Below are 57,671 nucleotides of genomic sequence, written 5' to 3'. Positions count from 1 at the left end.
CAAGTGCATCCAACAACGGATAATTATGCTGCCATGATAACATGGCTAGAGCAACAATTGCCGGGGAAGAAAATTGCTGAGATTCCATATATATCAATGAGTAAACAAGGAATAGTTGTTAACAAGAATGATCGTTTGGCTAAATATATCGATTTAACTGTATTAAATTAAATCTGGGTTAGTAAAAGCAACAAAAGGCACGTAATGTGCCTTTTGTTTTAATTGAGTTGTATAACTAATTAGCTGAATTAAGCCCCATTAGTCTTTCCTGTACTTCTGTCATTGGCGTTGGATTACCAACTTGATCAAGGCCAAGCTCTTTATGTGCTTCATCAATGGACATCCCAAGATGGCAACGTAAAATGTCTATAGCAACTTGATAATTTTCATTATTAGCCATGAACCCTCCCTGTGTAATCATGTCTTTTTGTGTGCATTGTTTCATAACAATGTGTAAACAATAATCGAGTTATGTGATGAAATCAATACTACCAAAGTCTAATCATCACTTATTTTAGCAATAAGAAGCTATTTTAAAGGTGAAAGGTGCCAATTTTTGATTAAATAATAATGATTTCTTGACGCTACATTATGATGAAAGAGCCATAAATACAGAGCTGATAAGAATTGGTAACAATTTAGCACTTTAACTTATCGCCATATTATTTGAATATAGTGGGTAATAATCGCCTTAATGTACCAATAAGGCGCTAGAATACGATCTATAAAGTAAAAACCAGATTGGTAATGTCCTTTCAATTGGAGAAAATAATAGATATGAAACGTATTGCGTTGTTTTTAGCAACGAACCTTGCCGTAATGATAGTGTTTAGTATTGTGCTTAATATTGTTTATGCGGTAACAGGAATGAAACCTGGCAGCCTATCTGGATTGTTAGTGATGGCTGCTTTGTTTGGTTTTGGTGGATCATTAGTGTCGTTAATGATGTCAAAGTCAATGGCGTTACGTTCAGTTGGCGGTGTTGTTATTGATAGTCCACGTAATGAAACTGAACATTGGCTAATTAATACTGTTGCTCGCCAAGCAGAGCAAGCTGGCATTGGTATGCCTACCGTTGCTATTTATGATGCACCTGATATTAATGCGTTTGCAACAGGTGCTAAGCGTGATGATGCATTAGTGGCAGTATCAACGGGATTGCTGCATAGCATGACTCGTGATGAGGCTGAAGCCGTATTAGCTCACGAAATTAGCCATGTTGCTAATGGTGATATGGTAACCATGACGTTAATGCAAGGTGTAGTAAATACATTCGTGATCTTTGTTTCTCGTCTTGTTGCTGGTGCGATTAGTGGTGTCAATAATAACAGTGAAGAAGGCGAGAGTGGCGGTAGCTACATGACTTACTTTATTGTTTCTTCAATCATGGAAGTATTATTTGGTTTCTTAGCAAGCATTTTAACGATGTGGTACAGCCGTCATCGTGAGTTTTATGCTGATGCTGGCTCTGCAAAGTTGGTTGGTCGAGACAAAATGATTGCTGCGCTTGAACGTTTAAAAGTGAGTCATGAGCCTCATTTAGAGGGCTCTATGATGGCGTTTGGTATTAACGGTAAGAAATCCTTATCAGAACTATTTATGACCCACCCACCATTAGAAAAACGTATTGATGCATTGCGTCGCGGTGAGTATATAAAGTAATTATTTACTAAACACATCAGTAATAACATAAGCCCCCAGAGGTAGTTCTGAGGGTTTTTTTTTAAGTTATTATTTTAATAGTGCTTTTTCTTGGTTTTCTATATACCAGAAACCAAGAAGTGAAACACTCCAGAATTGGAATAAGTACTGAACATCAGAAGTTCCAGCTAGCGTTTGACTAAAGCACATTGCTGACGTTACAAATAAAGATGCAAGAATACCTGCTTTTAGCCATAGCTTTGGTTTACCTGGTATGAATTCCATTTTCAGAAATGATACTGCTAATAGAATAAACGGTAATACTTGTAATAACATTAGTACAGGAAAAAGGTAGTCAAAAAATGGTACTAATAAAAAGTCAGTAATAGGTTTTTTAGCCCAGTTACCAGCGATGTATTCTTTCCAGCCTGACCAACTATCACCAGCATAGGTACCAAAGAAAACGCCATAAAACTTATCAACGACACCATTAGAAAACCAAAAAGGAGCAAAAAGTAAATAGAAAGGGAAGAATTTTACAGTATCAATTATATTATTGAATTTCATTACAGTTATTGATCTTTATATTGTTATTGGTTTAAGTTATGAGTTTTGTATTTATTGTAGATATACTGTGTAATCAATAATGATATATTCATTATTTATATATCATCTATTAGATAGTATAAAATACGCTCGATAAATAATTATATAGAGGAATGTACTATATAATTGGTGATGTGATTATAGATACATGCTAAAAGGTTAAAATAAATAAAAATGGAATATTAAATTTATTAAAAATAGTTTTCATGAATCGTTGTTATTTAAATACGCGATTATTTGTAATGCTATTTACTCAATAATTTTTATTTAAGATATCTTTTTAAAAAAGAAGGAGATATTTTAAAAATGATATTTGTGGTTTAGGGTATAAATTCACACTTTAAGTATTTATGATTTATATAACAATAACTTTTATATCATCGTTAATAATTAATGATTACCGTTGCATTTATAATTAAAATGATTCAAGCCTGATTTAATCTGAAAATCAGAAAACTTGAGCCACGACTGATTAGTCTTAATAGCGGTGTTTTTTTACGTTTTTATATTGGTTGTTATTTTATATTATTGTTTTTATTGGATTTTTATTCTGTGATAAATGGTTTTTTTATTTTATTTTAATTTAATATTTTAATTTAATGGCTGTTTTTTAACTAATATCATATTCTTAGACCTGATTTACAAAGTATCTTACAGCGCTAACAATATATCTATATAAGAGCTTGTTGCTTTTTTCATTATAGCAGTGTTAGTACGACTGTTTTATGAGGAATCATATTTATATAGTGAATATTTTATAATGTGTAGCTTGCGATTCTAATGGTGGAAAATTATTACGGATTGCTATTTTGATATCTAAAAGTTGATCCCTTATAGGTACGAGTATTGCTATAAAAACGAGAGAATGAGAGTCTAGTAATCGCCTCATTTTTTTATGTGATTTATAACACATACAGATTACCTAGCATAAGCTAAATGAGGATATCTATTCGGTAATGTAGCTGAATCCTCAGGTTTATTCGAAATTAAAACCATATTAAATTTCAATGATAAGTATGGTAAGAATAAAGCTCTAGATATTAATCATCGTAATCAATAATTAGTTTGTTAATTATTGCGTTGTACTACTATTGTTGAATTATTTTAGATAGAAGTGCATTACGGTAGTTTATTTTAACAACATATGTGAATTTATAATGGATTTGACAAAGAAAATTCTAATAGCGGCATTAATCTCATCAACTTTAGCTGGGTGTACTGTACCTGGTTCAAACTTAACTCTTGATGGTAAGCATGTTGTCAAAGTTGCCGATGGCGACAGTACTAACTTATCAGATCGCGTTAATGTTTATCCTCTTACTGCGAATACTGTTAATCAGTATCGTATTCAGAAAGTGAAAGCTGAGCAAAACCCACGTTTGGAAGCTGAGTTAGCAAATTATGAATATCATATTGGCCCTGGTGATATTTTAAACGTTACAATCTGGGATCATCCAGAATTAACAATTCCAGCAGGTGCATACCGTAGCGCAAGTGAAGCTGGTAACTGGGTTCATGCTGACGGTACTATTTTCTATCCGTATATTGGTAAAGTATATGTAGAAGGAAAAACTGTTTCCGAAGTACGTAAGATTATCTCGCGTCGATTATCTGCTTATATAGAAAGCCCTCAAGTAGATGTTAATGTAGCATCTTTCCGATCGCAAAAAGCATATGTTACTGGCGAAGTTAAAACGCCAGGTCAACAACCTATTAGCAATGTACCTCTTACATTACTTGATGCGATCGACAAATCAGGTGGTTTAGCTGCTGATGCTGATTGGCGTAATGTAACATTAACGCGTAATGGTAAAGATCAGAAAATTTCATTATACGCCTTAATGCAACGTGGTGATTTGCTTCAAAATCGATTGCTACAAAACGGTGATATTATTCATGTACCACGTAACGATGATCAAAAGGTCTTTGTTATGGGGGAAGTGAATGAGCCTAAGCTACTTAAGATTGATCGTGCTGGTATGAGCTTAACTGAAGCATTAAGTAATGTTGGCGGTATTAATGAGCTTGAAGCTGATGCCACTGGTATTTTTGTTATTCGCTCAACACGCGATGACGTTAAGAAAAATCCAAACGATAAAACGATTGCTAATGTTTATCAATTAAACATTAAAGATGCGACAGCGTTGGTTATTGGTACCGAGTTTGAATTACAGCCATATGATATTGTTTATGTGACTGCTGCACCGATTGCACGTTGGAACCGTGTTATTCGTCAGATTGTTCCAACTATTAGCGGCTTTAATAATTTATCTGAAGGTTTTAATTATTATACTAATCTTAAATAATTGGATTTAGATTGAAGTTATATAATTGATAACGTTCAAAAGGGAGGCTTAAAATAGCCTCCCTTTTTTATATACGCAGATAAAGCAATATGCATGTAGTAGGGAGAGGGAGATAAACAGCATCTCCCGAATGAAGCTACATCATCGGTATCAGTATGACGGCACCTAAAAATGCCATTAATAAGCTAACGCCCGCTGGAATTAGCCATAACGATTTATCCTTGTTATTTTTCATATACTCTCCTGCATATCCGTGTCTGAGAGGTTGAATGCCAATGGCTTTCAGCTATAACCCTAGATTGTATTTGTTGCTTTGTAAGAATTAATTTTCATCAAAAAAAGACTTTTTGGCAAAAATGAGGCTTAGATGCTACTTTTTAAAAAAGGATGATGTTTTTTCGTATTTTATTGATTTTAAATCTAAACTGACAATGCAAAAACTAAAGATGTTATGTTTATGAACTGTTTTATATAAAATCAATTTGTTGGTGAAAGGTTGTAGGTTATGTTTAAAAGATTATTGGGTGTGGTGATGCTTTGTTTTGTACTACCAGTAACTATTGCTCATGCCGCTGATGTCAATAATAACAAACCCTATTCAGAGCAAAGTATTTATGACAAACCTATGATTGAACGTTATGTACTTGATGAATTGAAATCATTACGGATGGATCAGCAAGATCTAGAACGTCGAATTACCCTTGATATTACTGATAGAGAATTGGCCGTTGCAGATAAATCAATGAATTACGCCAATGTTACAGTAACGTATTTCTTTTATATTATTGCTGGCGTCGCATCATTAATTGCACTAATCGGTTGGCAGTCAATGCGTGAAATAAAAGAAAATACTAAACGTATGGCTGAACTACAGTTAAAAGATATAGCTGATAGTTATGAACAAAAGTTCAAAGCTTTAGAACGCGACTTAAAGCGAAAAACACGCATTATTAGTGAAAATAATCGAGAAATAGAAAAAATTAACGAAGTACATAATTTATGGCTTCGCGCTCAAAGCTCACAAACACCAGAGCAAAAGGTAGAAATTTATGATGAAATTTTAAAAGTTCGTCCTGGTGATTTAGAGGCATTGACGTATAAAGCCGACGCAACAATGGAAATGCGTGAATTTCATTGGGCATTAAGCCTATGTAATCGAGTATTAGAAGTGGATGATACTAATGCACATGCTTTATATCAGCGAGCTTGTGCTTATGCGTGTTTAGGGGTAGAAGAACAAGCGATCTCTGATTTAGAACGTGCAATTAAAGATAGTACATCATTACGTGAACTTGCAGCCGATGAAGATGATTTCGAAAACTTACGTGGTAATGAGCGTTTTGAATTATTACTGATTACTGTAGAAGATTAATTGTTTTAGTCATGTCTGTAATTACAACTCAACATTGCATTTTTAATGCTAGTAAAAAAAACTGAATAAGCTTAATTTTATAATTAGAATAAAAATTAAGAGAAACTAATATGACTAACTTTCAGTTTTATACTTATGAATTACCTTGTTTTAATTGTCATACTCGTAATGCTAAAACCGACCTTGGTTGGTTAACACCGAGCATGAAAGCAGATGTTATCGAGCAAATTGAAGTAATGTTAAAAAAACGGGGCAGTGATTATGAACCTTATTTTACCGTACAGATTATTTGCTCAGAAGATGAAGCAAAAGATTATTTATTGCTGAATTATTATGATCATTCTGAGTCAGAAATTAACCATGGAAATATTAAACCAACAGTAATTGCTGATATTGATGATCAAATTTCTGAACATATGACTACAGAAGGTGTTGCTGTATTTAGCCATGAAATAGTACTTCAAAACTGTGATGATTGCTCTCAAGATAACGATGCATAATTAAAAGTAGGGACAAAGTAATGCTGTGGAATGCTTGTGAGGAAAAAACTAAACTAGCATTGGGTAACGGTGATTTATTACCTTTAACCAGTGACGATATTATTTATCAGCAACAAGGAGTTAACTACATTGTTAATTTACTTACTGATAATATGAAAATAAAACATTCTCCTGCTGTTTCAGCACAAGATCCTTTCGTTGCGCCATATACTAATTGCGATTATATAACGGATATGGATACGGATTATGTATGTTTATTAAATCGTTTTCCGATCGTTGTTCCTCATTTATTGGTTTGTGCTAAAGATTATATACCACAAACATCAGTGCTAACCTTAGCGGATTTTACAGCATGGGTTAAAGGTATTACACGTAGTGATGTACTTGGTTTCTTCAATTCAGGTCATGATGCAGGCTCTAGCCAAATGCATCGTCACATGCAGTTAGTGAGAACATCTATTCCGTTAGAGTCTCATATTGTTAGTGGGCTGCTTCCGTTTAAACATGCGGTATTTATTTATTCAGCGTTGAACCCAAAACAGTTATATGCAGACTATTTAAATGCAATGGAATCATTACAGTTAAATACCACTAAGTTAGTAAATGGTTTAAATGAGTGTTTACCTTATAATATTTTATTAACCGAACGCTGGATGTTGATTATCCCAAGGGTTAAAAACCAAGTAGAAACCTTATCAGGTCACGGTGTGAATTTTAGCGGTCGTTTTTTGGTCAGCTCTGAGCAGCAATTAGCATGGCTAGAAAATTATGGTTTCATGCGATTTTTAGCCGATTGTGGTTTTCAGGAAAAATAGCGCTATAATCGTTTGATATTTAAGCAGTTGCGCAGCATTGACTTTACAACTGATAAGGTTGTGATTAATATAACTGTTATGGAGAGATGGCTGAGTGGTTGAAAGCACCGGTCTTGAAAACCGGCATACGTTTATAGCGTATCTAGGGTTCAAATCCCTATCTCTCCGCCACATTCAAGAAAACCGCTAATTTATTGGCGGTTTTTTTATGTCTGTACAAAAGCAGGTTTAAATCCTCTAATACCTAAAGCAGCTCCGCGACATTAAAGGAAGCCACTGATTTATTGGCTGTTTTTTATGTCTGTACAAAAGCAGGTTCAAATCCTCTAATACCCAAAGTAGCTCCGCGACATTAAAGGAAGCCACTGATTTATTGGCTGTTTTTTATGTCTGTACAAAAGCAGGTTCAAATCCTCTAATACCCAAAGCAGCTCCGCGACATTAAAGGAAGCCACTGATTTATTGGCGGTTTTTTTATGTCTGTATAAAAGCGGGTTAAAATTCTCTCATTCCCTAGGCTATTCTGATACATGGAAAAAGGGCGATGATTTATTTTATTCAGTGGCTTGTTGTTTGTATCATTGGTCCATTATATGGATTGTAATTAACTACCTTCATTAAATGCTTTAGATAATGTCACGAGTTTGAATGAACTTTGTTTCATCTGAATCATACTAAGATTAATAGCTTCCATTTCCTTGAGGTTATTTTTAGAGCTATCATAAATTTGATGACTATTTTTATTGATATCTTTAGATACTGTAGCTTGTTGTTCTGTTGCTGTTGATATTTGAATTGATAAATTTGATATCTCTGTCATTAAGGTAAATATTTCTTTAAGTTTAGATTCCATATTATTAATATCATTAACGCATATATTAGATTTATTCAGACCTTTTTCCATTCGTGAGGCAATTTTACTAAGAGAATGGACAATATAATTTACTGATTGTTGAATTTGAGAGGTGGCTGTATGTGTACGTACACTTAACGCTCTTACTTCTTCTGCAACCACAGAGAACCCTCGGCCGTGTTCACCTGCGCGTGCCGCTTCAATAGCTGCATTAAGTGCAAGTAAATTCGTTTGATCTGAAATACTTTGTATCTCTTGAAGAATTGAGGTTATTAACTTTGCTTCAGTGGCAAGTTTAGTTGTTAATTCACTTGTTTCATTAATTTCAGTTGTTAACTCTACAATATGTTCAGTTGTGATCATAACTAAAGCTTCAGTATCTTGGCAGGAAGATTCTGCCGTTGAGGCTGAGACTAAGGTGTGTTGGCAGTTTTCAGAAACATTATTGATGCTTGATGACATTTCTTCAATGGCTGTAGCGATACCATCTAAATGGGAACTTTGCTGTTTAATTTTATTAGTGCAATTAACTGAAAGTGCACTAATAGTTGTTATTTCATTATCTACTTCTAGCGTTGCTTCTTGAGTCCGAGCTAATATTGTACGTATTTGTGCATCTTTCATTGTGATTATATATTCTGCAATATTATTAACGTTATCGTTAAAAATGCCTTGTGACAAACTATTATGCTTACGTTCAAATTTTTGTAGCCAGCGAGGATACGTAATTAGTTCTCGATAAAATAAGCCAATACTAAGAATTGGAAATAAAATATTAAAATAATTAGATACACTAAAACTTAGTATTAAAGTTATGACAGTTAATAAAGTATATAAGCACCATTTTATTCTGAGGGGTATGGTACGTTTTAGCGTTGGGGTTTGATGTAATTGACGGTATAAAACTTCAGCTTTATGTCGTGCTTTAGGATCAAGGTAGAGGCGTACTGATTGATATCCTATAACGTGGTTGTTTTCAAAGAGAGGCGTGACAAACGCATCAACCCAATAAAAGTTACCATTTTTACATCTATTTTTAACCGCACCTCGCCAATAACGTTTTTGTTTAATGCTTTTCCATAAATCACCAAATACACAGTCTGGCATATCAGGGTGACGCAAAATATTATGATTTTTGCCTATTAACTCTTCTTGGGAATAACCAGAGATATCGCAAAAGTAATCATTAATATAAGTAATGTTACCATCTATATCTGTCGTTGAGACAATTTGACTTGATAAATTAAGTGGGATTTCTTTTTCTGTATTGAGTGATAACATTATAGATCACCATATAATATTGATTGTATATGGTGATATTAGAAGATAAAAACAAAACGTAAACAGGTGGTGTTTAAATGCTATTTATATTTGCTTGTTATTTGATGTCGTTAACAAAAAAATAAGTATAAAAGTAAAATTAATAAAAGGGGGGAGTTAAATCCCCCGTTAGCTAGCTTATGCGCATTTATCACAAGCTTGTAGTGCGATTTCGTGCTCAAAAGTCACTTGACCTAGTGCCGTCGTACTTGCCGCGATTTCTTGTTCAATTTCTTGAAGATCATCTGCATCAATACCACTTGAGATTAATTCATCTTCGGTGTAACCAAATGCATTTAATAATAAGTAATCACGTGCATCTTCTGGGTTACAAGTAATGATCATTGTAAGGTCATCGCCAAAAGCAGTGTCACCTGTAATGATTGCAGTAATTTGTTGCTGGACACTATCGTACATTGCTGGTGTTAACCAACCTAGGTCTGCTTCAGCAGTATTCTTACGACAATCAAAGCAAGGAAGGAGCTGAGAATAGCTCTGAAAATGGTTCATGGGAAAGCATCCTGATCACGGTATTAATATTGCCCCGCAACTTATGCTAAATTGGCTTTAATTGCCAGCGTAAAGGTAAATTTTTTATTGTCGCATAGCGGCGCATATCATTTGAAAATACGATGTCAGCGTCTGACTTAACCATAAGCTAAATAAGCGTAATAACTATCTATATTATTGGTGGGATAGATAAAACAGATTCAGTTGTTATAGTGTGGAGCTGTAGACTACAATCACAGCTAAATAAGCATTACCTTTAGTACAATAAAGAGAGTGTTATTATTAATTGCTCACCAACAAGGATAAATATGAAAAAGATAATAGTAGCGGCGGCTATAGTGGTTGTGGTAACAGGTTGTGCGGGAACACCGTCAAATAGCTATACCGTTGATAATGCAGCAGGTGTCTCATCTTGGGAGTTATGTCGTAATATTGGTTATCATGAGTTCTTCAATCGCACACAAAAAGCGCAACAATTGACTCACTATGTATTGCAGCGTGGTGATGTTGACCCTCAAGCATGCCAAGCAGCAGCAGAAGAAGGTAAGAAGTTTGCGGAAGAAGAATATCGAAAAACAGGCGGCTATTAAATATTTCGATACCCTTACTTACAAAATAATGTGCTAATTATCTGTTATTTTTGTTTTTAATTTATAAAATATCAGCAGTGGGTACCGCATTGTATGTGTAAATAGGGATAGCTGCCATTATGAAAAAAAGCACATTGCTTGTTATATGTGTGCTGAGTGCATTGTCACTTAGTTCGGTATCGTTAGTTGCACAAGCGAATGATCGTCCAACAACATTGCCGAGTGAGCGCTCAGGGTTACAAACATGGAATAAAGAAACCGTGTACACCAAAGGTGATAGTACGCGTTATTTAGGACGATTATGGGTAGCGAAGTGGTGGACACAAGGTGACCGTCCTCAGCGTGATAATGAATCTGGTCCGTGGAAGTTAGTTCGCCTGATTGATAACGATAATAATCATATTAAACCCAATAATTTTAAGGTAACCCGTTATCGTGCAGGGGTGAAATACAGTGCTGGCGATAGAGTACGTATGCCTAATGGTAATGTTTATCGTTGTCGTGATTGGCCAGCAACACCATGGTGTGAGCTGGAAGGTTACGCACCAGGTAAAACACAACATTGGCGTGATGCATGGTCACGAGTAAACTAATATCGAGTATCTGCTGATGAAAGCAGATACTCATGAGTGAGTGTTATTGCTCTGGTTGAGATGAGACTAATGGGTAAACATTCACTTTCTCAATGCGGTTGTGCTCAATGGCAAGAATTTCAAATCGCCAATGTTGCCAATCGATAATATCGCCACTTTGTGGAAGTCCACCTTTGATCCACATTAACATTCCATTTAATGTTTGATAGCCATTTTGATCTTCGTCTGGCAGTTTTTTTAAATCTAATAAATCTTTAACGACAGTGATGGGGATCAGACCATCAAGGTGCCAATGGTTATCATTTATTTTTTGAGACCATACATCAGTCGGATCTTGAGTGGTAAATTTACCGGTTAAAGCTTCTAGAATATCTTGTGGTGTGACGATACCTTGAATATCACCATATTCATCAACCACAAAAGCTATTTCAGTTCCAGAGTCTTGAAACATTTCAAGTAAGTCTGTACCAGTCCATGTTTCCGGGATAAATAGCGGTTGAGTAATATAATCAACTATATTTTTGGCATCATCGCTGCGATTATCAAGTTCAAATCGCAATAATTGCTTAGCAGTTATTGTACCTTTAACATCGTCAACAGTATGGCGGCAAACCGGTAAACATGAAAAAGGACTCGCAAGTAATTTTTGCTGATAGCTTTCAACAGCATGGTCGAGATCAAGATAACTAATATCATTTCTTGGCGTCATCATTGATGAAACTTTACGATCATCAAAATGGAAAACATTCCGAACCATGGTATGTTCCTGCTGGTGGATAATACCAGTTTGAGATCCTTCAGTTATAATTGCTTTAATGTCTTCTTCCGTTAAATGGTTACTATTAGTGGTACTTTTGCTAAAAACTTTTAGGAATAATTCTGTTGAACCCGCTAATAAGATAATAAAAGGGCGAGATAATAGTGACAAAAATGCAATAGGACGAGCAACACGTAATGCTAATGGTTCAGCATTAACTTGTGCATAGCGTTTAGGGATTAACTCACCAATAACAATAGAGAAATAAGTGATAATAACCACTGCAATAATAGTCGCTGAAACCGATGCTGTGTGTGCTCGAATACCGAATGCCGTTAACCATGAAGAAATAGGTCCGGCTAGAGCGGCTTCACCGATAACACCATTTAATATCCCGATGATAGTTATACCAATTTGGATAGTGGATAAAAAAGTGGTTGGCTTATTGGCTAATTTTAGGGCTGTTATCGCAGATGGATCACCATCATCAGCAAGTACTTGGAGACGATTTTTTCGCGATGTGACTAACGCTATTTCTGACATAGCAAACCAGCCATTCAGAATAACTAAAAATACAAGAATTGCGATACTCATTAAAACTCCTAACAATACAATAGGCGAATTTACGATGAGAATCGATAAATAAGTCCGCCAAATAGGGTGAATCGCCTATTAGGCCACTTCAATTTTCATTATAACTCGCATGTGAAAATAGGAAATCCACATTTCAGTTAAATAATTTATTATATTTGAAACAGCGCCATAATTTAGTGTGATAAGCCAAATCAAGATTAAATAGTTAATATAAAAATAGCCAAATAATAATGAAAACCAAATAGTGCGAGGGCACAAATGAAAAAGTTATGGATAATAAGTGGGTTATTGGTATCAAGTTCAGTCATGGCGACGATACAAACAACAAAGGTAGACTGCGATAATGCTTATACCACACTTGAAATAAACCAATGTGCCGAAGATAAATTTGATGCGGCTAATCAACAGCTACAACGATATTTAATCCAAAGTATCCAACAAAATAATACCGATAAACCACTTGTTGAAGCAATAAAAATGGCGCAAAAGCAATGGCTTCAGTATCGAGATGCTGAATGTAGTGCGGTATACACACAGTGGCAACAAGGGACTATTCGTGGTGTCATGGCATTATCTTGTAAATTAGCATTAACCCAACAACGGACATTGACGTTATGGGAAAATTATCTACGGCCAATGGACAGTAGTACGGCTATATTGCCTAAACCAATCGTCGATACAGACTAATTTATTATTTTATCAATGCCAATAAAAAGGCCTCCTAGTATACTGGAGGCCTAAAGTTAAGCTGTATAAGTTTATATGATAAAGGCTATATTACACACCAACGGTCATATGAAGCCCGTAAAAAATACCACGACTAGTGAGATCGGCTAATAGTATAAAAATTATACTCAAGCATGGTAAAGAGTATTGGCCGTGCTTTAATCAGTCGTGGAATAAACCAATAAATAATTGCTGCAAACACGAAGGTTATTCGTACCGTAGCACGCTCACTGACAGCATTAGATGAGGCTTTATTTGTTGAACTGTGCAGTAGCTGTAAAGCGTGTGAGCAGCAGTGTCCACACAAGTATTGGTTATTAATACAATCAACCACCACAATTAGATAGTCGTCGCTGTGATGGTTGTGGTTTATGTCGCAGCAGTTGCTATATTGGCGCAATGACATTAAGTTTGGTTGAGTAAATTGTTGTCATTATTTGTGATAAATGTCTCTTTATGGTGGTGTTTACCCTCTATTGATTACATATATTTTTGCATCTCATCTCTTTCTTCACGAATTCTTCACGCTTATGGTTATAAAGTTACTCCAACGAAAGAGCTTTGGATGCTTATAACCCCATGAACAACAAATTATTATTACCGTTAGCTTTACTATGCTCACCAGTATTTGCTGGGCCATATGTTGGTCTTGAAGTCGGTGCCGCATCAATTAACCATGATTTTAGTACTCATTTTAGTACTGATGTTAAAACAGTTACGCCAAGCAATTCATCAACGACATTTGGTGGTTTTGTTGGTTATCGTAGTAATAATATTGGTATTGAGCTGGGCTATAAGCAATTTGAATTAGAAGGCTCAACCAGTCAGCATTTTCCACTAGTAAATAATAATAGCTATACCCATGAAAGAGAGTGGGAAGCTGATATTAATGTAAAACAATTTAGTGTTAAGCCAGTTTATTTTTATGCGCTAACAGAAAAAGTACAATTAAAAGTAGGTGCTGGTATTACTTATACCCAATATGATTATTCATCATCAGTACAAGATGAATATGAGCACGTGTTAAATGATGAACTTGAATATAATGTGCCGCGTGTTGGTGGCGAGAGCAAAAATAATAGCGAATTTGGTGTAATTGCAAGTATTGGTATTGATTATAACGTTTACCGTAATATCAATATTGGTGCAGCAATGCAGTACTATGTTGATAGTACTGCAAATGGTGGTAACGTAACTGTTAATACAACGTATTTCTTTTAATACGTCATAAATAAATTTTCTATTAAATGTCATTATTGAATAGACATTTAATATTACCCATATCTTAGATTAAGAAGTGATTAAATAATGAAAAAGTCAATTTTACTTGTTACGTTACTAGCTGCAATGACATCTACGGCAGCATTTGCTAATAACCAAGTTATTAATCAAGTGGCTCAACCACAGCAACAAGGTTTCTCTGGTCCAACGCATGGTATTGATACTGTTAAAGGTGCAGTAGAAGCTGGTATGTTTAGTGATGATACACCGGTAACATTAACAGGTTACTTAACTTCATCTCTGGGTGGCGAGCATTACACCTTTACTGACGGTAGTGGCACTATGACGGTTGAAATTGATCATGACAAGTGGTTCGGTCTTCAAGTAACACCACAAACTAAAATCACTATTCAAGGTGAAATCGATAAAGAATTTAACCATACTAAAATTGATGTTGATTACGTACGTTTAGCACAAAAATAATATACATTGATATATCAATTAAGCCTAGTTTGTTATCAGACTAGGCTTTTTAGTATTTATAAAAATAAAAAAACCGAGCGGTAAAGCTCGGAAAAGAGAGAGTGGAACATTTATTATTATAGAGAGTCCGTAATATTATTTAGCACATAAGGTGATGAAAAAAGTGCATCATAGGATCAAGGTAAGTTTGGAATAAAATTAATGAAATCAAACCACCAATTACAACCCAAATAAGACCAAAGCGTAAACTAATCATTGTACAAACAATTGCCGCTAATAATTTAGGGTTTTCAAGATTAAAAGCAAAGTTAGAGCCTTTTCCTAAAATTTCAACTGCAATAATCGCGGGTAAAACGGTAACAGGAACAAAGCGTAATGTTTTCTTAAATCGCTCTGACATATTAAAGCGACCAGCCATACCAATGACAGCAAAACGAATAATAAAAGTCGCGGCAATCATCGCTAATGATAAATAAAGAACATAATCATTATCTAAAGCAATATGTGCGTGAGTATGCATGGTTATGATCCTTATTATTTATTCATAGTAGTTGTTGATGAAAGAGTCTGTTGGTATTGCTGCTCATCAGCTAATTCTTGCAAGATTACTTTTTTGGCTTCTGCTTTAAGTTCAGCTTCCATTTTTTCTGTTGAAATATCCATTTTATAGCCAGCGAAAACACCAACGATTGCCGCAATAACAAGACCTAAAGAATAAGGTAATCCTGACAATAAAATACCAGTTACAGTTGCAATAACAGCAGCGACAATACATTCGCGCTTTTTCACTTGTGGGATAACAATCGCAATAAAGGCAGCGACCATCGCAAAATCTAGACCATAATCAGCAATGTGTGGGAATGAAGAACCAATCATTGCACCACAGAAATCAGCGACTACCCAGTTAACCCAAAAACCAAACATTGCTGCTAAATAAAACCATTTACGCCCTGGCTTTTCTAATTTCATTTCGCCAATGGTTGCTGCATACACTTCATCAGTTAAACCATATGACATCAACATCCGTGTTGGCATGTTGTATTCTTTTACATATTCAGATAATGAGGCGCTATAAAGAATGTGGCGTAAATTAATAACAAAGGTGGTGACGAAAATAACAATAATTTCTGTTGATGATTGTACTAAGCCAAGCGCAACCATTTGTGCAGAACCTGCAAAAACAGTTAATGACCATAATGTACTTTGTAGAACAGACATACCGGCATTAATACTTATCGCACCAACAATGAAGGAGAAAGGAAACGCCCCCACGCAGAGAGGAAAGATAGCTTTTAGTCCTGCTTGTATTAATTGTTTCTTCATGAGCGGCCTACTTTAATTATCGTGTCTAATTCAAAAATAATTGCAGAAAATAAGTCTGCGCTATTTTTTTGCTATTTTGTTTTGTGCAAATATATTTGATTTAAATGACTTTTGCAATTAAGGCTATGATGGATATACGACACAATTTGACTGTTTTTAGTTACTTTATTAAAAACATATCGCTTACTCTCTGATTAATAACAACTTAATGCTATTATTTTAAAGTTGAAATTTATGATCTCAATAATGAATGCAAATAAAGTTGCACAAATTTATATTTGAAGGTTAAACTAAATTTGAATTTTAGCTAGGAAGAGATAAAAAACATGTCAAAAGTAATCACATCAAAAACAGCTCCTGACGCAATCGGTCCTTATTCTCATGGCAATACATTTGGTGACTTGATTTTTACATCAGGCCAACTACCTGTATGTAAAGAGAAAGGTGGCATTGTTGATGGTGGTATTGCTAAGCAATCTCGTCAATCTCTGGAAAACTTACGTTCAGTCATTGAGGCTGGCGGTGGTGATATGGACACCGTTCTTAAAACTACATGCTACTTAGCAAACATTGAGGACTTTGCTGCTTTTAATACGGTTTATGCTGAGTTCTTTAAAACAGAATGTCCGGCACGTAGTTGTTTTGCTGTTAAAGATTTACCAATGGGTGCATTGGTTGAAGTTGAAGCAATTGCATACCGTAAGTAATTTACTCATAAAATAATAATTAAAATAATTAGCATCAAGAAGGGTCATCAATATGAATACACAATGGAAGCAATACAAAAAAATCATTAATACTGTAGTTAAGCCAGCATTTGGTTGTACTGAGCCTATCTCAGCAGCATATGCGTCAGCAGTCGTTGCCCAACTACTTGGTCAGGAAGTTGAAGAATTAACGGTTCAAGTTTCAGACAACTTGTATAAGAACTCAATGGGTGTGTTTGTTCCAGGTACAGGTAAGATTGGTTTGTTAATTGCTTCTGCTGTGGGTGCAATTGGTGGTAATCCTGACGGTGGTTTGGAAGTTCTAGTTGATATTACTCCTGAAGATGTAGAAAAAGCACAGCAACTTATTGATGCAGGTAAGGTTCATGCTGGCCGTAAAGATGTTGAAGAGTTTATTTACTGTTATGCGGAAGCAAAAGCGGGCGGCAACATTGCAACTGTTGAAATTAGTGGTGGTCATACGCAAATCATCAAAAAGACCCTCAATGGTGAAGTTGTGTATGATACAACGACATTAAATGGGTGTGAGCAGCAGCAAAAATCAACGGCTTCTGTATGTGATGATATTGATATTTCTATTGCTGGTATTTATGAATTTGCGACGCAAGCCGATTTTTCAGATATTGAATTTATTCTAAAAGCTCGTGAGTTAACTGTCGCGCTTTCTAATGAAGGTTTAGAGAATGAATACGGTCTGCAAGTTGGCCGTACCTATCTAAAAAATATCGAAAATGGTTTATTAGGCGATGGCCTAGCTAATCGCGCCGTGATGCGCTCTGCTTCTGCATCTGATGCACGTATGGGAGGAGCTAAATTACCAGCAATGAGTAATTATGGTAGTGGTAACCAAGGTATTTGTGCTTCTATGCCTGTAATTGTGTTTGCTGAACAGTGCGAAGCAAGTGATGAGCAGTTAGCCCGAGCGCTGATTATGAGTCACTTAGGTGCAATTTACATGAAATCTTTCTACCCACCGCTATCACCATTCTGCGGCTGTGCAGTTACTAGTTCGGCAGCATCAATGGCGATGACTTACCTACAAGGTGGCTCATTTGAGCAAATTTGTTTTGCTATCCAAAATACACTTAGTGACACCACTGGTATGTTCTGTGATGGTGCTAAGTCAACGTGTGCGATGAAAGTAAAAAGTTCAACGAGTTCTGCTGTTATGAGTTCACTGATGGCGATTGATAACCATGAAGCTCATGCTCAAGGTATTATTGCAAATGACGTTGAAACAACGATTCGTAACGTGGGTCGAATGGTAACTGAAGGCATGGTAGATACGGATAGAACGATCATTAATATTATGTCAGCTTAATTACAGCGACTTAACCGCCTAACTGATATCAATTCATGAAAGTGGATAATGTCAGAGGGCGGTTTTTTTGTATCTATAATTTAACTAAGAGGCTTATGAATGTTATTAAGGAAATTAACTTCAAGCGATTATCATATTTTGCAGGCCATTGAAAATATTGTTGATGGGATTGCCGCAATGCGAGGTGAACATACTGAAGTTCTACTTCACAGCTTAGATATTCGTAATCCATCAATAATGAAAATTGCTAATGGTCATATTACAGGGCGTGAAGTAGGTGCCCCCATTACGAATCTTGCTTTGATTAAGCTTAATGAAGGTAAAGATATCTCAGATGCTTATATCACCAAATGCCCAGATGGTAAAACATTACATTCTATTACGACTATTATTCGTAATCATCAACAACATCCTATTGGCATGCTATGTGTAAATACTAATTTAGACGCACCTTTTCAATCAATGATTCAGTCACTCTTGCCTAATATTGCTCCTAATTATGATCATGGATTCACACCAGAAACGTTTGCCCGCAATAATGATGAAATGATGCACAGTGCTATTGAGTCTATTCGCGACCAAGTGATGAATGACGATGATATTCCACCGTCAAAGAAAAGTCGTGAGATTGTTACGCGTTTAAATGAGCTCAGTATTTTTGATTTAAAAGACAGTGCTCAGATCACGGCTCAAGGTTTACATATTTCGATACATACTGTTTATCGATACTTACGTGAATTACGCCATCATGAAGCACTACATTAATATGGTGGTTATCACAAAAAGCCGTAGCATTAAAATAATGCTACGGCTTTTTTAATATCATCACATTATAGAATAGTGATTAGGCATATTTAAGTTGTTTATTTCGATAAATAATAGCGGCAATAGCGGGTAGGCTAAAAATAATAAACCCTGAAATTAGTGCAATTGCGGCGGTACTTTTATTAATGCTTGAAGGCACATCAAAAGAAACAAAAATAGTGACGAAACAGCTGATTAGGCCTAGTGTCGAAGCCACTATCATTCCGTATTTTCCACCAGGGACACGGAAAGGGCGATGTATATGCTTGTGCTTGCGACGTGATGCTAAGAAACTGATGAAAATACAAATGTACATGACCATGTAGAGTTGAGTCATCAGAATATTTAGTAGCCACATACCTTGATTGACGTTAGGTACTAATACAAAGACTAGTGATAGTAAGCTAACGATAGCCCCTTGTAGTAACAATAGTGGTACTGGCGCTTTATTATGATTTTCTTTAGATAAGCGCATAGGCATAAACTTATCTTTAGCAGCGACGTGTAAACTTTTAGTTGGAGCAATAATCCAATTGTTCAAACTAGCAAGGCTACCAAACACAATCGCAAGTGCAATCACAGGTAGTAAGAATGGCAAATTCATATCTTCAAAGAAGGTTTTAAATGCCAGAATAATACCTTCACTTAAACTTGAATTATTATGCGAAACAACAGCTGCGATAGATAATGAACAAGCCGTTAGCGACACTAAAATCATTATTGTCGAAACTAATAATGCCTTAGGGTAGGCTTTTTGCGGGTTCTTAACTTCATTGGCATAAGCTGTTGTGATTTCAATACCGGTTAATGATAAAACAACGGCGGTAAAACTAGCACCGATACCGCTTTGCGAAAAGTCAGGCAGCCAATCTGAAACATGGCGTAATGAGATATGTGATGCTTCTGGGTTGGTATACGTCCAATAGCCACCTAATGCAATGATTAGCAAAATAGGGAAAATAAGACCAATCATCCCAAAGACATTTGTGATCAGTGATGATAGGCGTAGACCAAAAATATTAACTAAAGTTAGTGCCCAAAAGATGACATTAATCATCACTAACATGAAAATATTATTTTCTGCTAAATGAGGGAAAAATGGATAGGTACCAGTGGCAACAATAAATGATATTAGTGGTGGATAATAGACAATATTTTCAGCGTACTGATACCACACTGTCACAAAACCAAAGTTATGACCTAATGTTTCTTTACCCCAAAGGTAGACCCCACCTTGTTTAGGATAAGTTGTGCTCATTTCGGCACAAACTAATGCTGTCGGTACAAAGAAGCATAATCCCGCAAGCATAAAAAAAGAAATAGCATGGCTGCCAAAGAGTGCTGCTCCCGGTAAATTACGGATACTATCCACCGAGGTTATCGTGATCATAATTATCGAGAAAACGCTTAGTTTTGCAGCAGATTTTGCGATATCGCCCATTAAAGGCCCTCAGGTTAAGTCCGCAAAATGTGTTGTAAAACAGCAAGCAATGCGGTGTTTAAAAATAAAAAAGAGCAGCATTTTAGAGTTTGTAGCCTATATGGGTATATAGGCAAAAATGACATATTGATTATCAAAAATGGTAATAAGGATTCAGTATAGTAAATGATAAGTATATTTATTATACATTTTATCCAACATGACTATGTTAGCGCTATAAGCTAAGGAATTATAAGACTATTTAGTTATGGGTTTTGTGACTTTAAATAATATATAAATCATTATAATTGATGTTTCATATTGATGAAGCACCATTTTTAAAATGATTAATTAATCAGTTTAAGATTATTTGATTAATTATTTGTTTATAAAACAACCAACTTGGATTGTATAATTAAACAAATGATTAATTATAGAGGTTATGGATGAGCATAGTAGTAGATAAACGTAGTAGCGGACGACCCAATATTGATATTAATGCTCGACAACTATTAATCTATCATGCTCGAGAGTTATTTTCAGCGATGGCTTACGATAAAGTTTCAACGCGTATGATCGCTCAAAAATAAGGGATAAATGTGGCGATGATTCGTTATTATTTTAACTCTAAAGATGGTTTGTTTGAAACTATGGTTAGGGAAACATTAGCACCCATCCAAGATTTGATACAACAATCAATGGTAGACAAAAATTCTGATAGCTTATTTGATTTAATGCGGACGTATTATCGTGTTATGACTGTAAATCCTGCCTTTCCACGACTTATCTTTCAATTAATGTATTTGCCTAGTACAAATAAGCAGCGTCAATTAATGGAAAAGATATTTACTGAAATAACTCCGCCTTTACAGCGTAGAATTTTTGAGCGACTCGCCTTGCAAGGAGTTATGTGTCCTGATTTAGATCCTTGTTTATGTAAGGTTTCTTTTATTAGTTTAATGGTATTTCCCTTTATTGCACCACCAACCATGCTTAATATTCATGGTGTTGATGTAAATGAAGATTTTTTTATACGCTTACTTGAACATAACCTTAAAGTTATTGCTGGTGGACTATTATTGCCAAGAGAAGAGTAATAATAATGGTATTTAAACGGACATTATTTGGTCAATGGAGTTGATTATGAAATGCTTATTTTTCCATTATTGTATTTATATTTCTTTATTACTCGTTTTATCTGGCTGTAACGATCAACGTGGAACATTAGCACTAGGAACGATTGAGCGTGATCAAATTGCACTCACTGCGACAGCAAATGAAATTATTACTAGTCAGCCGATGACTGAAGGTAGCACCATTAAAAAGGGCGAGGTAGTGTTAACGTTGCAATCACAACAGCAACAAACACGAGTGGCTAAAGCTCAGGCTGTACAACAACAAGCACAAGCTTATTTACTTCGTTTAACCAATGGTGCTCGCCCTGAAGATATTGCAGCCGCACAAGCGGAAGTTGAACAATATCAGGCTAATTTTACCGATAAAAATCTTGATAATCAGCGTATAAAGCAGCTGTTTGCAAAGAAAATGGTTTCAACTGCTGAGCGAGATAGAGCACAGACACTGCGAGATATTGCTCAATCTGAACTTCAAACCGCGATTAATGGGTTGAAAAAAATAGTCAGTGGTGAGCGTATTGAAGATATTAAACAAGCGCAAGCAGCTTTAGTGGCTGCAATTACTGATGTAACCCTACAAAAACAAATTTTGCAAGATTACACAATAGTCGCAACCCGCAACGGTATTGTTGAAAGTCTTCCGTATCATATTGGTGATCGTGTCATGCTTAATACAACGGTTGCTGTTATTACGACTAACACAACGCCTTATGCGCGTATTTATGTGCCTGAACCTTATCGTGTAAATATAAAAGCAGGCAGCATATTAACGATACATGTAGACGGAATTCATAAACCTTATCAAGGCATAGTTCGTTGGATAGCAACAGTGCCTTCTTTCACGCCCTATTACACCCTCAATGGTAGTGATAAAGCACGTTTAGTGTATTTAGCAAAAGTGGATTTCCCTGACAGTGGGCGTGAGTTGCCTGCTGGTATTCCTGTACAAGTGGAGATGCCACATGAGCGGTAATGCGATTATTGCGACTAATTTAACCCGTAAGTTTGGGGATTTTGTAGCGGTTGATAATCTTAATTTAGTCGTACCTAAAGGAACGATATATGGTTTCTTAGGACCTAATGGCTGCGGCAAATCCACCACACTGAGAATGTTAACGGGATTATTAACCCCAACCTTTGGAACAGTGAATGTGCTTGGACTCGATATTCCTCGTCAAGCAGAGCAATTGCGGCTACGTATTGGTTACATGACTCAAAAATTTTCGTTGTATCAAGATCTGACAATTCAAGAAAACCTTGAATTTATGGGACAGATCTTTGGTATGCCAAAAGTACAACGTCAACAACGGGTTCAGCAGCAATTAATTACTTATGGACTCGATCTGCGGGCTAAACGACGCGCTTCTGAATTAAGTGGTGGTCAACGACAGCGGCTGGCTTTAGCTGCAGCAACGATACATCGCCCTGATTTATTGTTACTTGATGAACCAACATCTGCTGTTGATCCTGAAAATAGACGTGATTTTTGGGAACAACTATTTGATCTTTCCGATCAAGGTACCACTATTTTAGTAACAACTCATTATATGGATGAAGCGGAACGTTGTCATGGGTTAGCCATTATGGAAGCGGGTGTCGTGCGCGCTAACGGTACTCCAAACAAACTTATGGCTGCAATGGCTGTCACGGTTGTTGAAATAGAAGCTGAGCAATTACGGCAACTTAAAGCTCAAATTATACAGCTTCCTCCAGTACGATCTGCTGCTCAACTTGGAGTAAGGTTACGCGTATTAGTGTCAAAAGAAATTGATGATCCTATTGGTTGGCTAAAAGTAAAAATACCGTCCTTAAGCCAATCAGTAATAAGTATAAGTCGCCCCAGTCTTGAGGATGTTTTTGTAACATGTACAGGGGAGAGGCGACAATGATCACTCGCTTATGGCTTAGCTTGTTGCGGATCAATGCAATTGTTATTAAAGAGTTACGTCAGCTCAGTCGGGATCGTATTACTTTCGGTATGATCGTAATGATCCCATTAATTCAATTGTTACTATTTGGTTACGCTATCAATACTAATGTGCGAAATGTTCCTACTGCGATAGTTGATCAGAGTCATTCTGCGACTGGGCGTATGCTAGTAGAGTCCATTAAAGCGACACAGGTAGTTGATGTTATCGCGAGTTATGCAACTCCTCAGCAAGGCCAACAAGCGATAATGGATGGTAAAGTGAAAGCGGTATTAGTGCTCCCGCCTGATTTTCAACGACGAATAGCAAAGCAACAGCCATTAGGACAATGGCTTGTTGATGGATCAGATGCATTGATCAGTTCTACCATCATGCAATTACAAAAAATGCCATTAACAGCGGTGCTACCACAACGAAAAGTACAACCAGATAATTTTGAGGTGACGCTGTATTTTAACCCTGAACGTCGTTCAGCAATCAATATTATTCCTGGACTACTTGGGGTGATACTGACGATGACAATGATTTTATTTACCTCGGTTGCTATTGTACGTGAACGCGAGCAAGGAAATTTAGAACTACTGATCACGACGCCAATTCAGCCTTTAGAGTTAATGCTAGCTAAAATTACGCCGTATATTTTTATTGGCATTATTCAATCAATTATTATTTTAGGATTGGGATACATTATTTTTGATGTGCCAATTAATGGCTCATTAGGACAAATATTTCTTGGAACATTATTGTTTATTCTTGCTAGCTTAACGCTGGGTTTAGTTATTTCGACTAAAGCAACGACACAGTTACAAGCGATGCAGATGACTATTTTTATTTTATTACCGTCAATTTTGCTGTCAGGGTTTATGTTCCCCTATGAAGGTATGCCTGTTATTGCACAATGGATTGCCGAAGTATTACCAACAACCCACTTTATACGTATTATTCGTGGCATAGTGCTGCGAGGTGCCGATTTAGTGGATCTGTGGCGTGATACGTTATGGTTAATTATATTCACAATCGTAGGGCTAATCGTCGCCTCGATACGATTTAAGAAAACGTTGGATTAATACTTAGTAAACCTACAGTAACTTGAATTAAGGTTAATATAGGTTTACGACTTTCAATATAAAATTAATTATTGAATTACTTTACTAACTGGTAACTCTTGGCCATTTCTTGCGGAGCTATGCCATATTCATAATTAGCAAGGTAACCATCTTTGTAGACTTTCATACCGTTTGTATTCCAACTCACTTTAATCGTCGCCGATTTACCATCCTTACTGCCGAGCAGTGTCAGCATTTCTTCGGTAATTTTAATGGCTTTGATGCTTTTAATTCGATTAAATGGTTTGAATTCTGTTGATTGTGGCAATGCTCCATAGGTTTTGAGCCAGCTTTTTTTAGGTACTAGCCATTGATTATAAACGTTATCAATAATTGGCTTGGGCATACTCGCAATAACGATATCATCAGTAATTATATTTTGTGTTTCTAAAATATAGCTTCCTTTGCCATCAGAGATATAGGTTGGAAAAGGTGTCTGTAGTTCTTTTTTTTGTGCTAATCGTCCTAAGGTAATACCTTTTTTAACAAATGATTGAGCGTGTTCGAATTGGCTCATAATCTCTGGTATTTTTTGAAATTCGACGGGTGTATTTGCAAATGAAAGAGAAGAAAAAGTAAGAGAGACAGCAACAGATGTTAAAGAAAGTATTGTTTTCATTAATATAAAGACTAAAAAGGAAAGTGCTGCAATCATAAGGAGCTGGAGACAATGCAGCAATGAAATTAGGTTTGAGTTAAATCATTAGTGTGATATTGCGCATAGTAATAGTTTTTTGCAGTTATTGCGATTTACCTCGGCGGTAGAAACAGAGAGTTAATCCACCGAGGTTGGTTAATATATAGTCAAAATCACTTTACTTGGTTTTTAATGAATTCACCGAGTTGTGAGTGATGCATAATTTTAGAAACCGGTAAAATAGTCGCTGCTGGCCCCCATGCAAATACATTGACTGGAGTATGAGTGTGAGTTCCTGTTCCCCATACAATATTTTGTTGGGTTGCTTGTGCTCGTGCAATCAGGTTGGCACGATCGTTATAAGGAAAAAAGGCATCAAAATCGTGCACAGCAGGAATATCAGTGGCAGATAGATAGCTGTGATTATCTTTATGATAAGGATTCACTTTATCGGTTAATATTGCGCTAGCTTGTGCTTCTGTAATTGGAAATTCGCTATTATTATTAATGATGTTTGCTAAATTTTGCGGTGTTTGCTGATCTTTATTTAGCTTATTTAATGCTGCTAGCATATTGGCATAACTCATTTTTTGCTTATAAAGGTCATCTAAAATAGTAAATGCTCCAAAATTAAAGTTAGGCGCATAATCTTGGTTTTTAAATGCTTCACCACTGCGTTTTTGCGGCTGTGGTAATTGATAACCAGAATAACTGAAGCCGAATGAGCCTGTTTCATGGTCTGCTGTAACTATGATTAATGTATCATTACGGCCTTGTGCCCATTGATAGACAGATTCAACTGCTTGATCAAATTTAATCATCTCATGGAGCATAGTGCCAGCATCATTACTGTGCCCAGCCCAATCAATTTGTCCACCTTCAACCATTAAGAAAAAGCCATCTTTATCTTTTGATAGAATATTAAGGGCCTTGTCGGTCATTTCTTTCAATGTTGGCTGGGTGCGTTGAGGATCATTGAGGGTTGCACTGTTTTCAATGCCATCATTCATACCTGAGTTTGCAAATAAACCTAATAACTTATTCGTTTGTGATTGTTGTAACATGTCTTTATTAAACGCTAATGTATAGCCTTGTTGTTGAGCTTCTAATAATAAATTACGTTCATCTTTTCGCTTCGATTTTAAAGAAATGTTTGTTGCTGATAATAAAGGTAGCTGTTTAGATATTTCAGTTGATGTATTTGCAGATTGTGGAATCCAATGTCGCAGACCACCAGATAACATTACATCAACGTTTGTGGCTAATAAATCTGAGGCAATTTCATTTTCTAGCGAACGATGAGGTTGATGAGATGCAAAAGCTGCGGGTGTTGCATGAGTCATACGGGTATCAGAAACGAGCCCTGTCGCTTTCCCCATTCGTTTGGCTTTTTCTAAAACAGTTTCCAGGCTATTACCATTGGCATCAATACCAATGACTTCAGATGCAGTAATTACTCCTGTCGCTAACATCGTTGCAGAACAAGCTGAGTCAACCACAATGGCATCACTTGGGTGGGTGAGTGATGCACCGATGACACCTTGTTGTGCCAATTTGTATAATGCAGTTTTTTGACCATTATAAATTGAATGTGGAGCAAGATCGGCATAGTTTTCTAATAATCCAACTTGCTGAGGCCCCATACCGTCACCAATCATTAAAATAATATTCTTAATTTCAGTCGAGTGCGCAGTTGATGAAATGGTTGCTGAAATAACGATTGCTGCTAGAGATTTAATTAATGTAGTCACATTTAACCCTTGTTGTGCGAGTAATTTTTAGCAATTACAACAGTGGTTGATGACAAAAATATGGCATTTTTACTGCGAAAAAAAGATAGTTTGAAGAACTATTTAAGTTATCGATTATTGATGCGTTGGTATTGCAGATGAACTTCATTCTTAATTGGAATCTAATGGGGTGATGTTATTTGTTTATGGTCTAGCGATCTGTCAGCGCTATTGTTAGACTTCGGCCATTATTTAGATAGGTAAGGTCGTTTTATGTTCACCCATTCGCCAAAGTTGTTGTCAAAGCGAAGCTATGTTGCCGCGTTGTCATTATCTGCCATTGTTATGTTGTCTGGCTGTAGTCAAGCGCCAAAACTACAAAAGATCACCGGTTTTGCTGAAGGCACTAGTTATCATGTGACATATTGGTCAAAACAGGATGTACCTGTTGCGAAGGTCACTGAACAATTTAACAAAAAGCTAGCAGCGATTGATAAAGAATATTCAACCTATCGTAATGATTCTTATATTTCTAAGTTTAATCACAGTATGTCGACGCAATGGCAACCAGCTTCTAAAGATTTTATTTATATGTTGTCGTTAGCGAAAAAGTTAAATAAAGATAGCCACGGTTGCTACGATCCAACGATTCAGCCATTGTATAAATTGTGGGGATTCCAAGGCGAGACCCTAAATGTACCGTCAGCAGAGCAAATTGCGGCGATTAAAAAAGATATTGGTATTGATAAGATTGAAATTGATCCAGTGAACTTACGAATTAGAAAAACCATTCCTCAGTTACAGATTGATTTATCATCAATGGGAGAAGGTTATGCGATCAGTCAGTTAAGTAAAATTTTAGAAGCTGATGGCGTTAATAATTATTTGGTTGAGTTTGGCGGTGATATGAAAATTAAAGGCCGCAAACTTGAAGGTCAAAAGTGGCGGGTAGCTATCGAACAACCGATAGCGTTAAAAGATGGGATTCGACCTTATACTATCGTTAATATCAATGCAGAAGATGGTGTTTCATTGAATACATCGGGTACTTATCACCATAATTTTAAGGATGGTAAAAAAGACTATTCTCATATTTTAGATACTAGAACTGGTGCACCGGTAACCCATAATTTAGTTTCAGCCTCTGTCTTTGGTCATAACCCTATTGTTAGCGATGCTTGGGCAACCTCAATGTTATGTTTAGGTCCAGTAGAAGGTAAAGTTGTTGCCAACGAGCAAGATTTGTCAGTTTATTTTATTCAAAGTGAAGGCAAGACATTTAAAAGTTCTGAAAGTAATGCTCTCAAGAGTAATAAACGTATCACTCTAAGCTAGTTAGGCAGTTATTAATACCTCGTTATAATTATGGCGAGGTATATTCTGCTTATAGCTACCAGCCCCATAATTACATTTAGTTACAATGTAAGTTAATTAATGCTTTCATATGATTAATGCTTATAGATTATATTATTTTAAATTATATATAACTAAGTGTAGCAATAATGAAAGTAAAATATTTAGCGAGTATTTTCCCGGTGCTGATGATGTCAGTTTACGGTAATACCACCATCGCAAATGAGGTTGCGACAGGTAAAATCTATTTTAATCAGAAAGAGTTACCGTCTGATACCCAAGGTACTTTACCTGGTAATGTTAGCATCGCACAAAGTGTGATCATGCAATCTGTGAATAAAATTGCAGATGATCGCCAACCACATTTAGTCTCATTACGAAAAGCATTGGTATTGTTTGAGCCAAGTATTGGCGAGATTATCAGTGGCGAAGCTATTACGCTAATTGCGAAAAATGCGCATGGGGAAGTGGTTCATCAAGCATTAATGCAATTACCACAGAACTTACCAAAGATTGTCGGTCAGATAGATCAGCAATTAAACATTACCAAACCTGACATATTTTCTCATACTGTTTCTGGTAATGGACCACTACACACCATTCAAGGTGAACAAGGTAAAGCAGCCTTTAAAGCATTATTGCTTGAGCATGATGCCATTAATGTAACGACGAGTGATGGCAGTTGGGCGCAACACTTTATTTTAGCCGATGATCCTGCTTTTAATAATAAAACGGTAACCTTTACCTCTTGGGCGGGTTATAACTCTACGATTACGTACTCTCAAGGTACTGATACTATTAGTAATGGTAATGAGCTAACTTATAAAAATATAGATGGTATTTGGTATGCAAAAGCAGATCAGGATATTAACCGTATCGCTTATAGTGACAAAGCTTATTCAGCTATTTTACCCGCAGAAGCCGTGTTACCCGAATTACAATTATCATTTGTGAGTGAAAGTGGTAAAGAAGGACTAGTCAATGAAATTAGCGTTGGTGCGTATACGCATTTAATTTTAAATGCAGTCGATATTGGTCTATTAACACCACCAAGAGATGAGTTTGTCTTTATTAAAGATCATGAACTTCAGCGCCAATATTTTCAAAATACTCAAATTAGTAAGCTGACAGTTAACCCTTATCAAGCTGTTCACCTAACAGAAATCATGCTACCTGATGGTCGTTTGTTAGTGGATGTCGATCCAAGTACAGCTGATGCTTATGGCAGTGACTCGCATTATCGTATTGCACGTGAATTAATTTCTTCTGGTATTAATAGTGCGAACTATGGCGTTAACTCTTCTAGTGTTAGACCACAAAGTCAGTGGAATATTGATGCGGTTTATCATGCAGCACAAGTTACTGTAAATAACTCTCGTGGTAATTATAGTAGTGGTGTGATTAACCACGGTTTATTGGGGTCTTATCGCGGTGTTGCTTCTGTTGTTAGTTCAACAGGGAATGAATTTAGTCACGAAGTCGGTCATGAGTTTGGTGTCGGTAATCATTACCCTGGTGGCTTTAAAGGCGCTGTCCATAATAGCTCAATAAATAAAAACTCAACTTGGGGATGGGATGTTCATAAAAATCTCTTTATTCCTAACTTTAGTAAAGGGATTAATAACCAAACATCATGTTATGAGGGTGAATGTGCTCAGCCATTTGCCGGTCATAGTTTCGGGTTTGGTACTATGTCTGGTGGTTGGCCACAACATGCAAAATATAATGCCTACACACTTCATACTCCTTATGAATTAAGTATTTTCCAAGATTTCCTAGAAAATAAAGCCAATTTTGATGCTTTATCGCCAACAGGTTTCAGTAAATGGAACCACGAGCTACAGCAAATGCAGCCATGGACAAATAGTGCTGCTGATGATTTAGCCTTTGTTATTAAGTACGTAAGTGATAACGACAGCCTAAATCAATTTGGTGAACAGAGTGATAAATTCCAGACGTTACTCGCACAAGCGGATGCAGTTAAACTTGGTCTTGGTAATGGTTATTGGGCGCGTGATTTTTATTTACCAACCGATGATAGTCTAGAAGGTAAAATAATTAGCTTTGAATCATGGGCAGGTTGGACTGCGTATATTCATTATAATCAAACGACAATAGCGTTAAATCATAGCAATAAATATGCGTTTAAGTTTATTAATGGCCAGTGGCAAAGTGTTGATAGCGATATTTTAAATAAATCAATTGAGTTAACACCTTATAAGCAAGGCATTCCTGTAACAACACTGGTCGGTTATTACGATCCTGATAAGACGCTTCCAAGCTATATTTATCCTGCCTTACATGGTGCTTATGGCTCTGTATATGCTGATGGTTTTACAGACTCTTCGTGTCAATTAGATGTGTTTACTCGTAATGGTGGTACCAAAACTTTTAATCTACATAATCGCCGTTTACAAGCAGGAATGATGAATCGTTTCCATATTAATATTGAAACGGCCTTACAACCTTATCAAGCGCAAGTACGTTGTGGTAATGAACAACTTGATAGTTTAACGATCGAGCCTGCTAGTGTCACTTTAAAGGCTCAGATTACAACGACGGAAGCAGGGGAAGCGCCGACTATTTATGGTGTAACTGATGTAGTGATTCAGCAAGGTCAGCATTTTGATGTAATGGCTGGTGTGTCGGCTATTGATGATTACGATGGTGATGTAAGTGCCTCAATTGTCGTTGATGGTGCTGTTGATAATACTACTGCAGGCTACTACTCATTAACTTATAAAGCTTATGATAGTGCAGCATCAGAAACGGTTACGGTTAGACAAGTTGAAGTGTTTAGTGAAAAACCGATTTTTTCGGGTATTAGTGATAGTACGATTAGTTTAGGTGAAGTGTTTGATCCGCGTATCGGTGTGCAGGCTATGGATGCTGAAGATGGTGATTTAACGGCTAATATTCAAATTGCAGGTAGCGTAAATACAGATATTGCGGGTAGTTATGTATTGACTTACCAGATAGTGGATAGTGCGAGTCATATTGTAACTGCGACACGTACGGTAACCGTTGAAGGTGAACCAGTATGTGACAATCTATGGTTAGCAACGGCCACTTATGTTGCTGGTGATCAGGTATCGCATAAAGGTGCGTTATGGCAAGCAGGCTGGTGGACCCAAGCCGAAGAACCAAGTACTACTGGCGAATGGGGAGTTTGGAAGCAAATTGCAGATAGTGGTTGTTCTATTCCAAAACCAGAGATCACACCGCCAGTTGAGGGAGAGTATCCAGCTTATCAAGCCAATGGAAATTATAAAGCAGGGGATAAAGTAACTGCAATTGATGGCAATATTTATCAATGTAAGCCATGGCCAGCAACAGGATGGTGTAATAACTCAGCTTATGCACCTGGCGATAGTTACTATTGGTCAGAAGCTTGGATTCAGCTATAACCGATTAAATGTTTTTTAGTCAATGAGCGGAAGCGGTGAGTAATCACCGCTTTTTTTATGACATTTTTACGATAAGCAAATATATTCACAAGGCAGGTATTTGTTATGGTAGGTATAAATAGCTTTTATATATTGACAGTATTTTAACGAACAATGAGCGAATATTGATACCCTATGGGTATGGTTTGCATGAAGTAGAGCACTATTATGGAGTATAAGAGCAGAATTTTAATTGGTGTATTGGTTTTTCCTATGCTGTTTACAACATTATCTTCGTTGGCGAGTGAGCCTGCTAAAACGTCATCAATTCCGATTAAAATTCAGAATATAAAAAATCGAACGTTTAACCAAGACTTTCAGGAAGTAGGTAAAATTACTGCCGTTGATTCTACGGCGTTAACCTTTAGTGCCTCCGAAAAATTAATAACAAAATGCTTTCCTGATGGCGCTTATGTTCATAAAGGGGATGTCATTGCGAGACTTGATAGTACGCAACCAAAAGCAGAGCTTCAAAAGTCTGAAACACAATATGCGATTGAGCGTTCTAAATTACATCGTATGTTAGCGTTGATACAAAAACAGCCTGATGCGATATCAAAGCAAGACATTGAGAATCAACAACTACAAACACATTTAGTACAAGTAGACGTACAACAAAAAAAAGATGCTTTACTGAATTATCAATTAATAGCGCCGTTTAATGGTCGTTTAACTAATTTCAAATACTCTATTGGTAGCCGTATTAGTTCTGATGATGTCGTGGTGTCGTTAATCAAAAACGATCCTGTGCAAGTTGCCTATTCTATTAGCCAACAAGAACTAGCTGAAGCAGCATCTAATCAGCAGGTCACTATTTCTGTTGATGCTTATAAAGATAAACATTTCACTGGTGTTGTTAATTACATTGCGCCTGAAGTGGATCCACAATCGGGTCGTATTGATGTTCAGGCAAATATCAAAAATACCGATAAATTACTGATACCAGGTATGTTTGCTAAAGTGACGCAACATTCTGCTAAAAATGTCACTTACCCAATAGTATCTCAAACAGCAGTGATTGTTGATGGTGATAAGCGCTATGTATGGCTTTATGATGGTAAGGGGGTCAAACAACAGCCTGTTGTTCTCGGTGATAACACCAATGATGGTTATGTGGTGATTAAAAAAGGTCTTGCTGTTAATGATAAAGTTGTCGTTGCAGGGCAACAAAACTTAAAACCAGATTCTGTGGTTAAGCTCCAAGCATCTACAGCATCTACAGCATCTACAGCATCTACAGCATCTACAGCATCTACAGCATCTACAGCATCTAGAGCATCAGCTTTACCGTCATCCTCGACAGAAAAAGCGACGCAACAATCCTCTCCTTCAAATAAACCAATACAAAAAATCACCGATAGCTCAAATCAAGGAGCGAAGCATGAAGCTGCCTGAGGTTTGTATCAAGCATCCGATCTATTCGTGTGTACTCTGCATTGCGATTGTGTTGTTAGGCGTGGTGGCCTTACAAAGTTTGCCGGTGCAATATTTTCCAGATCATCGTGCTCCGAATGCGACAGTTACAGCGAATATTTCAGGCGCAAGTGCGGAGTTTATGTCTGATAATGTAGCGGATAAACTTATTTCTGCCGCGACTGGTTTAGAGTCAGTTAAAAATATGAATACTGACTGCCAAGAAGGGACGTGTACCTTAAAAGTCTTTTTTAAAGATAATGTATCGGATGTGAAATACGCGAGTTTAATGAATAACTTGCGCAGTAAAGTGGAGGCGATTAATAACTTCCCTCCAAGTATGATTGATAAACCAGTGGTAACAGATGATTCTTCAGAAAATGCGCTGCCAAGTAATATTATTACCTTTGTTGCAAAGGGAAAAATAACTAAGCAACAAATGTATAATCTTATTAGTCAGCAACTTATTCCTCAGTTTAGTCATATACCTGGAGTCGGTGGTGTGTGGGGGCCATACGGTGGGAGTAGCCAAGCTATTCATGTTTGGCTTGATCCAGAAAAAATGATGTCACTTGGCATTACCGCTACTGATGTGGTCAGCACGTTAAGTAAATATAACGCCACTTTTACAGCAGGAACAATCCAAGGTCAGGTACGTGACTTCTCAATTAATCCGGTGAGCTCGGTAAGTAGTGTTGATGATGTGCGCAATTTAGTGGTGCGTTACGATAATGGTAATATTGTACGTGTTGATGATGTTGCGAATGTTGTTAAAGACGATGCAAGTTTAACTCCTTCAATATTGCATATTAATGGTCAATTAGGGATGTCGATTCAGACATTACCACTTAAAAGTGAGAATCCAGTTGTTGTCGCTCAGCGAGTTAAAGCGGCGATGGCATCAATGAATATTCCTAGCTCCATTGAAATGAAAATGGTTTATAACCAAGCTGATTTTATTAAAGCCTCGATTGATGAAGGGTTTAAAACATTAATTGAAGCGATTGTATTAGTCGCTGCTGTGGTCGTACTATTTTTAGGCTCAATCCGATTTGCGCTTATTCCATTGATTACAATTCCTGTGTGTGTCATCGGTGTGTTTGCTGTTATGGCTGCTTTGGGTTTTAGTATTAATGTATTAACGATCCTAGCAATTATTCTTGCCATTGGTTTGGTTGTTGATGATGCCATCGTGGTGGTTGAAAACTGTTTTCGGCATATTGAGCAAGGCAAAAAACCGTTAGATGCTGCAATAGAAAGCAGTAAAGAAATTGTGGCTCCTGTTATTGCAATGACCTTAACCTTGGCGACGGTTTACTGTCCGATAGGTTTTATGTCAGGGTTAACCGCGGATTTATTTCATCAGTTTGCTTTTACGCTCGCTGCTGCAGTATTAATTTCAGGTGTTATAGCTTTAACATTATCCCCAATGATGAGTGCTTATATATTAAAGCCGGTTACTCATTCACCGGCTTGGTTTGTGTGGGTCGAGGCTAAAGTTAATCAGTTAACAACTAAATACCTACAACTATTAAGATTCGTTTTTACCAAGAAAAAGTGGTTAGTTGCGATTGCTATATTACTGATTGGCGCGTCAACAGCTGCAGTGTGGTGGATGCCTAAAACGCTATTACCAATTGAAGATACAGGTTTTATTTCAGTATCGACTAAATCTCCGTCAGGAGTAGGGCGAGCTTATCATCTGCAAAATAATGCCCAGTTGAATAGTGTCTTTAATGGTGATCCCGCAATTGAAGCTAATATGTCTTATATTGAATCGACGCCTGAAAATCATTTGGTGTTAAAACCATGGGATGAACGGAAACAAAATATTGAGCAAATTATTAGTCGCTTAATGGCAAAAGCTAAAGCGACGGTGTCAGAATATGGTGTTTCGATGTCAGTCCGTTCAGCGGATAATTTGAATTTACCATCAGGCCTAGTACTTGAATTGACCACGCTCAACAAAAACACATTGGCATTAGGTAATACCGCGACGAAAGTTGAGAAAGTACTAGAGGATTATGCGGGAGTATCCAATGTCAGTAATTCAATGCATCGTGATGTATTACGATTTGATTTAAAAATAGATCAAAATGCAGTGGTGTTATCAGATGTTGATTATGCAGCTGTCACTAGTGCAGTATCTACTTTTTTAGGATCGGTAAAAGCCGCTGATTTAAAAATGGCGGATGGCTATACTTATCCGATTCAAGTGCAAGTAAATAAAAAATCATTAGGTGATTTTAAGGTATTAAATAAATTATATGTCTTGTCTAAAACAGGACAAGCATTACCGTTATCGCAGTTTGTAACGATTAAGCAAGTGACTGCTGAGTCTCATATTAAAACGTTTATGGGGCTTGATAGTGCTGAGATTACGGCAGATTTGATGCCTGGTTATAATGCTAGTGATGTGCAGCAATTTGTGAATCAGCATTTGCCTAAGTTGTTGCAAAAAGGGCAGCAATATCAATTTAATGGCGTAGTAAAAGATCTGCAAGATTCTTCAAATGGTATGGTGTTAATTTTCGCTATGGCATTGATTTTTGTATTCTTAATTTTAGCTGTGCAGTTTGAAAGCTTCATTGAACCGTTGATTATAATGTTGACTGTACCACTGTGCTTAGTGGGAGCATTATTAACCTTAAGTGCTTTTGGTCAGAGTCTCAATATTTACTCTAAAATCGGATTATTGACGCTGGTTGGGCTTGTGACTAAACACGGTATTCTATTGGTTGATTTTGCGAATAAACAGCAACGAGAATATGGTTTAAATGCCTATGATGCTGCTATTGCGAGTGCTAAGTCTCGTTTAAGACCAATATTGATGACATCATTTACGATGATTATTGGTTCGTTACCATTAGCATTTGCTGTAGGACCTGGATCAATTGGACGAATTAATATCGGTCTTGTGCTGGTGGGGGGATTGATATTCGGGACTGTATTTTCGTTGTTTGTTGTGCCAATTGCTTATGTGGTGATGGCAAAAGTAAGACGATGGAATATTAGAGAATACTGGCAACAGTTAACATCAGCCAAGAAAAGTGATTAATACATTATTGATAATGTTATAAGCCACTCTTTATGAGTGGCTTTTTTAATGCTGGAATGGCGTAAATCAATGCTGGAATGTTGCAGCGTCATTATCGCTAGTAGCATTGATATCTCCAGCAGGATTAAGTAAGTGTGGTACGATTTTGGGTAAAATTAATTCAATATCGTTATCTGTTACTGGAGTAATTGCTGAGTCATACCAGCCGAGTAAACCTAATACGGCATAGCCAATTGCATCATCGCTGTCGCGGTGTTCTAGGATAATTTGTAGAAAACGTAAGATAGCTTTGTCGTTTGATTTAGCTTGCACTAATGTTTCTTTAAAAACAGCATTAGCTTCAGTTAGTAAGCCTTCAAATTCAGTATCAATTGATACTTTAAATGAGCCACCATCAACAGTAATTTTCATAGTCATATCGTCAATTATTCTAATAGACTCGAATATTACCCAATTATGGATAGGTTGTCGCTAAACGGGGTTATAGATTGCTATTGTTATGATCCAGATACAAAAAAGCCTGCTAAAAGCAGGCTTTTTTGTATCTAAAAGATGGTGCTCGCTACTGGACTCGAACCAGTGACACCTTGCATGTCATGCAAGTACTCTAACCAACTGAGCTAAGCGAGCAACTTCAGCATCATTACTGTTTAATCGTAATCAGCGAATGACAAGCATATTAGCGAGTCGCTCTAATCTAGGCAAGTGTTTAAAGAAAGTTTTTTAGGGAATTCAGTGCGTTTGCTTGCACAATAGCCAGTTTGGTTAATTTTGGTGATAGATAAATAGACGAATGTGATATTACGCACATTGTTAATAATAGATGCCACTAGAAAGTACTAGTGGCAATATGAGTTGGGGTTATTGCAGTAGCTCATGATTTTCTGGTAATAGACGAATAATCCACAATACCAGTTTGTGTTTCATGTTAACGCCGTCTTCTTTATCGACGGCTAATGGAGTGATTTGTTTACATTGTACTAATAAGCGATAAATACATTCAACGCGATCAGTTGAGCCTACACCGCGATCTAAATCATTAAATCCTTGTTTTTTTGCAAAGGCGAAACCGAGTTCTAATGCTTTCTTTAAAAGTTTTGCTTCATTTTTATGTTTTTTCATTCTTATCTCCCTGAACCTCTACAATGTAGTGTAGTTTACCTATTATTAAAATGAACTAATAGTAGCAAAAATGATAATTGAGGTTGGCAGCAAGTTATTGAAGTCCAACCTTAAAATTACAGCGCTTGAATAATCGTTGCCAATAATTCACGTGCTCAATAGTTGCTTGTTGAAATTGATGTTGCAGTTCACCTTGAAAATAATAACGAGCATATACTGTCATCATGGATGATGGCTGAATGTGGTGTTTAGCTAGCGTTGTGTAGAGGCTAGCTAAATATGGTTGTAATTGTTGATACTGCGAATGTAATTTACTTAGATAGGGTTGAATATCTTTTGCGTAATATTTATAAAAAACATTACGTAAATATTGAGCTTGCTGTTGGTTGATATTTTTACCACAAATTACATCTTGCTCATGACGAATAAGTTGAGTTGTAACGGTATTAAGCCTGGCTGTGACTCTAGCTATCGAATAAAAAAGTTGGCCAAGATATTGAGTATTGTGAATTTGTTGTTGATGATAAAGCAGCAAATCAATATTGTTAGTAGTCAGTGTTGTAAGTGCTTTAGATAGATTATGAGATGTTATTGTTGTCGTTAAAGTATCTAAATAATCAAATGCGGCTAAATTCTCGATATAGCCTCCAAATTGCTGTTGCTCCAGTAATTGACGATCTAGCGTAAATTGCTGACGCCATTCCTGACCTGTAAATACCATATTCCATAATACTTGTGGTAATTGCTGTTGTTTTTGATAATAAATATCTTTTAGTTGAGGCCACAATATATTGGTATTATTGAGAATGTTCAGACAATGATCGAGTTGTTTTAAAAACAGAAGCTCATAACGTAGTTGGCGAGTTTGATCCTGCACTTTTCCTAATACAGAATTGCGTTCAGCAATCAACTGAAATAAACCACACTGGCGTAGTTCATAAGCATTTAATAATCCCATTCGAATATCAGATATGGGTTGTTTTAGTAACCGTGTACCAGGGTAGATGGGTAAGCTAAGCGCTGGTGTTTCTGTGGGCTTTATATCCAACACATTAGCAAGCCGTTGTTGATAAGTGTCTAACAAAACTTCGGTAGTGTTTTTTTTGCAGCTAGTTAGTAGCAGTGAGCAAAAAAATACCAATAATAATATTTTCATCATAGCCCAAGTTTAGTGGCAATGATTTAAGCATATGTAAGCTTGCAATTTTAGACAAAAAAAGCGATCCGAAGATCGCTTTTTTAAGTCTGGGACTATTTACTGTTAGCGTAATGACATCTCAATTTGGTGTTTGGCATCAAGTTTATGCACCCAGCGCATACGCATGCCGAGCATTATTGCCGCAGACGTTAAGCCGATAATAAATCCAATCCAAAAGCCCTCCGGACCCATAGGTTTAACTATCCAATCAGTCATTCCTAAAATATAACCAATAGGTAATCCTAGTAACCAATAGGCAATAAAGGTGCAGAAGAAAATTGCTCGCATATCTTTATAGCCACGTAGTGCGCCTGCCGCAACAACTTGTACTGCATCACTGCATTGGTAAATTGCTGCTAATAACAGTAATTGACCTGCAAACATAATAACTTCAGGGTTATCAGTGTACAGTAATGCTATTTGTTCACGGAAAATGACCGTTAAAATTGCAGTACAAAATGCTAATGATGTACCTACAATTAATCCGCAATGACTCGCAATTTTAGCGCCAATAATGTCTTCTTGTCCCATTTTATGGCCGACACGGATACTAACCGCTGCGGCTAAACTCATCGGTAACATATAGACTAAGGATGAGAAGTTCATTGCAATTTGGTGTGACGCAACCTTCATTGGCCCTAGTGGTGAGATCAATAATGCAATAACCGCAAACAGAGAAACTTCAAAAAATAATGAGGCGGCAACAGGAAAGCCTAATTTGAACAAGCGACTAATCGCGGCAAATTTAGGCGGATAAATCACGCTAAAAACATTAAGACTGTTAAGACGCTTATTAATTAAGACGAATGCAAGCATGGCAAAGAACATAAACCAATACACGATAGCTGTTGCGATACCACAACCCACCCCACCGAGTGCTGGCATACCAAACTCACCGTAAACAAAAATCCAGTTAAGAGGGATATTGAGTAATAAACCTAAAAATCCAATCACCATGCCAGGAATGGTAAACGATAAACCTTCAGAGAAACTTTTTAGGGTTTGGAAAAATAAAAATGCAGGTACTGCAAATAATACTGCATGTAAATAACCGACAGTTTTTTCAGCTAATACTGGCTCGACATTCATGTAATGGATTAAAATTCCAGCGTTGTAAAGAATCAACATGGTTGGAATTGAAATCAGTACGGCGAGAATAAAAGCGGTCTGAATTTCAAACGGTATTTTGTCCTTTTTACCGGAACCACTCAGTTGGGCCACGATAGGAACAATAGCCATTAACAGGCCAACCCCAAATAAAATTGAGGGTAGCCAAATACTTGCAGCAACAGCAACGGCCGCCATATCTGTTGCACTTACACCACCGGCCATAACTGTATCAACAAATCCCATCGATGTTTGGGCGACTGAAGCAATTAAGACGGGTATAGCAAGTTTTAACAGTTGCGCTGTTTCTTTTCTGTAATTTTGCACTCAGCATGGCTCCAAAAATGAGGAAATAAAAAGGGGGGAGACTTAATAGTCATTAGTTACTATTTAATGCGCCCTAAATGGGCTGGATTATATAAATAAAACTAACAAAGCCAAGTACTATTTAACACTTTATGCATGTAAAAACAAACGGCCTCGATAGGTGATAATCGAGACCGTTAGCTTAAGTTGACAGTTATTATATTTGATTAGACGGTAAAGAAATGATGTCCAAAGAAACCCATCGCAATAAAGGTACTTGCAGCACTAAAAATACATAGCATTGGGATCTTAATATTAGGGTAACGTTCGACAAGCAAAGCTAATCCAAGAAAGGTTGGATAAAGGCCAAATGCGTAACGCGGCATCGCATTAAGGCTTGAAGAAAGAGGCAATATTAAGCAAATAAACATAAATAACGCTTCGGCATAATACTTACGTACGACTAAGTAGATATTAAGAGCAAAAGCAAGCAATGCCATGATCGTGAGGTATAACTTAGGACCACCAGTCTCTAAGCCAAATTTTAGCCAATGGAATGGATTGGTAAGTTGACGTCCCCAAGCGATTTGAATATGCCCAAACGCAAGTGCATCTCCAACATGGAAATACATATAAGTCATAAAGCCAAAAAAGCCAATAGGGATCACCCAAATAGCCGCTAAGACTTTCAGTGCTGGTGTCTTAAAGCGTAAAAAGCTTTGAATACCATAATGCTGAATAGCAATGATTAATACTGGAAATACTAAAAATACCCCTAGATTGCGGGTTACTGCTGCTAACATGCCCAAAACGGCAACCCAAAACCATTGCTGACGGTAGCTAAATAAAAACACGCCAGCGACTAATGCAATGAATAATGGTTCGGTATAACCCGCGGATGAATAAACGGTGTAAGGCGAAAAGCATAATGCCCAAATCATGGTATAGCGTGTTGTGTCACTTATTTTTAGCTGTTTTAGTACCATTAATACCATTGGGATACTAAATAAAAACGCGAGGTTAGAAGCAAATGCTAGGCCAAAGCGATAGTTATTTATTGGGTTCTCAAAGGTCGTTAAATGGGAGAATATCCAGCCAAGAAATGGTTGTAATGGCATAAATGCCCAATTTGCCGCATTTTTTTGTCCAAGCCATTGAGGGACAAGATCATAGCCGTTATCAATAATGCGATAGAACCATACACAGTCAAAACGACACACAGTTTGTAGTAATGGTTGTTCTGCATAATGCCCTGTCATAAACATGCTAACACCCCAAAGGCCAAGGGCATAGATGACAATACGGCTAACAATGACAGCAAAGATTAAGTTTAACCAATCTTTACGAGTCAGACGAATATCAGTAAGAGATAAGGGATTCATTTAAAGACCCAGAATTTCGATAAAATAAAAGTAATGATTGGTACACACAAGGTTGAAATGGTCACCGCGATCCAACCTTTAACATGCGCTGTTTGTAATAATGTCACTAAGATGATGTTATTAATTAAAAAGCCAAACAGAGAGACTGCTAAGAATTTAAAAAATGAGCCTTTTTGTGCAAAAGTAAAATGACGATGGCCAAAGTACGACACCAAAAATGCGACAGTAAATCCTAGAATATTAGCGATATACTCTGATGGATGTGCAATCTGAAAAAAGTACAGCCGTACGACTGACAGGTGCACCGCTGTTGCTAATAATCCCACAATGGCAAAGCGATTAAGTTGCCAAAAATGCTTAAGAAAAGAATCACTCATAATTATTGTTAGACTTGTTTAACGTTGTTGGTGTGAGGTGTTGATTGTTTTTATAGTTGCCGTATACATCTTCAACTAAATAGATTGGTCGGTGTTTGAGCTCGGTATAAATGCGACTGACATAACCACCAATAACACCTAAAGAAATCAACTGGATACCGCCTAAAAAAAGCACTACTGAAATAGTAGAGGCATAACCTGGAGTATGGACACCAAAACATAAGGCACTAATAACGATATACATTAAAAAGATGAAAGATAAAAAGGAGATACCAAAACCGACAAATCCCCAAACACGTAATGGCCAAGCAGTAAAGCTTGTGATGCCATCCATCGCGAAGTTCCACAGTTTCCAATAATTAAATTTGGTGTCACCAACAAGACGTTCAGGACGCTGGAAATTGACCCCAATCGCGCGTAATGATGACCAAGCAAGTAAACCTTTCATAAAACGATTACGCTCAGGTAATTGCTTAACGGTTTCAATTACGCAGCGATTAATTAATCTAAAATCGCCTGCATTTTCAGGTAATGTGGTTTCTGCTGATAAAAAGTTGAAGAAACGGTAAAAACCACCAGCAGTTAATCGTTTGGTATAAGTATCTTGTGAGCGATCCACACGTACACCATAAATAGTGTCATAGTTGCCAGTTAACCATAGCTCGACAAATTCAAGGATCACTTCGGGTGGATCTTGTAAATCGACGTCCATGATAACGGCAGCATCACCTTGGACGTAATCTAAGCCTGCGGTCATTGCTGCTTCTTTACCAAAGTTACGGGCAAAGTTTATTAATGAGATAGTTGGATCTTGTTCTATCATTTTATCAATAACGCGCTGAGTATTGTCTTTACTACCGTCATTAATGAATACAATGTCTATATGTGAACGAATGCTACTCAGTTTATCATTGATAGCATCTAAGAAGGGCTCAATAGCAACTTCTTCATTGTAGACTGGCACAATAAGCGATAAACGATAATCAAGCGGGTTTGGTTTATGATTCATTTTACGTTCCCAGTGTTTTGATTAAGATGGCCAGTATTATGTGGCATAGGTAAGGTATCTACATTCGTTGGTGTTAGGCTAATAGTAGTAACTTGCAATGGTGTTGGTGTTGTTAATATAAATGTTTGTAATTGCTGTGACGCTGATAAAAATTGTTGTTTTGGCAATTGAGCAACAAGCGTTTTTCCCTGTGCTTGTGGCAATAACGTACCTTGATGATGATTAAAGGTAAATGACAGAGGCTTTATCTGCTGCTGTGCTTTTGCTAAGGTAAATGTAATTTTGATATTTGCTGCTGGCGCAGTAGGTAGCGTAAAGTATAAGCCACCTTGTTGAGTTAATTCACGCATATTGTTACTGGTATCAAAACTCCAACCCGCGCGGGATAAATTAGGGACATTATCAGTGACCTTTAATTTAATGGGTAATTTTAATGTCAGATTTGGCTGTTTTGGTTGCCAATATAATGTTTGATTTTTAATATAATAAGCCTTGTAGGCCAGGCTTACATTAGGTGTTATTGCTTTGTAAAGCACCCAAATATAGTAACCTGATAACACCACTAATAAGGCAATAAGCAAAACACGTAAAACAGGTTGTTTTTGTTTTTGCTGTAGCGATAGTGTAACGGTAGATGAGACATCAGCGGCCATAGTGTACCTTATATACGTGTTATTTGTTGGCTAGGTATAGAAATAGAAAAAGCGAGTCAAAATAGGCTAACTTTTATTGTTATACAATTAATACGCTCATCGTGCTTTAAAGTGTCACTTTAATGTCAAAAAGTTATTTTTGACAACTGTAGCTGATAATATAGTTACTTTATTGGACATATAAGCACTTTTTTGAACAACATTGTTTGATAAACCAACACCTTAATCATAGGTTAAATTATCGAATAGACATAAGGATAGATATGTTTACTGGAATTATACAAGGTATAGCACAAGTCGTTAGTATTGATAAAAAACAGAATTTTCAAACCCATATTATTCGTTTACCACGAGATATGATGCAAGGATTATCCTTGGGCGCATCAGTGGCACATAATGGTTGTTGTTTGACTGTTACTGGTTTTGACGATCAATTAGTCTCATTCGATTTAATGCAAGAAACATTGAATGTAACTAACTTAGGCCTACTCAATGTTGGGGATTATGTTAACGTTGAACGCGCTGCTAAATTTGGTGATGAGATTGGCGGGCATGCTATGTCGGGTCATATTATGGCGACTGCTATGGTGTCGGCCGTGAAGACTTCTGAAAATAATCATCAAATATGGTTTTCGGTACCGCCTCAGTTGATAAAATATATTTTTGCAAAAGGGTATATTGGTATTGATGGTATTAGCTTAACGATTGCTGAAGTGGGAGATGGTTGTTTTAGTGTAAGTTTAATTCCTGAAACGTTACAACGAACGAACCTTAAAAATCGCATCATAAATGACGTTATTAATATTGAAATTGATCCACAAACACAAGCTATTGTAGAGACAGTTGAACGTATGATGGCAAATAAATAATAATATTAAAATATTTGTTCATCATCAGCATCGACAAACAAATTAATGGTTTTATGTAACTCATCAACTTCCATTGTTAAATGGATTGGATTACAACAGATAGAACAGTCATCATAAAACTCTTGACTGCCAGCACTTGCATCAAGCGGGATTCTAATAATATGGCCACAATGTGGGCAGCTGACGCTTTGATTTGAATATTTGTGCATGACGTATCCTTATAATCTATAGCTGAATACATAGCTCGATGAATTATAATCGTATGACTTTATATTGATCCTAGTTGTTAGTTATCTATTTTACCACTAATTAAAGAACGACCAACACTTAGAGGCAAAAGTGTTGGTGTGACAGGCGGATAATAAAAGAGGGAGCGTTATTCCTCCCATAGCATAAGTTTAGCAATAATATGCTGTGCCTGTCCCATATATTCACCACCGAAAAGATTACAGTGGTTAAGAATATGATAAAGGTTATAAAGATCTTTACGATCTTGGTAGCCCTCATCTAAAGGGTAGACTGACTGATAGCCCTGATAGAAACTTGCAGGAAAGCCACCAAATAATTCAGTCATTGCGACATCACATTCACGATCACCCCAGTAAGTAGCGGGATCAAAGATGATAGGTCCAGATACAGTTAATGCAGTATTGCCATGCCATAAGTCGCCATGGAGTAAGGAGGGCTTGGGTTGATGGTTACTTAAACGTCGAGCAACATTTGCAGTTATCGTATCAATATCACCAAAATGAAGTCCTTTCTCTTCGCAAAGTTGTAATTGCCATTCAATCCGCTGTTCAGAAAAAAATTTATACCAGCGACGACGCCATTTATTAGGTTGAGGTGTTAGACCAATATAGTTATCAAAATCGAAGCCGTATTCAACTTGCTCACCCCATAAATGAAGTTGTGCTAATTGTTGGCCAAGTTTATAACCTGCGTCATCATCAATGGTTTTGGTGGGAAGATAGTTTAGAATAAGGAAAGATTTGTCACGACAAGTGCCAAGGTGGAAGTGTTGCGGGACTTGAACACAATTAGCTTCGTTGAGAATACGTAAACTTTCAGCCTCTGTTTCAAAAACAGCGAGTTGATTTTTGTCATTAAGTTTAATGAAAAAACGTTGTTCTCCATCACTAACACAATAGCATTGATTAACATCACCGCCTTGAATTTCTTCACGTTCATTTATTTTGAATTGTCGACCAAGTACTTCCGACAATTGGTGAGAAATAGCCTGCCACATAGCATCCTCCACGCATTAAATTGGACTAGATAAAACTTGTCTATCAACATCTTAGTTCATTTCATTTATATATATCTGTGAAGTCGAAGCTATTTTAAGTATTTTGTTACGTCTGTGCTTTGTAAAATATTGAAAGTAAAGGTAATAATATTTATAGAATTAAAAATGGAATATTATTAATACCCCTTAAATATTTATTTTTCTTTGCTATTGTTCGTTTACTTTTAAATATTTGCAGTTACTCTAAGCCGAAATTTATTAAGTAATAAAGGACACATCAATGACGATTACTGTAATTCCTACGGAAATGACTTTTTTTGCGCGTTTTGAAAGCGATATCTTGTCGGGTAAAAAAACGATAACTATTCGTGATGAATCTGAAAGTCATTATGTACCAGGTACAACTGTTGATGTCTCAACTTATGAAGACGGACGCTGGTTTTGTCGTTTAGAAATTTTGACTGTTGAACCGATAGCATTTAGTGATTTGAATGATTTTCATGCACAACAGGAAAATATGACACTAGCAGAGCTTAAGGCTGTTATTCACGATATCTATCCTGGTATCGAGAAACTGTACGTAGTGAATTACGCCTTAGTGAATTAGTAGGATAAAAATTTAGGGTGATCCTTTGCAATATCTTGTTACCGTTTGTATAGTGTCATCCTATTTTTGCCTTAACGTGTTGCTCTGTATTGCGGCACCAAAGTAAAAATATTTTATTCATAAAAGCTTCTCTAAAAGCTTTATTAACTCAACATGTGCTACTTGGTGTGTGGCACCACTGTTTAAGGATATTTAAATGCCTGTTATTACTCTTCCTGATGGTAGTCAACGTCAATTCGATGACGCTGTATCAACAATGGACGTTGCACTTTCAATCGGTCCTGGTCTTGCAAAAGCAACCATCGCAGGGCGTGTTGATGGTGTTCGTGTTGATGCTTGTGATCTTATTGAAAATGATGCAAGCCTAGAAATCATCACAGCAAAAGATGATGTTGACGGTCTTGAAATTGTTCGCCACTCATGTGCACACTTGCTAGGTCATGCAATTAAGCAATTGTACCCTGAAGCAAAAATGGCGATCGGTCCTACGATTGACAACGGTTTCTACTACGATATCGATCTAGAGCAATCATTAACGCAAGAAGATCTTGAAGTTATTGAAAAGCGCATGCTTGAACTAGCGAAAACTAAGTATCAAGTTGTGAAGAAAAACGTAAGCTGGCAAGAAGCGCGTGATGCGTTTGATGCACGTGGCGAAACGTACAAGATCGAAATCCTAGATGAAAACGTTGCTCGTGACGATCGTCCAGGTCTATACCATCATGAAGAATACATTGACATGTGTCGTGGTCCACACGTACCACACATGGGTTTCTGTCAGAACTTTAAGCTATTAAGCGTTGCTGGTGCATACTGGCGTGGTAATAGCGATAACAAGATGCTGCAACGTATTTACGGTACTGCATTCCACGATAAGAAAGCACTGAAAGCGCACCTAACGCGTTTAGAAGAAGCTGCAAAGCGTGACCACCGTAAAATCGGTAAGCAACTTGATCTGTTCCACATGCAGCAAGAAGCTCCTGGTATGGTATTCTGGCATCATAACGGTTGGACTATCTTCCGTGAGCTAGAAGTATTTGTTCGTGAAAAACTAAACGAATACGATTACCAAGAAGTAAAAGGCCCATTAATGATGGACCGTGTGCTTTGGGAACGTTCTGGTCACTGGGATAAGTACGCTGAAGCGATGTTCACTACAAGTTCTGAGAACCGTGAATACGCTATCAAGCCGATGAACTGTCCTGGTCACGTACAGATCTTTAACCAAGGCCTTAAGTCATACCGCGATTTACCATTACGTATGGCTGAGTTTGGTTCTTGTCACCGTAATGAGCCTTCAGGTTCACTTCATGGTATTATGCGTGTTCGTGGTTTCACCCAAGATGACGCGCATATTTTTTGTACAGAAGCACAAGTACAACAAGAAGTTACATCTTGCATCGAAATGGTGTATGATACATACAAGACATTTGGTTTTGATAACATTGTTGTTAAATTATCGACTCGCCCTGAAAAGCGTGTAGGTTCTGATGCAATGTGGGACAAAGCTGAAGCCGATTTAGTTACCGCGCTTGAGTCAATGGATATTCCATTTGATATTCAAGAAGGTGAGGGTGCATTCTACGGTCCTAAGATCGAGTTTACACTTCACGATTGCCTTGATCGCGCATGGCAATGTGGTACTGTTCAGCTTGACTTCGCATTACCTGAGCGTTTAGGCGCTACATATGTAGGTGAAGACAACGAACGCCATACACCGGTTATGATTCACCGTGCAATTCTTGGTTCACTAGAGCGCTTTATCGGTATTCTTATCGAAGATTACGCAGGCTTCTTCCCAACATGGTTGGCGCCTCAGCAAGCTGTAGTGATGAATATTACTGACTCTCAAGCAGAATATGTGCAAGAAATTGTAGAAAAATTGAAAAAAAGTGGAATTAGAGTCAATGCGGACTTGAGAAATGAGAAGATTGGCTTTAAAATCCGCGAACATACTTTGAAGCGAGTGCCTTTCATGCTCGTTTGCGGTGACAAAGAAGTCGAAGCAGGCGTAGTAGCAGTTCGTACTCGTAAGGGTAAAGATTTGGGTAAATTTAAGATTGATGAATTAATTGCATTTATGCAAGAAGAAATCAGCAATCGTAAGCTCAATATTGTGGAGGAATAAGGTATTAAAGGCGGAAAAAGAACCCAAGCACCAGTTAAGCAAAACGCGCATCGTCTGAATGAAGAAATTCGTGGCGTACGTGAAGTTCGTCTAACTGGCCTTGACGGCGAATCAGTCGGTGTTGTTTCTATTGAAGAAGCAATGAATGTTGCTCTTGATGCTGGTGTGGATCTAGTTGAAATTAGCCCTAATGCCGAGCCACCAGTCTGTCGTGTGATGGACTATGGTAAGTACTTGTTCGAAAAGAGCAAGGCTGCTAAAGAGCAAAAGAAGAATCAAAAACAAATCCAGATCAAGGAAGTTAAATTCCGACCTGGTACAGACGAAGGCGATTATCAGGTAAAACTACGCAACCTGACTCGCTTTTTAGAAGAGGGCAACAAGGGTAAAGTCACACTACGTTTCCGTGGTCGTGAAATGGCCCACCAAGGCATTGGTATTGAGCTTCTTAATCGTATTAAGGCAGAACTTGAAGAGATCGCGGTCTGTGAAAGTTTCCCTAATCGTGTAGAAGGTCGTCAAATGACCATGATGCTTGCCCCAAAGAAGAAGTAATAACGGCATTCAAGTAGCTAAAAGCGCTGCTTTTAAGTAGCGCTTTTTGTTCGCCCTATTACTATGATTATTAACTATCAACAATGCGGAGTTATCATCTCATGCCAAAGATGAAAACAAATCGTGGCGCAGCTAAGCGCTTCAAAAAAACAGCTGGTGGCTTTAAGTTTAAGCACGCTACTAAGCGTCACATCCTGACTAAACGTACTACTAAGAACAAACGTCAGCTTCGTCCAAATGCAATCCTTCCTAAGTGTGAAGTGGCTGCAGTTGCTCGTATGCTTCCGTTCGCTTAATCGTTTTTAGTTTTATATTTTTTTAATTTTAGTTAGGAGTCTCCTATGCCTCGCGTAAAACGTGGTGTACAAGCGCGTGCACGTCACAAGAAAGTTCTTAAACAAGCTAAAGGTTACTACGGAGCACGTTCACGTGTTTACCGCGTAGCTTTCCAAGCTGTTACTAAAGCTGGTCAATATGCTTACCGTGACCGTCGTCAGAAGAAACGTACTTTCCGTCAACTTTGGATTGCTCGTATCAACGCTGCTGCACGTCAAAATGGTATGTCTTACAGCCGTCTAATCAACGGTCTGAAGAAAGCATCTATCGAAATCGATCGTAAGATCCTTTCTGATATTGCTGTATTCGACAAAGCTACTTTCACTGTTCTTGTGGAAAAGGCAAAAGCTGCACTGTAATTTCAGTCTAGTTTTAAGTTGAAAAGGAGAGCCTCGGCTCTCCTTTTTTCGTTTAAAGCGGTAGATAAGTTATTACTAGTTGATATTGTTCCGCACCTCGCACCTCGCACCTCGCACCTCGCACCTCGCACCTCGCACCTCGCACCTCGTATTATGATAGTTCTAATTGCAGTGATACTTTATTTGAGAGCACTAATAATGCTGCTTCCGTTTTTAATTGCTGATAGCTATTACCGTGTCCTTGTTGTTGATATTGTTTTAGCCAGTGGTAAGCGGTTTGCTTTAACTGTTGGTGTTGTTTTAGCTGCCGTTGTTGTTGGTAGACTCTTTGTGTTAATTGCTTGAGTGTTAGCGCATGCTGTTGCTGTTTTTTAATCAAAGTAATGTATTGGAGAGGGCTAGTGGATGGGGCTGCTAGTAAGTGCTGGAGTTGAGATTGATATAAACGTTGAGTAGATTGGTGGGCTGATATAGAGATATGTTGATTGGTAATATTGTGCTGGGAGTGCACGATTAGTCGGTTTAATGAAACGAGTTGTGTTACCAACTCGTTGATTACCATTATCGTGTTCATTGTTATCAATTACTCGTCAAATTCATTTAATAGCTTAGCTGTTTTTGCTTGTTCTATTTTATTTATTAATTGATTTGACTCAGTATTATCTCTAATTGCTTTACTTAAAGTAATAGTTGCACTGACTAAAAATAGGCTACAAATACTGTAGTAACCTTTTACGATTAGATCGCCTGGTAATTTTATAATACTGATAATCATTGCAATGGCGGCAATGATAAAAGTTGCTTTAGCGTAGTTTAACCAATAGTTATCTTGCTTTTTCATATTAATCTCCGGTGTAAATTAATTACGTAAAGAGTGTTTTATAAACACATTTAAAACAGTGTTCAATTATGGTAGTCGATAACACCAACCAATGCAACACTGTTTTTTATTCTTTGTGTGGAGGAGGATATATTTAGGGGGAAGGAATATAGAAGGCGTTGAGATGATAAAAAGCCAGTAATATGTCGATAAACGATAATTGCTGGCTTTAAAATAGAATTCAGTAGTTAATACTTATGCGCGAGCGTAACGTTGATTACGTTTTTTGTTTGCTGTTGCTAGAGTTTTAAGTAAAAAGGCTAGGAAACCAACAAATAATGCGTTAAAGCCCATAAAGAAGACTAGATTAATGAAATTGAAACCCTCTTCTGGAGCAATTGGCATTGCTGATGCCAGGCCATAATTACCAAGCAGCAATAGAGCAGTACAAAGAATCGCAGCGATAGTTGAAATTTTTGAGAGAGCAGCAAGATCTTTAGTATTCATAATATGGTTCCTAACATTGACATTGATCATAATTTACACTGAAAAATGTAATTTTAAAACCAATTTGATAAAAAAAGATCGTATTTATCACAGCATTATTACATATAAAGCGCCTCAATAATTGGTATATAACGTTTAGAGGCGCTCATATAAGCATTTATGTTAGTTAATTAATATTAACAATTAGTTATGAGCAAGGTATTGCTTCATTTGTCGTTGTGACTGTTTTGCTCTCCAAAGAAGGCAGCCAAGAAACCCAACAAACATACAATTAAAAACAACGTAGAAAATGATATGGATGTAATCAATATGGGTTTGATTGCTGGTCATATCTTTGACTTCAATCGGCATGTTGGAAAGTAAGCCATAATTACCAAGCACAACAAGGCTTAAACAAAGTAAAGATGCGATAAGGCTCATTTTGATTAAAGCCGAAAAGTTTTGGGTGTTCATGATGATTATTCCAAAGTAAATACCGCTGAAATTTACTTTTTTCATCTCATTTTAGGAAGAGAGAAAAATGGAATATAGGTGTGCGAAATCTGTTTTATAGCTTTATGTAGCTGGACGTTAGTGTACTGAAAAAGCACAAATTCAGATTTTAACGGCAAAAGACGTTTTTTTTTCGTCCAAACTTACTGTTTTATTACGATTCAATTTGGTTTTAGACGCTGCTTTCTTTAGTATGTATCGTTACGCGATTTTATATCTCCCTTAAGGACGCCACCTGTGGGTGGATGAGGATACGATGCAACATCTAGACGAGATTATTGCCAACGCAACGGCAGCTATTGGGCAGGCTGATTCATCAGTTGCTCTGGACGAAGTCCGAGTTCAATTTCTAGGCAAGAAGGGTCATTTAACTCTTCAATTACAAGCCCTAGGTAAATTACCACCAGAAGAGCGTCGCACTGCTGGTCAAGAGATTAATAAAGCGAAGCAAGTAGTACAAACATTACTTGTTGAGCGTAAAGACGGTCTACAACGAGCAGAGCTTGAAGCTAAGCTTGCTGCTGAGACTGTTGATGTTTCTTTGCCTGGTCGCCGTATTGAAAATGGTGGCCTTCACCCAGTGACGCGTACCATTGAGCGTATTGAAAGTTTCTTTGGTGAGCTTGGTTTCACAACTGAAGCCGGTCCTGAAATCGAAGATGCTTTCCACAACTTCGATGCATTGAATATTGCCGAAGATCATCCGGCACGTACCGATCACGATACGTTCTTCTTTAACCCAGATCTGATGCTACGTACGCATACTTCTGGTGTTCAGATCCGTACTATGGAAAATGGTCACCCGCCATTCCGCTTTATTGCGCCTGGCCGTGTATACCGTAATGATTACGATCAAACTCACACACCAATGTTCCACCAAGTGGAAGGTATGTTAGTTGACGAAAATGTAAACTTTGCTCAGCTAAAAGGTATTCTTCACGATTTCCTTTGTAATTTCTTTGAAGAAGAAGTTGAAGTACGTTTCCGTCCTTCTTTCTTCCCATTCACAGAGCCTTCTGCTGAAGTTGACGTGAAAGGTAAGAATGGTAAGTGGTTAGAAGTACTAGGCTGCGGCATGGTACACCCTAATGTTCTACGTTCAGTTAACATCGATCCTGAGAAGTACTCAGGCTTTGCATTTGGTATGGGCGTTGAGCGTCTAACTATGCTTCGTTACGGCGTTAACGATTTACGTGCGTTCTTTGAGAACGACTTACGTTTCCTAAAACAGTTCAAGTAAGCACTAGGGGCTAGAAATCTATGAAATTCTCTGAATCTTGGCTACGCGAGTGGGTTAATCCTGCAGTAAACAGCGAAGAGCTAGCTCACCAAATCACAATGGCTGGTTTGGAAGTTGACGGTATTGAAGCAGTTGCTGGTGAATTCACTGGCGTTAAAGTTGGTCAAGTTGTTGAGTGTGCTCAACACCCTGATGCTGATAAACTACGTGTAACAAAAGTAGATGTTGGTGCTGAAGAGTTACTAGACATCGTTTGTGGTGCGTCTAACTGTCGTCAAGGTATCAAGGTTGCTGTTGCAACTGTTGGTGCTGTTCTGCCTGGTGATTTTAAAATCAAGAAGGCAAAACTACGCGGTCAACCGTCTCACGGTATGCTTTGTTCTTTCACTGAACTAGGTATTGATGTTGAGTCTGACGGTATTATGGAATTAGCTGCGGATGCAGTACTGGGTACTGATTTCCGTGAATTCCTTGGTCTTGATGATGTGACTATCGATGTTGACCTAACAGCGAACCGCGCTGACTGTTTAAGCATTGCCGGTCTTGCTCGTGAAGTTGGTGTTCTTAACCGTACTGAAGTGACTGAACCTCAGTTTGATATTGTTGCGCCAACAGCGGCTGATACAATTTCAATTGATGTTAAAGCACCGGTAGCATGTCCACGTTACCTTGGCCGTATCGTTCGCAATGTGAACGTACAAGCTGAGACGCCATTGTGGATGCAAGAAAAGCTACGTCGTTGTGGTACGCGCTCAATTGATCCTATCGTTGACATTACTAACTACGTATTGCTTGAAATGGGTCAACCAATGCACGCATTTGATCTGGCTAAGATCGATGGCGGTATTGTTGTTCGCATGGCAGAGCAGGATGAAAAGCTGACGCTTCTTGATGGTAGCGAAGCTAAATTAAACAGCAATACACTAGTGATTGCAGATGACACTCAAGCCCTTGCAATTGCAGGTATCTTTGGTGGTCAATTCTCTGGTGTTAGCACTGAAACGAAAGATATTTTGCTTGAGTGTGCATTTTTTGCACCTGATGCGATTCGTGGTCGTGCTCGTAGCTATGGTCTACATACTGATTCTTCACACCGCTTTGAGCGTGGTGTTGATGCAACGCTACAAATGAAAGCAATGGAACGTGCAACAGCACTTATCGTTGAAATTTGTGGTGGTGAAGTAGCACCAATCGTTGAAGCTGAATCAGAAGCTGATTTACCCAAAGCCGCAACGATTGAATTACGTCGTATTAAATTAGATCGTCTATTAGGTCATGCTATTGCTTCAGAAGAAGTAGTAGAGATCCTAACACGTCTAGGTTGTGATGTTGAAACAACAGATGCTGGCTGGAAAGCAACAGCACCTGCATGGCGTTTCGATATGGCAATTGAAGAAGATTTAGTAGAAGAAGTGGGCCGTATTTTCGGTTACAACAACATTCCTAATCAATCACCAGTTGCCGCACTGAGCATGAACCTACACAAAGAAGCGAATTTACCGCTGAAACGTGTACGTGATTTGCTAGTCGGTCGTGGTTTCCAAGAAGCAATTACTTACAGTTTCGTTGAGCCTGAGCAGCAAAAACTGATCGTGCCTGAAATTGAACCATTGATTCTGCCATTCCCAATTTCTGCGGATATGTCAGCAATGCGTTTGAGCCTATGGACTGGCCTACTAAATACAGTAGTGTTCAACCAAAAGCGTCAGCAACCACGTGTACGTTTATTTGAAGCTGGTTTACGTTTTGTACCTGAGCAATCAGCGGAAAACGGCATGCGTCAAGAAATGATGCTTGCTGGTGTAATTGCGGGTAACCGTAGTGATGAGCATTGGGATATTGAAACTAACACTGTTGATTTCTTTGATCTTAAAGGTGATTTAGAAGCCGTTCTTGAGCTAACAGCAAAAGATGCTTATAGCTTTAAAGCAGCTAAACACCCAGCACTTCACCCTGGTCAATCAGCAGCAATCGTTGTTGATGGCAAAGAAATTGGTTTCATTGGTACTGTACACCCTGAGCTAGAGCGTAAGTTTGGCTTAAACGGTCGTACGATTGTATTTGAAATCGAGTGGGCAGCAATTAATACTCGTATGCTTCCTGAAGCTGTCGCTATTTCTAAATTCCCTGCAAACCGTCGTGATATTGCGGTTGTAGTGAGTGAAGATATTGCAGCTGGTGATGTTGTGGCTGCTTGTCGTGAAAACGGTGGTGAGCTCTTAAAAGCAGTTAATCTGTTTGATGTTTACACTGGTAAAGGTGTAGATGACGGTCAGAAGAGTCTTGCGATTGCGCTAACATTGCAATCAACTGAGCGTACATTAGAAGAAGCTGATATTGCAGCAGCAGTAGAAAGTATTGTTAATGCATTAGCAGAAAAATTTGATGCGTCACTTCGTGACTAAAAAAACACCATAATCAAATTTAAGTCTTTGTTTTAGGAAAGCAGCCTCTAGAGGCTGCTTTTTTTTGATCTAGATCTAAAAAATAATAACAGCTTGATAAATAGTCATATTTTCTATTTCTTAGTTATGAAGTAGAGTTTTTGACTGTATATTGCTAATTTTTTAGTGGTTTAGTGCTGTTCGTGGTGTGGGGAAGGTCAACTAGATGCATTGTTATAGTAAAATTATGCAACCAAAATGGTGTTATTTGACATGAAGTTAACGTAAAAAAGTTGGCGAAAATCAGCGAGTTGGCTTAGACTGAGTCTAGTTAATAGTGAGAGGGATAATATAGTCCCGTAGTTTTTGCAGTTTAGAATTACATCTCTAATTGACATATACCTTATTCACAGTGGCATACTTTTATAATTGGTATGTACACTATCCATTCAACATAGTCTTGAGGGAGTTATCTATGGCGCTCACAAAAGCCGATTTGGCTGAGAACCTGTTTGAAAATGTTGGATTAAGCAAACGGGACGCCAAGGATACGGTGGAAGTCTTCTTTGAAGAAGTTAGGAAGGCTCTAGAAAATGGTGAGCAAGTTAAATTATCAGGTTTTGGTAACTTTGATTTGCGTGACAAAAATGAGAGACCTGGAAGAAACCCTAAAACGGGTGAAGATATCCCTATCTCCGCACGCCGTGTCGTTACATTCCGTCCTGGTCAGAAGCTTAAGGCTCGTGTCGAAAGTTTAGAAGTTAATAAATAAATCTTTCGCAAGTTTGCTGATCTGAACTGAAACCCAAGTAAATGTATTTTTACTTGGGTTTTTTATTACCCTATTTTTAGGATGTCACTTGTGGCATGACTATATTAATAATAGTGACGTCATTATTTCTTATCTCTAGGATGCGATAAGAATAAATATAGGGAGTTTATTTATAATGAACAAGGAGGTTGGTATATGACTTTAATCGAACAGATAAAACGAGGACAGTTTCTTAAAGCAACGTGCGATTTTTCACAGCCTTTTGTTACTGGAGAGTGGGTCTTAGACTCTGGATTACATTGTCAGCTGTTATATCGTGGTGTCTTACAAATTACGCCGCGAGAATTAGCCAGTGATACAAAAGATATTGTTTTGTCTTGTGGCGTTCATGGTGATGAGACTTCTCCGATAGAACTCGTTCAGCAAATAGCTTCAGGTGTAGTATTAGGCCAGATCCAACCGGTACATCGTTTATTATTAATTATTGCGCATCCTGAAGCGATTAATCATCAGCAACGATTTATGGCTGAAAACATGAATCGATTGTTTCAAGTTAGGAATTTTGAGAAAAATAACGAGTGTCGTATTGCGAACGCGTTACAATTGGCGATAAACAGCTTTTATGGTACTTCTATTGCGATAAAACCTGAACGATGGCATCTAGACTTACATTGTGCTATTCGGCCGTCACAGCATGATACCTTTGCAATAAGCCCCTATACTGATAAACAGACGCGCAGTAATAAATTGTTTAGCTTTATCCATCACGCTAAATTAGACGCAGTTCTGCTTTCTAATAAGCCATCACCAACATTTGCTTGGTATAGCGCTGAATATCATGGCGCGCAGGCACTGACTGTTGAACTCGGGCGAGTGGGTAAACTTGGGCATAATGACTTCACCGTATTAGCGCCGTTTCGACATGCTATTTTACAACTCATTACGGATGTCGCTTTGCCAATTATTTGGACCAATGAAGTCGAGGTGTATCAGGTTAGTCGTACGATTGTTAAACGACAAGCCGAATTCTATTTTACGTTTAATGATGATGTTGCCAATTTTACTTTTTTTGCAGAAGGCGATGAATTTGCAGTGGATGGTAGTCAAACTTATACCGCAAGTGTTGGTGGGGAAGCCGTTGTTTTTCCTAATCGGCATGTGGTAGTAGGGCAACGAGCGGTATTGATGGTAAAAAAAGCTAATTTGATTTTTGATGAACAAGTTAGAGTTTGTGCTAAAAGTAACGCATCATCTTGATTAATAGTTTTAATACTGCAGTTTTAGAGGCGTTTCTTTTCATTGTGAAAGTCACAGGGTATGGTATTTGACCTTACTCTTTTAATCGTAATGAAGTCTTAATGTTGTTAAATGAATTATTATATCAACAGCAACAACGGTGGCGTATTTGGATAATAGTTTCGTCGATGGTGTTGATCGGTATTTGTCTGTTTGCTATTGCTATTGGTGAAGTATGGATTGTACCTTGGGCACCTGATGGTGCTCTTCAGCAGCAATTATTACTGCAATTACGTATACCAAGGGTATTAGCAGCTCTGATTGTGGGGGCTGCATTAGCCAGTTCTGGTGCGGTTCTACAAGTGTTATTAGGTAACCCATTAGCTGAGCCTGGCGTGCTTGGTATTTCAGGCGGTGCGAGCTTAGCCGTTGTATTGCTCTTATTCTTTGTTCCTATCGTACCAACCCCCGTTATTACTATGTTTGCTGCTATGGCTGGTGCGTTATTGTTTACGCTTATTTTAGTTGGCTTTTCTCGACGACAAAAAGTCTCTATGGCTCGATTATTATTAATTGGGGTTGCCTTAGGTATTTTATCGAGTGCAATAGTGACATGGGCATTTTATTTCAGTGATGATTTAAGTATGCGTCAACTGATGTACTGGCTAATGGGCAG

At 37.5% G+C, this 57,671-nt stretch carries 58 protein-coding genes, 2 tRNA genes and 1 pseudogene (2 of these 61 only partly in view); 36 read left to right on the top strand and 25 right to left on the bottom strand.

Going from position 1 to position 57,671, the window contains the following annotated elements:
• Positions 1-171 carry the end of a dethiobiotin synthase gene (gene bioD, locus PPBDW_RS09775; RefSeq protein ID WP_036795169.1) on the top strand. It extends 528 nt beyond the left edge of the window, so only the last 171 of its 699 coding nucleotides appear in the window; the start codon falls outside the window, past its left edge; it ends in the stop codon at positions 169-171.
• Between the two features lie 64 nt (positions 172-235).
• On the opposite strand, the gene PPBDW_RS09770 is transcribed toward bioD, so the two are convergent.
• On the bottom strand, positions 236-400 hold the full coding sequence (locus PPBDW_RS09770) for a hypothetical protein (protein WP_036795167.1): 165 nt from the start codon (positions 398-400) through the stop codon (positions 236-238).
• Between the two features lie 377 nt (positions 401-777).
• On the opposite strand from PPBDW_RS09770, the gene htpX reads away from it, so the two are divergent.
• On the top strand, positions 778-1,662 hold the full coding sequence (gene htpX, locus PPBDW_RS09765) for a protease HtpX (protein ID WP_036795165.1): 885 nt from the start codon (positions 778-780) through the stop codon (positions 1,660-1,662).
• A 69-nt stretch (positions 1,663-1,731) separates the two neighbouring features.
• Here htpX and PPBDW_RS09760 read toward each other — a convergent pair whose 3' ends face one another.
• Positions 1,732-2,208, bottom strand: coding sequence for a hypothetical protein (locus PPBDW_RS09760; protein ID WP_036795164.1), 477 nt, complete (start codon positions 2,206-2,208; stop codon positions 1,732-1,734).
• Positions 2,209-3,404: 1,196 nt separating this feature from the next.
• Here PPBDW_RS09760 and PPBDW_RS09755 point away from each other — a divergent pair.
• The 5 genes from PPBDW_RS09755 to PPBDW_RS09735 all read left to right on the top strand — a co-directional run bounded on the left by PPBDW_RS09755 (position 3,405) and on the right by PPBDW_RS09735 (position 7,411).
• Complete coding sequence (locus PPBDW_RS09755) at positions 3,405-4,553, top strand: polysaccharide export protein (RefSeq protein ID WP_036795163.1); 1,149 nt, start codon at positions 3,405-3,407, stop codon at positions 4,551-4,553.
• Between the two features lie 532 nt (positions 4,554-5,085).
• On the top strand, positions 5,086-5,925 hold the full coding sequence (locus tag PPBDW_RS09750) for a TPR end-of-group domain-containing protein (protein WP_107187473.1): 840 nt from the start codon (positions 5,086-5,088) through the stop codon (positions 5,923-5,925).
• Between the two features lie 110 nt (positions 5,926-6,035).
• On the top strand, positions 6,036-6,425 hold the full coding sequence (locus tag PPBDW_RS09745; RefSeq protein WP_036795161.1) for a hypothetical protein: 390 nt from the start codon (positions 6,036-6,038) through the stop codon (positions 6,423-6,425).
• Positions 6,426-6,445: 20 nt separating this feature from the next.
• On the top strand, positions 6,446-7,240 hold the full coding sequence (locus tag PPBDW_RS09740; protein WP_036795160.1) for an ATP adenylyltransferase family protein: 795 nt from the start codon (positions 6,446-6,448) through the stop codon (positions 7,238-7,240).
• Between the two features lie 80 nt (positions 7,241-7,320).
• Positions 7,321-7,411 (top strand) — tRNA-Ser (locus PPBDW_RS09735).
• Between the two features lie 433 nt (positions 7,412-7,844).
• Here PPBDW_RS09735 and PPBDW_RS09730 read toward each other — a convergent pair.
• On the bottom strand, positions 7,845-9,374 hold the full coding sequence (locus PPBDW_RS09730; protein ID WP_036795159.1) for a methyl-accepting chemotaxis protein: 1,530 nt from the start codon (positions 9,372-9,374) through the stop codon (positions 7,845-7,847).
• A 177-nt stretch (positions 9,375-9,551) separates the two neighbouring features.
• Entirely contained in the window at positions 9,552-9,923 is a 372-nt protein-coding gene (locus PPBDW_RS09725) for a hypothetical protein (protein ID WP_036795158.1), read from the bottom strand.
• Positions 9,924-10,231: 308 nt separating this feature from the next.
• Between PPBDW_RS09725 and PPBDW_RS09720 the strand changes: the two genes are divergently transcribed.
• Positions 10,232-10,513: a lipoprotein gene (locus PPBDW_RS09720; protein ID WP_036795156.1), complete on the top strand. Its 282-nt coding sequence runs from the start codon at positions 10,232-10,234 to the stop codon at positions 10,511-10,513.
• Between the two features lie 119 nt (positions 10,514-10,632).
• Entirely contained in the window at positions 10,633-11,106 is a 474-nt protein-coding gene (locus PPBDW_RS09715; RefSeq protein ID WP_036795153.1) for a carbohydrate-binding protein, read from the top strand.
• Positions 11,107-11,149: 43 nt separating this feature from the next.
• Here PPBDW_RS09715 and PPBDW_RS09710 read toward each other — a convergent pair whose 3' ends face one another.
• A complete protein-coding gene (locus PPBDW_RS09710) occupies positions 11,150-12,457 on the bottom strand; it encodes a hemolysin family protein (RefSeq protein WP_036795152.1) in 1,308 nt (435 codons plus the stop codon).
• Between the two features lie 258 nt (positions 12,458-12,715).
• On the opposite strand from PPBDW_RS09710, the gene PPBDW_RS09705 reads away from it, so the two are divergent.
• The 4 genes and pseudogenes from PPBDW_RS09705 (at position 12,716) to PPBDW_RS09690 (ending at position 14,887) form a co-directional block, all read left to right on the top strand.
• The gene (locus PPBDW_RS09705; protein WP_036795151.1) at positions 12,716-13,144 is read left to right on the top strand and encodes a lysozyme inhibitor LprI family protein; all 429 of its coding nucleotides are present in this window, start codon (positions 12,716-12,718) and stop codon (positions 13,142-13,144) included.
• A gap of 381 nt (positions 13,145-13,525) precedes the next feature.
• A pseudogene (locus PPBDW_RS22915) lies at positions 13,526-13,606 on the top strand (4Fe-4S binding protein); the annotation flags it as partial.
• Between the two features lie 156 nt (positions 13,607-13,762).
• Positions 13,763-14,404: an AcfA family outer membrane beta-barrel protein gene (locus tag PPBDW_RS09695; protein WP_036795150.1), complete on the top strand. Its 642-nt coding sequence runs from the start codon at positions 13,763-13,765 to the stop codon at positions 14,402-14,404.
• A gap of 87 nt (positions 14,405-14,491) precedes the next feature.
• On the top strand, positions 14,492-14,887 hold the full coding sequence (locus PPBDW_RS09690) for a YgiW/YdeI family stress tolerance OB fold protein (protein WP_036795147.1): 396 nt from the start codon (positions 14,492-14,494) through the stop codon (positions 14,885-14,887).
• 139 nt (positions 14,888-15,026) lie between these two features.
• Here PPBDW_RS09690 and PPBDW_RS09685 read toward each other — a convergent pair whose 3' ends face one another.
• Positions 15,027-15,407, bottom strand: a complete 381-nt coding sequence (locus PPBDW_RS09685) for an AzlD domain-containing protein (RefSeq protein ID WP_036795142.1) — start codon at positions 15,405-15,407, stop codon at positions 15,027-15,029.
• 14 nt (positions 15,408-15,421) lie between these two features.
• A complete protein-coding gene (locus PPBDW_RS09680) occupies positions 15,422-16,210 on the bottom strand; it encodes an AzlC family ABC transporter permease (protein ID WP_036795141.1) in 789 nt (262 codons plus the stop codon).
• Between the two features lie 326 nt (positions 16,211-16,536).
• Here PPBDW_RS09680 and PPBDW_RS09675 point away from each other — a divergent pair, with 326 nt between their 5' ends.
• The 3 genes from PPBDW_RS09675 to PPBDW_RS09665 all read left to right on the top strand — a co-directional run bounded on the left by PPBDW_RS09675 (position 16,537) and on the right by PPBDW_RS09665 (position 19,024).
• Positions 16,537-16,917, top strand: a complete 381-nt coding sequence (locus PPBDW_RS09675; RefSeq protein ID WP_036795140.1) for a Rid family detoxifying hydrolase — start codon at positions 16,537-16,539, stop codon at positions 16,915-16,917.
• A 52-nt stretch (positions 16,918-16,969) separates the two neighbouring features.
• Positions 16,970-18,259: an L-cysteine desulfidase family protein gene (locus PPBDW_RS09670; RefSeq protein WP_036795139.1), complete on the top strand. Its 1,290-nt coding sequence runs from the start codon at positions 16,970-16,972 to the stop codon at positions 18,257-18,259.
• Positions 18,260-18,358: 99 nt separating this feature from the next.
• Entirely contained in the window at positions 18,359-19,024 is a 666-nt protein-coding gene (locus PPBDW_RS09665; protein ID WP_036795138.1) for a helix-turn-helix transcriptional regulator, read from the top strand.
• Between the two features lie 79 nt (positions 19,025-19,103).
• Here the strand turns inward: PPBDW_RS09665 and PPBDW_RS09660 are convergent, their stop codons facing one another.
• Positions 19,104-20,504, bottom strand: coding sequence for an APC family permease (locus tag PPBDW_RS09660; RefSeq protein ID WP_036795133.1), 1,401 nt, complete (start codon positions 20,502-20,504; stop codon positions 19,104-19,106).
• A 425-nt stretch (positions 20,505-20,929) separates the two neighbouring features.
• Between PPBDW_RS09660 and PPBDW_RS22805 the strand changes: the two genes are divergently transcribed.
• From PPBDW_RS22805 to PPBDW_RS09640, 5 genes are read left to right on the top strand one after another with little or no spacing between them, the layout of a single operon-like run.
• Entirely contained in the window at positions 20,930-21,073 is a 144-nt protein-coding gene (locus tag PPBDW_RS22805; RefSeq protein WP_243423009.1) for a hypothetical protein, read from the top strand.
• Positions 21,074-21,088: 15 nt separating this feature from the next.
• Positions 21,089-21,580 (top strand): TetR/AcrR family transcriptional regulator, encoded by a 492-nt coding sequence (locus PPBDW_RS09655; protein WP_243423021.1) that lies wholly within the window; start codon positions 21,089-21,091, stop codon positions 21,578-21,580.
• 46 nt (positions 21,581-21,626) lie between these two features.
• The gene (locus tag PPBDW_RS09650) at positions 21,627-22,592 is read left to right on the top strand and encodes an HlyD family secretion protein (RefSeq protein ID WP_036795131.1); all 966 of its coding nucleotides are present in this window, start codon (positions 21,627-21,629) and stop codon (positions 22,590-22,592) included.
• Complete coding sequence (locus tag PPBDW_RS09645; protein ID WP_036795129.1) at positions 22,582-23,508, top strand: ABC transporter ATP-binding protein; 927 nt, start codon at positions 22,582-22,584, stop codon at positions 23,506-23,508. Before PPBDW_RS09650 ends, PPBDW_RS09645 begins: the two co-directional genes overlap by 11 nt.
• Positions 23,484-24,614 (top strand): ABC transporter permease, encoded by a 1,131-nt coding sequence (locus tag PPBDW_RS09640; RefSeq protein WP_237043485.1) that lies wholly within the window; start codon positions 23,484-23,486, stop codon positions 24,612-24,614. Before PPBDW_RS09645 ends, PPBDW_RS09640 begins: the two co-directional genes overlap by 25 nt.
• A 76-nt stretch (positions 24,615-24,690) precedes the next feature.
• Here PPBDW_RS09640 and PPBDW_RS09635 read toward each other — a convergent pair whose 3' ends face one another.
• Together PPBDW_RS09635 and PPBDW_RS09630 are read right to left on the bottom strand one after the other, a co-directional pair.
• Complete coding sequence (locus tag PPBDW_RS09635) at positions 24,691-25,272, bottom strand: hypothetical protein (protein ID WP_036795127.1); 582 nt, start codon at positions 25,270-25,272, stop codon at positions 24,691-24,693.
• A gap of 191 nt (positions 25,273-25,463) precedes the next feature.
• Positions 25,464-27,041, bottom strand: coding sequence for an alkaline phosphatase (locus tag PPBDW_RS09630; protein ID WP_036795126.1), 1,578 nt, complete (start codon positions 27,039-27,041; stop codon positions 25,464-25,466).
• 252 nt (positions 27,042-27,293) lie between these two features.
• On the opposite strand from PPBDW_RS09630, the gene PPBDW_RS09625 reads away from it, so the two are divergent.
• The 4 genes from PPBDW_RS09625 (at position 27,294) to PPBDW_RS09610 (ending at position 36,290) form a co-directional block, all read left to right on the top strand.
• Positions 27,294-28,355 carry an FAD:protein FMN transferase gene (locus PPBDW_RS09625; RefSeq protein ID WP_036795124.1) on the top strand — a complete coding sequence of 354 codons (1,062 nt, stop codon included), beginning with the start codon at positions 27,294-27,296 and terminating at the stop codon, positions 28,353-28,355.
• A gap of 167 nt (positions 28,356-28,522) precedes the next feature.
• A complete protein-coding gene (locus tag PPBDW_RS09620; RefSeq protein ID WP_036795122.1) occupies positions 28,523-31,780 on the top strand; it encodes a M66 family metalloprotease in 3,258 nt (1,085 codons plus the stop codon).
• A gap of 252 nt (positions 31,781-32,032) precedes the next feature.
• Positions 32,033-33,214, top strand: a complete 1,182-nt coding sequence (locus tag PPBDW_RS09615) for an efflux RND transporter periplasmic adaptor subunit (protein ID WP_243423008.1) — start codon at positions 32,033-32,035, stop codon at positions 33,212-33,214.
• Positions 33,201-36,290 (top strand): efflux RND transporter permease subunit, encoded by a 3,090-nt coding sequence (locus PPBDW_RS09610; protein WP_036795118.1) that lies wholly within the window; start codon positions 33,201-33,203, stop codon positions 36,288-36,290. The genes PPBDW_RS09615 and PPBDW_RS09610 overlap by 14 nt, the downstream gene beginning before the upstream one ends.
• Positions 36,291-36,356: 66 nt before the next feature.
• Here PPBDW_RS09610 and PPBDW_RS09605 read toward each other — a convergent pair whose 3' ends face one another.
• The 9 genes from PPBDW_RS09605 to PPBDW_RS09565 all read right to left on the bottom strand — a co-directional run bounded on the left by PPBDW_RS09605 (position 36,357) and on the right by PPBDW_RS09565 (position 43,444).
• Complete coding sequence (locus PPBDW_RS09605; RefSeq protein ID WP_036795116.1) at positions 36,357-36,701, bottom strand: hypothetical protein; 345 nt, start codon at positions 36,699-36,701, stop codon at positions 36,357-36,359.
• A 142-nt stretch (positions 36,702-36,843) separates the two neighbouring features.
• Positions 36,844-36,920, bottom strand: a tRNA-Val gene (locus tag PPBDW_RS09600).
• Positions 36,921-37,151: 231 nt separating this feature from the next.
• Positions 37,152-37,412, bottom strand: a complete 261-nt coding sequence (locus PPBDW_RS09595; protein WP_036795114.1) for a DUF5062 family protein — start codon at positions 37,410-37,412, stop codon at positions 37,152-37,154.
• Between the two features lie 94 nt (positions 37,413-37,506).
• Positions 37,507-38,568, bottom strand: a complete 1,062-nt coding sequence (locus tag PPBDW_RS09590; RefSeq protein ID WP_237043538.1) for a DUF3080 domain-containing protein — start codon at positions 38,566-38,568, stop codon at positions 37,507-37,509.
• A 105-nt stretch (positions 38,569-38,673) separates the two neighbouring features.
• Positions 38,674-40,044 (bottom strand): MATE family efflux transporter, encoded by a 1,371-nt coding sequence (locus PPBDW_RS09585; RefSeq protein ID WP_036795112.1) that lies wholly within the window; start codon positions 40,042-40,044, stop codon positions 38,674-38,676.
• 206 nt (positions 40,045-40,250) lie between these two features.
• The gene (locus PPBDW_RS09580; protein WP_036795110.1) at positions 40,251-41,405 is read right to left on the bottom strand and encodes a membrane protein; all 1,155 of its coding nucleotides are present in this window, start codon (positions 41,403-41,405) and stop codon (positions 40,251-40,253) included.
• Positions 41,402-41,782, bottom strand: a complete 381-nt coding sequence (locus tag PPBDW_RS09575) for a GtrA family protein (protein ID WP_036795109.1) — start codon at positions 41,780-41,782, stop codon at positions 41,402-41,404. Before PPBDW_RS09575 ends, PPBDW_RS09580 begins: the two co-directional genes overlap by 4 nt.
• Positions 41,775-42,791, bottom strand: a complete 1,017-nt coding sequence (locus PPBDW_RS09570) for a glycosyltransferase family 2 protein (protein ID WP_045042705.1) — start codon at positions 42,789-42,791, stop codon at positions 41,775-41,777. The genes PPBDW_RS09575 and PPBDW_RS09570 overlap by 8 nt, the downstream gene beginning before the upstream one ends.
• Positions 42,788-43,444, bottom strand: coding sequence for a hypothetical protein (locus PPBDW_RS09565; RefSeq protein ID WP_054262052.1), 657 nt, complete (start codon positions 43,442-43,444; stop codon positions 42,788-42,790). Before PPBDW_RS09565 ends, PPBDW_RS09570 begins: the two co-directional genes overlap by 4 nt.
• 263 nt (positions 43,445-43,707) lie before the next feature.
• Here PPBDW_RS09565 and PPBDW_RS09560 point away from each other — a divergent pair, with 263 nt between their 5' ends.
• On the top strand, positions 43,708-44,313 hold the full coding sequence (locus PPBDW_RS09560) for a riboflavin synthase (protein ID WP_036795108.1): 606 nt from the start codon (positions 43,708-43,710) through the stop codon (positions 44,311-44,313).
• A gap of 5 nt (positions 44,314-44,318) precedes the next feature.
• On the opposite strand, the gene PPBDW_RS09555 is transcribed toward PPBDW_RS09560, so the two are convergent.
• Both PPBDW_RS09555 and PPBDW_RS09550 read right to left on the bottom strand, forming a co-directional pair.
• The gene (locus PPBDW_RS09555; protein ID WP_036795107.1) at positions 44,319-44,522 is read right to left on the bottom strand and encodes a CPXCG motif-containing cysteine-rich protein; all 204 of its coding nucleotides are present in this window, start codon (positions 44,520-44,522) and stop codon (positions 44,319-44,321) included.
• A gap of 167 nt (positions 44,523-44,689) precedes the next feature.
• A complete protein-coding gene (locus PPBDW_RS09550; protein ID WP_036795106.1) occupies positions 44,690-45,559 on the bottom strand; it encodes a fructosamine kinase family protein in 870 nt (289 codons plus the stop codon).
• Positions 45,560-45,839: 280 nt separating this feature from the next.
• Between PPBDW_RS09550 and yqfB the strand changes: the two genes are divergently transcribed.
• From yqfB to rplT, 5 genes are all read left to right on the top strand, one after another.
• Entirely contained in the window at positions 45,840-46,166 is a 327-nt protein-coding gene (gene yqfB, locus PPBDW_RS09545; RefSeq protein WP_036795105.1) for a N(4)-acetylcytidine aminohydrolase, read from the top strand.
• 196 nt (positions 46,167-46,362) lie between these two features.
• Positions 46,363-48,294 carry a threonine--tRNA ligase gene (gene thrS, locus PPBDW_RS09540; protein ID WP_036795104.1) on the top strand — a complete coding sequence of 644 codons (1,932 nt, stop codon included), beginning with the start codon at positions 46,363-46,365 and terminating at the stop codon, positions 48,292-48,294.
• A 3-nt stretch (positions 48,295-48,297) separates the two neighbouring features.
• Positions 48,298-48,849 (top strand): translation initiation factor IF-3, encoded by a 552-nt coding sequence (infC, locus tag PPBDW_RS09535; RefSeq protein ID WP_080888971.1) that lies wholly within the window; start codon positions 48,298-48,300, stop codon positions 48,847-48,849.
• A gap of 101 nt (positions 48,850-48,950) precedes the next feature.
• The gene (gene rpmI, locus PPBDW_RS09530) at positions 48,951-49,145 is read left to right on the top strand and encodes a 50S ribosomal protein L35 (RefSeq protein WP_005367387.1); all 195 of its coding nucleotides are present in this window, start codon (positions 48,951-48,953) and stop codon (positions 49,143-49,145) included.
• Positions 49,146-49,190: 45 nt separating this feature from the next.
• Complete coding sequence (gene rplT, locus PPBDW_RS09525; RefSeq protein WP_036795101.1) at positions 49,191-49,544, top strand: 50S ribosomal protein L20; 354 nt, start codon at positions 49,191-49,193, stop codon at positions 49,542-49,544.
• A gap of 151 nt (positions 49,545-49,695) precedes the next feature.
• Here rplT and PPBDW_RS09520 read toward each other — a convergent pair whose 3' ends face one another.
• The 4 genes from PPBDW_RS09520 to PPBDW_RS09505 form a co-directional block, all read right to left on the bottom strand.
• Entirely contained in the window at positions 49,696-50,106 is a 411-nt protein-coding gene (locus PPBDW_RS09520) for a hypothetical protein (RefSeq protein WP_036795099.1), read from the bottom strand.
• 21 nt (positions 50,107-50,127) lie between these two features.
• Positions 50,128-50,385 (bottom strand): YiaA/YiaB family inner membrane protein, encoded by a 258-nt coding sequence (locus tag PPBDW_RS09515; RefSeq protein WP_036795097.1) that lies wholly within the window; start codon positions 50,383-50,385, stop codon positions 50,128-50,130.
• Positions 50,386-50,619: 234 nt separating this feature from the next.
• Positions 50,620-50,871: a phenylalanyl-tRNA synthetase subunit alpha gene (locus tag PPBDW_RS09510; RefSeq protein WP_036795095.1), complete on the bottom strand. Its 252-nt coding sequence runs from the start codon at positions 50,869-50,871 to the stop codon at positions 50,620-50,622.
• Between the two features lie 183 nt (positions 50,872-51,054).
• Positions 51,055-51,324 (bottom strand): hypothetical protein, encoded by a 270-nt coding sequence (locus PPBDW_RS09505; RefSeq protein WP_036795093.1) that lies wholly within the window; start codon positions 51,322-51,324, stop codon positions 51,055-51,057.
• Positions 51,325-51,619: 295 nt separating this feature from the next.
• Here PPBDW_RS09505 and pheS point away from each other — a divergent pair, with 295 nt between their 5' ends.
• The 5 genes from pheS to btuC all read left to right on the top strand — a co-directional run.
• Positions 51,620-52,603, top strand: coding sequence for a phenylalanine--tRNA ligase subunit alpha (pheS, locus tag PPBDW_RS09500; RefSeq protein WP_036795092.1), 984 nt, complete (start codon positions 51,620-51,622; stop codon positions 52,601-52,603).
• A 20-nt stretch (positions 52,604-52,623) separates the two neighbouring features.
• A complete protein-coding gene (pheT, locus tag PPBDW_RS09495; protein ID WP_036795091.1) occupies positions 52,624-55,008 on the top strand; it encodes a phenylalanine--tRNA ligase subunit beta in 2,385 nt (794 codons plus the stop codon).
• A gap of 454 nt (positions 55,009-55,462) precedes the next feature.
• A complete protein-coding gene (ihfA, locus tag PPBDW_RS09490) occupies positions 55,463-55,759 on the top strand; it encodes an integration host factor subunit alpha (RefSeq protein WP_036795089.1) in 297 nt (98 codons plus the stop codon).
• A gap of 195 nt (positions 55,760-55,954) precedes the next feature.
• Positions 55,955-57,016: a succinylglutamate desuccinylase gene (locus tag PPBDW_RS09485; RefSeq protein ID WP_036795081.1), complete on the top strand. Its 1,062-nt coding sequence runs from the start codon at positions 55,955-55,957 to the stop codon at positions 57,014-57,016.
• 101 nt (positions 57,017-57,117) lie between these two features.
• Positions 57,118-57,671 carry the 5' portion of a vitamin B12 ABC transporter permease BtuC gene (gene btuC / locus PPBDW_RS09480; RefSeq protein WP_036795079.1) on the top strand. Its footprint extends 439 nt past the window's final position, so the window shows 554 of its 993 coding nt (coding positions 1-554); its start codon is at positions 57,118-57,120; the stop codon falls past the right edge of the window.

This window comes from Photobacterium kishitanii (genome assembly GCF_000613045.3).
Classification (GTDB): domain Bacteria; phylum Pseudomonadota; class Gammaproteobacteria; order Enterobacterales; family Vibrionaceae; genus Photobacterium; species Photobacterium kishitanii.
Note: the sequence above shows the minus strand (reverse complement) of the source record. Positions and strands in the feature narration are given on the sequence as shown.

Excerpts from the sequence above, each read along its gene's own strand:
- PPBDW_RS09770 (WP_036795167.1), bottom strand. The coding sequence starts at position 400 with ATGGCTAATAATGAAAATTATCAAGTTGCTATAGACATTTTACGTTGC.
- htpX (WP_036795165.1), top strand. The coding sequence starts at position 778 with ATGAAACGTATTGCGTTGTTTTTAGCAACGAACCTTGCCGTAATGATA.
- PPBDW_RS09760 (WP_036795164.1), bottom strand. The coding sequence starts at position 2,208 with ATGAAATTCAATAATATAATTGATACTGTAAAATTCTTCCCTTTCTAT.
- PPBDW_RS09755 (WP_036795163.1), top strand. The coding sequence starts at position 3,405 with ATGGATTTGACAAAGAAAATTCTAATAGCGGCATTAATCTCATCAACT.
- PPBDW_RS09750 (WP_107187473.1), top strand. The coding sequence starts at position 5,086 with ATGCTTTGTTTTGTACTACCAGTAACTATTGCTCATGCCGCTGATGTC.
- PPBDW_RS09745 (WP_036795161.1), top strand. The coding sequence starts at position 6,036 with ATGACTAACTTTCAGTTTTATACTTATGAATTACCTTGTTTTAATTGT.
- PPBDW_RS09740 (WP_036795160.1), top strand. The coding sequence starts at position 6,446 with ATGCTGTGGAATGCTTGTGAGGAAAAAACTAAACTAGCATTGGGTAAC.
- PPBDW_RS09730 (WP_036795159.1), bottom strand. The coding sequence starts at position 9,374 with ATGTTATCACTCAATACAGAAAAAGAAATCCCACTTAATTTATCAAGT.
- PPBDW_RS09725 (WP_036795158.1), bottom strand. The coding sequence starts at position 9,923 with ATGAACCATTTTCAGAGCTATTCTCAGCTCCTTCCTTGCTTTGATTGT.
- PPBDW_RS09720 (WP_036795156.1), top strand. The coding sequence starts at position 10,232 with ATGAAAAAGATAATAGTAGCGGCGGCTATAGTGGTTGTGGTAACAGGT.
- PPBDW_RS09715 (WP_036795153.1), top strand. The coding sequence starts at position 10,633 with ATGAAAAAAAGCACATTGCTTGTTATATGTGTGCTGAGTGCATTGTCA.
- PPBDW_RS09710 (WP_036795152.1), bottom strand. The coding sequence starts at position 12,457 with ATGAGTATCGCAATTCTTGTATTTTTAGTTATTCTGAATGGCTGGTTT.
- PPBDW_RS09705 (WP_036795151.1), top strand. The coding sequence starts at position 12,716 with ATGAAAAAGTTATGGATAATAAGTGGGTTATTGGTATCAAGTTCAGTC.
- PPBDW_RS09695 (WP_036795150.1), top strand. The coding sequence starts at position 13,763 with ATGAACAACAAATTATTATTACCGTTAGCTTTACTATGCTCACCAGTA.
- PPBDW_RS09690 (WP_036795147.1), top strand. The coding sequence starts at position 14,492 with ATGAAAAAGTCAATTTTACTTGTTACGTTACTAGCTGCAATGACATCT.
- PPBDW_RS09685 (WP_036795142.1), bottom strand. The coding sequence starts at position 15,407 with ATGCATACTCACGCACATATTGCTTTAGATAATGATTATGTTCTTTAT.
- PPBDW_RS09680 (WP_036795141.1), bottom strand. The coding sequence starts at position 16,210 with ATGAAGAAACAATTAATACAAGCAGGACTAAAAGCTATCTTTCCTCTC.
- PPBDW_RS09675 (WP_036795140.1), top strand. The coding sequence starts at position 16,537 with ATGTCAAAAGTAATCACATCAAAAACAGCTCCTGACGCAATCGGTCCT.
- PPBDW_RS09670 (WP_036795139.1), top strand. The coding sequence starts at position 16,970 with ATGAATACACAATGGAAGCAATACAAAAAAATCATTAATACTGTAGTT.
- PPBDW_RS09665 (WP_036795138.1), top strand. The coding sequence starts at position 18,359 with ATGTTATTAAGGAAATTAACTTCAAGCGATTATCATATTTTGCAGGCC.
- PPBDW_RS09660 (WP_036795133.1), bottom strand. The coding sequence starts at position 20,504 with ATGGGCGATATCGCAAAATCTGCTGCAAAACTAAGCGTTTTCTCGATA.
- PPBDW_RS22805 (WP_243423009.1), top strand. The coding sequence starts at position 20,930 with ATGAGCATAGTAGTAGATAAACGTAGTAGCGGACGACCCAATATTGAT.
- PPBDW_RS09655 (WP_243423021.1), top strand. The coding sequence starts at position 21,089 with ATGATTCGTTATTATTTTAACTCTAAAGATGGTTTGTTTGAAACTATG.
- PPBDW_RS09650 (WP_036795131.1), top strand. The coding sequence starts at position 21,627 with ATGAAATGCTTATTTTTCCATTATTGTATTTATATTTCTTTATTACTC.
- PPBDW_RS09645 (WP_036795129.1), top strand. The coding sequence starts at position 22,582 with ATGAGCGGTAATGCGATTATTGCGACTAATTTAACCCGTAAGTTTGGG.
- PPBDW_RS09640 (WP_237043485.1), top strand. The coding sequence starts at position 23,484 with ATGTACAGGGGAGAGGCGACAATGATCACTCGCTTATGGCTTAGCTTG.
- PPBDW_RS09635 (WP_036795127.1), bottom strand. The coding sequence starts at position 25,272 with ATGAAAACAATACTTTCTTTAACATCTGTTGCTGTCTCTCTTACTTTT.
- PPBDW_RS09625 (WP_036795124.1), top strand. The coding sequence starts at position 27,294 with ATGTTCACCCATTCGCCAAAGTTGTTGTCAAAGCGAAGCTATGTTGCC.
- PPBDW_RS09620 (WP_036795122.1), top strand. The coding sequence starts at position 28,523 with ATGAAAGTAAAATATTTAGCGAGTATTTTCCCGGTGCTGATGATGTCA.
- PPBDW_RS09615 (WP_243423008.1), top strand. The coding sequence starts at position 32,033 with ATGCTGTTTACAACATTATCTTCGTTGGCGAGTGAGCCTGCTAAAACG.
- PPBDW_RS09610 (WP_036795118.1), top strand. The coding sequence starts at position 33,201 with ATGAAGCTGCCTGAGGTTTGTATCAAGCATCCGATCTATTCGTGTGTA.
- PPBDW_RS09605 (WP_036795116.1), bottom strand. The coding sequence starts at position 36,701 with ATGAAAATTACTGTTGATGGTGGCTCATTTAAAGTATCAATTGATACT.
- PPBDW_RS09595 (WP_036795114.1), bottom strand. The coding sequence starts at position 37,412 with ATGAAAAAACATAAAAATGAAGCAAAACTTTTAAAGAAAGCATTAGAA.
- PPBDW_RS09590 (WP_237043538.1), bottom strand. The coding sequence starts at position 38,568 with ATGAAAATATTATTATTGGTATTTTTTTGCTCACTGCTACTAACTAGC.
- PPBDW_RS09580 (WP_036795110.1), bottom strand. The coding sequence starts at position 41,405 with ATGAATCCCTTATCTCTTACTGATATTCGTCTGACTCGTAAAGATTGG.
- PPBDW_RS09575 (WP_036795109.1), bottom strand. The coding sequence starts at position 41,782 with ATGAGTGATTCTTTTCTTAAGCATTTTTGGCAACTTAATCGCTTTGCC.
- PPBDW_RS09570 (WP_045042705.1), bottom strand. The coding sequence starts at position 42,791 with ATGAATCATAAACCAAACCCGCTTGATTATCGTTTATCGCTTATTGTG.
- PPBDW_RS09565 (WP_054262052.1), bottom strand. The coding sequence starts at position 43,444 with ATGGCCGCTGATGTCTCATCTACCGTTACACTATCGCTACAGCAAAAA.
- PPBDW_RS09560 (WP_036795108.1), top strand. The coding sequence starts at position 43,708 with ATGTTTACTGGAATTATACAAGGTATAGCACAAGTCGTTAGTATTGAT.
- PPBDW_RS09555 (WP_036795107.1), bottom strand. The coding sequence starts at position 44,522 with ATGCACAAATATTCAAATCAAAGCGTCAGCTGCCCACATTGTGGCCAT.
- PPBDW_RS09550 (WP_036795106.1), bottom strand. The coding sequence starts at position 45,559 with ATGTGGCAGGCTATTTCTCACCAATTGTCGGAAGTACTTGGTCGACAA.
- yqfB (WP_036795105.1), top strand. The coding sequence starts at position 45,840 with ATGACGATTACTGTAATTCCTACGGAAATGACTTTTTTTGCGCGTTTT.
- thrS (WP_036795104.1), top strand. The coding sequence starts at position 46,363 with ATGCCTGTTATTACTCTTCCTGATGGTAGTCAACGTCAATTCGATGAC.
- rpmI (WP_005367387.1), top strand. The coding sequence starts at position 48,951 with ATGCCAAAGATGAAAACAAATCGTGGCGCAGCTAAGCGCTTCAAAAAA.
- rplT (WP_036795101.1), top strand. The coding sequence starts at position 49,191 with ATGCCTCGCGTAAAACGTGGTGTACAAGCGCGTGCACGTCACAAGAAA.
- PPBDW_RS09520 (WP_036795099.1), bottom strand. The coding sequence starts at position 50,106 with ATGGTAATCAACGAGTTGGTAACACAACTCGTTTCATTAAACCGACTA.
- PPBDW_RS09515 (WP_036795097.1), bottom strand. The coding sequence starts at position 50,385 with ATGAAAAAGCAAGATAACTATTGGTTAAACTACGCTAAAGCAACTTTT.
- PPBDW_RS09510 (WP_036795095.1), bottom strand. The coding sequence starts at position 50,871 with ATGAATACTAAAGATCTTGCTGCTCTCTCAAAAATTTCAACTATCGCT.
- PPBDW_RS09505 (WP_036795093.1), bottom strand. The coding sequence starts at position 51,324 with ATGAACACCCAAAACTTTTCGGCTTTAATCAAAATGAGCCTTATCGCA.
- pheS (WP_036795092.1), top strand. The coding sequence starts at position 51,620 with ATGCAACATCTAGACGAGATTATTGCCAACGCAACGGCAGCTATTGGG.
- pheT (WP_036795091.1), top strand. The coding sequence starts at position 52,624 with ATGAAATTCTCTGAATCTTGGCTACGCGAGTGGGTTAATCCTGCAGTA.
- ihfA (WP_036795089.1), top strand. The coding sequence starts at position 55,463 with ATGGCGCTCACAAAAGCCGATTTGGCTGAGAACCTGTTTGAAAATGTT.
- PPBDW_RS09485 (WP_036795081.1), top strand. The coding sequence starts at position 55,955 with ATGACTTTAATCGAACAGATAAAACGAGGACAGTTTCTTAAAGCAACG.